Genomic DNA, 52955 nt, shown 5'->3' with positions numbered 1-52955 from the left:
CCTCGGTGATCTGGGCGGTCATGGGGACCGTGTACTGCGGGGTGCGGCAGTCGGTCCCCTGCCATGGGGTGCTCGACGGGACGGTGATGGTCCCCTCGATGCTGTTGAGGGTCTTGACCCCGATGAGGACGTACCCATAGTTGCTCCGGGCTTCGAAGTCCTTGCCGCGCATGGAGACCTCGTAGGTGTTCCCCGTCGCGGAATTGCGCCAGGTCCCGTTCATGGCGTTGAGCTTGTCGGCCTGCTCCTTCGCGACCTCGAGCTCGTAGATCTTGTTCTGGATGGCGACGGCGTTCGGGGAGTCGGGCTCCGCGAGGAGGCAGAGCTTGAGGCTCCGCATGGCGCCGCCGAAGTCCGCGGCGCCTTCCTGGGCCAGGCCGAGGTTGTAGTAGGCGTCGGCCCACCAGGGCGCGAGGGCGGTCGCCTGGGCGAGCTCGACGGCGGCGGGCGCGAACCCGGCGTTCTGCTGGGTCTTGATGAGGACCTGCGCGCGCACCGCGTGGCGGCGGGCCTCCTCGGGGACGGCCGGCCGCAGCTTGGCCTTCACGACGAAGGCGATGAGCTTCTCGCGCAGGCGCTGGTCCTCGGCCGCGTCGCCCTCGGACTCGCGGAGGAGGGCGGTGTAGGCGTCGAGGGCCTGCTCGTTCTTCCCGGTCCGTGCGGCCTCGTCGGCGTTCCCTTCGGCCTTCCGGCGGGCGGCGAGCTTCGCCTGCCGCGCGGCCTCGGCCGCGGCCCGCTCTTCCTCGGCCCGGCGGAAGGCTTCCACCCGGGCCGCCTCGGCCCGGCGCTCGTTCTCCGCCCGGAGCGCAAGCTCCTTCGCGGAGGGTCCGCAGGCGACCAGGGAGGTCAGGAGGACGCCGCAGAGAAGCGTCGGGAGCGGCAGAAGTCGGAGGTATCCGGCCAGAGAGCGGGTATTCATATGAGCTGTCTCCCTTCGAGGGCGTCGTCGAGGGATTTTAGTAAAAACCGACCGGTGCCTGTCACTCACCTAATGGAACTAAATCTCGAGCCAAGAGTAATTCATATTAGGGGAATCCGGCGGGCATTGCCGATGCTGTGATCGAAATGACACTGTAGAGTGAATTTGCCTATTGAATACGTGGAATAATCATGGTAAAATCATGGTAGATACATGGACTCCGGAGGTGCCTCCCATGACCCCTTCCCCTGCGTTGTTTCAGAGCGTCCCCGAAAAAGATTACTTCTCTTTCCTGCCGAAGGGGAAGCCGCCTGAGTTCCAAGAGATCGTCAATTTCTTCAACTTCAAGGGCCATGATGTCGCCAAGGCCGCGGACGTTTCTGAAAAGTCCGTGCGTTATGACGAAAAGATGCCGGTCGAACTGCAGGAACGTCTTCGTGAATGGGCCATCCTCGTCAATCTTGTCGCCGAATTCTTCAAGGGTGATTTAGAGCGGACGGTGCAGTGGTTTAAGATGCCGAATCCGCTGCTCGGATATATTTCTCCCCGCGACATGATAAGGGTCGGTCGGTTCAAGAAGCTGCTGAAGTTCATCATCAGCGCAATCGATGAGAATCGGCGTTAAACCCCTCTATGGCGCGGCGCCCATTCTTCCCTCCCAGACGGCAGCCTACCCAGAGTAGGAAGAAGAAGGCGTTCATCCTTGAACGAACCTCGGCAGAGGAAATCCGTAGAATCAAGTTGTTTGGTCGGGCCTATCTTCGGCTTACATGGGACTATTATTCCGAACTTGCTTTTCAGCGGGCGCAGATCAGCGACTGCCTGTCCGCAGCTTTGCTCGAAGCCTCCGGTGAGGATTATGAATTCCACCGATGGCAGCGGGTGGTCAAGCTCAAATACGGGCTTCGTCCTCTTTCGGTTGCTGGCAGCCTAAAGGATCCTGGGGGTAGGTTCAATATCGGGGATATCGACCAGAGCCGATATCAGGCTTTCCCGGCACTTTATCTGGCAGGCGATCGGGCGACTGCTTTGCAGGAGACCTTCGGGAAGGAAGCTGTCGGAGGCGACGACCAACTCTCCTTCGCCCTTACCCGCCCGGACTCGATCGTAGCCGTGTCGATCAGCGGCAAGATCGATTCCGTATTGGACTTGAATAAGCCGGAACGGCTGGAACGATTCGTCGATCTCATCCGGACCTTTGAGATATCTGAACATCTCCGCAAGAGAGCCCAGGCGTTACGGGTAACACTGCCGTGTCTCATCACCTCCGTCGAAGACCTGATAAGAGGAGTTCTCGCTCCGAACTGGCGACTTGATTCCATGGGCCTTGATGTTCCGTCCCCCTGTCAAATTCTGGGACAAATGGTCGCAAACGCCGGCATTGCCGGGATTCTGTTCCCTTCCAAGTATTCAGGTGTAGGTTGCCTCGCGGTTTACCCTCAAAATTTCAAAGAGACGGAGTCATGGGTGCAGTTGGATGACGAGGCCCCGGCTGAGATGGCGATCCGACGCATCGACGCGGATGTGTGGGAGGAACGAGCTTCAGATCTCAGCAAGTAGAGATGTGTTCTCGTAAAGCAGACGGCCCGCTCTCGCGGGCCGTCTGCTTTTGGGGAGCCCCCTCCCCCTGCCCCCTCCCGCAGGAAGGGGAGTTAGGGAAGGGTTAGGCGGTCAATTCGACGACTTTGTCCAACTTGTGCGCCAATTTCTCGAGGCGTGCCTTTAAGCGGGCCTGGCGGTCGGACATGGCGCGCAGTCTCCGCAGATCCATCTCGAGGCGGCCGTTCTCGGACTGGAGGTGGCGGTTCTCGAGGCGGAGCTTGGTGTTCTCTTCCTTGATGCTCTTGAGCTGCTCGGCGGCCTTGCGGACGAGGGCGAGGAGGTTGTCGAGCTCGGCTTCGCGGGTGGTCTTGGACTGCGACATCAGCTTCTCAGCCGGGCGGAGAAGGAACCCTGGAGAATGGCGATGATCTTCTCCATGGAGGCGTTGACCTCTTCGTCGGTGAGCGTCCGGTCCAGTTTCGAGAAGGTGAAGCGGAGCGTAAGACTCTTCTCGCTCGCGTCGATGCCTTTCCCGGTGAAGACATCCAAGAGTTCAATCTGGACATCTTGGAGGGCTGGGGCTGCGCGCAACGCACGAGAAATCTCTCCCCAAGGCGAAGCCTTGGGGAAAAGTGCGGAGAGGTCGCGCACGACGGTCGGGTACGGCGAGATGGCGTCCATGCGGCCGTGCGCGCGGCGGCGCAGGGCGAGCGCGTCGAGGTCGAGCGTGAAGCCGGCGGCCGGGCGGCCGCCGAGCTCGAGCGCGGCGAGCAGGCGGGGGTCGAGCAGGCCGGCCTGCGCGGCGACGCGCCCGTCGTGGACGAGCCCGACGCAGGCCTTCGGGTGGAACACGGAGCCGCCCTCGCAGGGGACGAGCGCGTCGGCGCAGCCGAGACCGGCGAGCAGGTCCTCGAGCGCGCCCTTGGCGTCGTGGAAATCGGTCGGGCGCGGCTTCTCGCGCCAGTGCGGGCGCAGCGGCATGTCGCCGAGCAGGAGCCCCGAGACGAGCGTGCGCTCGGCGACGCCCTTGCCGTCCTCGCGGAGGGCGTAGACCCGGCCGACTTCGAAGAGGCGCATGTTCTGCACGCCGCGGCTCGCGTTGTAGAGCGCGCTCTGCAGGAGGCCCGGCCAGAGCGAGGTGCGCAGCCAGGCGGCGTCGTCGGAAAGCGGGTTGGCGAGCGCCGCGGGCAGGCCGCGGTCGTGCTCCTCTCGGCCAGTGCCGCGGGGTGCGGTCGGGTCCCCGCGGCGCGGGCCGGGCGTCTCGGTCCAGGCGAGGACCTTCTCGGAGACCAGATCGAGCGTGCAGACCTCGTGGAAGGCCTGGCCTTCGAGGCGGCGGCGCGCGAGGCCGGCGGCGGCCACGACCGGATGGGTCTGCGGGCAGGGCAGGCGGGCCGGTCCGGGCTCGTCGGGGATGGCTTCGTAGCCGATGTGCCGGGCGACTTCCTCGGCCACATCCGCCAGGGTCGCGAGGTCGGGGCGCCAGGAGGGGGGGTGGAGCAGCCAGCCGCCGTCTTTTTCCTCGAGCCGGGCGGCGAGCGCGCCGAGGACGGGCTTGAGCTCCGCGTCGGAGAGCTTGGTCCCGAGCACGCGGTCGAGGGCGGCGGTGGTGACGCGGACCGCCGGGAGCTCGGCGCGGCCAGGGTAGGCGTCCACGGCGGGCGCGGCGGTGCCGCGGCAGAGGCGCAGGATGAGTTCGGAGGCGCGGGCCGAGGCGCGGGCGGCGGTCTCGGGGTCGGTGCCGCGCTCGAAGCGGTAGGAGGACTCCGAGCGCAGGCCCAGGCGGCGCGAGGTGGCGCGCACGGAGCCGGGCTTGAAGTGGGCGGACTCGAGGAAGCAGGCCGTCGTCTTCGCGGTGACGCCGGTGCTCTCGCCGCCCATGACGCCGGCGATGGCGACGGGTCCGGTGTCGTCGGCGATGACGAGGTCCTCGGGGGTCAGCGCGTAGGTCTTCGCGTCGAGCGCCTTGAGCCCCTCGCCGGCCTTCGCGCGGCGCACGACGACGGGGCCCTTGAGGAGCGCCGCGTCGAAGGTGTGCAGGGGGTGGCCGTACTCGAAGAGGACGTAGTTCGTGACGTCGACGAGCGCGTTGATGGGGCGCTGGCCGACCGCCTCCAAGCGCCGGGCGAGCCAGCCCGGGGAGGGGCCGACGCGCAGGCCGGCGAACTCGCGGCCGATGTAGCGGCGGCAGAGCGCGGCCTCGCGGATCTCGACGGGGCGGGTCTTGAGCGCCGCGTCCTCCTTGAGCGCCGGGAGTTCCGGCACGCGGGGGGCCTTGCGCAGATGGATGGAGAGCTCGCGGGCCAGGCCGACGATGGAGAGGCAGTCGGGGCGGTTCGCGGTGACCTCGACCTCGAGCACCGTGTCCTTCTCGGCGAGGAGGGGGGCCGCGTCGGAGCCGACGGGGGCGTCGGCGCCGAGCACGAGGATGCCGGCGGCGTCGCCGCTCAGGCCGAGCTCGGAGACCGAGCAGAGCATGCCCATGGACTCGGAGCCGCGGATCTTCGTCTTCGCGATGACGAGCCCGCCGGGGAGCTTGGCCCCGGGCAGGGCGAAGGGGACGCGCTGGCCGGCGGCCACGTTGGGGGCGCCGCAAACGACGGGGAAGGTCTCCTTCCCGTCGCTGACCTTGCAGAGCGAGAGCCGGTCCGCGTTGGGGTGCTTCTGCACCTCGAGGACATGGCCGATGACGACCCCGCTGAAGGCGGGGCCGAGCGTCTCGACGGAGTCCACGTCGAAGCCGAGCGAGGGGAAGAGGCGCAGGAGCTCGTCGGGGGAGACCGGGACGGGGAGGAACTCGGAGAGCCAGGAGTGGGAGACTTTCACCGGTCCCAGCCTTCGAGGAAGCGGAGGTCGTTCTGGTAGAAGAGCCGGATGTCGGAGATGCGGCGGCGCATCATCGCGATGCGCTCGACGCCCATGCCCCAGGCGTAGCCGGACCAGACCTCGGGGTCGTAGCCGGCCCCGCGCAGGACGGCGGGGTGCACCATGCCGGCGCCGAGCACCTCGAGCCAGCCGAGGCGCTTGCAGACCGGGCAGCCGGCGCCCTTGCAGAGCGAGCACTGGATGTCCACCTGGGCCGAGGGCTCGGTGAACGGGAAGAAGGAGGGGCGAAGGCGCATCTTCGTGCCGGGGCCGAAGAGGCCCTCGAGGAAGACGCGCAGGGTGCCCTTGAGGTCCGCCATCGTGACGCCGCGGTCGACGTAGAGCCCCTCGACCTGGTGGAAGACCGAGGAGTGCGAGGCGTCGGCGTTCTCGTGGCGGAACACGCGGCCGGGGGCGATGATGCGCACCGGCTCCGGCGGGCGGCGCGACTCGAGCGTGCGGATCTGCACCGGGCTCGTGTGCGTGCGCAGCAGGAGTCCGACCGGCCCATCGTTTCGGAGGTAGAAAGTGTCGTGCGAGTCCTTGGCCGGATGGTCCTCGGGGATGTTGAGGGCCGAGAAGTTGTAGTGGTCGGTCTCGACGTGCGGGCCCTCGGCCCAGGAGAAGCCGAGGCGGCCGAGGAGCTCGGTCATCTCGTCCATCGTCCGCGTGAGCGGATGCAGGCTCCCGCGGGCGGCCGGGACGCCGGGCAGCGTCGTGTCGACGGCGGTGGCGGCGATGGACTTCTCGATGGCCGCGCCCTGGAGCCAGGCGAGGCGCTCGGAGAGCGCCTTATCGAGGAGGTCCTTCAGGCCGTTGGCGCGGGGGCCGAGGATCCGGCGCTCCTCGATGTCGAGGTCCTTGAGGGACTTGAGCAGGGCGGTCAGCCGCCCCTTGCGGCCGAGCAGGGCGACGCGCAGGGCCTCGAGGTCTTCGAGGGTCGCGGCCTGGGCGGCCGAAGAGGAAGCGGAGGAGGAGAGGTCGTTGAACTCCCTCTCCCACTCCTCGCGCGGGTTCGCCGTCACGGCGAAGTCAGCCCTTGGTGGCGATGGCGACGAGCTTCTTGAAGGAGGCCGCGTCCCGCAGGGCCATCTCGGCGAGCATCTTCCGGTTGAGGGGGATGCTGGCCTTCTTGAGGCCCTGGATGAAGCGTCCGTAGGTGGTCCCTTCGTCGCGGCAGGCCGCGTTGATGCGGGTGATCCACAGGGAGCGGTACTCGCCCTTGCGGTCCTTGCGGCCCGTGTACGCGTGGTCGAGGGACTTCTCGACCTGCTGCTTGACCATCCTCCAGCGGTTCTTCTTGTTGGAGTAATAGCCCTTCGCGATCTTCAGGAACTTCTTCTTGTGCTTGCGGGTGGTGACGCCGGATTTGATTCTCATGTTGTCCTAGGCGTAGGGGAGAAGCTTGCGGATCTTCTCGCCGTCGACTTCGTTCAGATAGCCGTCCTTGCGCAGGAATCGGCCGTGCGAGGACGGGTTGGGCGTGAGGATGTGGCGCGAGCCGGCGCGCTTGAACTTCCACTTCCCGCTCGCCGTCTTGAGAAAGCGCTTCTTGGCGCCGCTGTGGCTCTTGATCTTCGGCATGGTGATGACCTTCCCTCGGGGATGCTCAGTGCTTCGGCGTCAGCGTCATGAACAGCCGGTTGCGGTCCGTCAGGGGCTGCTGCTCGACGCTCGCGATCGCGGCCAACCGCTCCTGGATGTTCTTGAGGAGCTTGAGTCCCAAATCCTGGTGCTGCATCTGGCGTCCGCGGAAGAACACCGTCACGCGGACCTTGTCGTGCGCCTTGAGGAACTCCTCGATGTGGCGCACCTTGACGTCGAGATCGTGCTGGCCGATGACGGGGCTGAAGCGGACCTCCTTCAGCATGCCGGCCTTCTGGTTCTTTCGGGCCTCGCGCTCGCGCTTCTCCTGCTCGTACTTGAACTTGGCGAAGTCGAGGAGCTTGCAGACGGGCGGGTTCGCGGTCTGGGCGACCTCGACGAGGTCGAGCCCCCGCGCGCGCGCCATGGCGATGGCTTCCGTCAGGGATTTGACCCCGAGCTGGGTGCCGTCGTTGTCGATGAGGCGGACGTTGCTGGTCCGAATCTGCTGGTTGACTCTAGTCACGAGTATAAGAATATATCAACTTTCGACGGAAGCGTCAACGAAAAGGTGCGGGGGTTACTCCGGAGTTTCCGGGGGCTTTTCGACGGGGCGGGAGGCGCCGGCGGCTCGGCGCTCGAGGCCGAGGAGGCGGAAGACTTTGTCCAGGAAGGCTTTCTTATAGAAGGGCTTGAGCAGGATGTCCGCCGCGCCGAGCTTCCCGGCCTGGGCGGCGGCGTCGCGGTGGCCGGTGATGACGAGGGTGGGGACGCGCTTCTCGGGGGTCAGGCGCTGCATGCGCTCGAGGATCTCGAGGCCGCTGACGCCGGGCAGGAGCATGTCGAGGAGCATGAGGTCGTAGCGGCTGCGCTCGATCATCTCGAGGGCTTCCTGTCCGTCGTGGGTCGTGGAGATGACGAGGTTCTCGGAGATGCCGGCGAGGAACATGCGCAGGATCTCGACCATCCCGGGGTTGTTCTCGACGATGAGGATGCGCTTCTTGTCGTGCTTGCGCTGGCTCTCGACGAGGATCTGCGGGGTGTCGGGCTCGGTGATGGGCAGGGCGATGCTCCCCGTCGTCCCGCGGCCGGTCCCCTCGGACTCGATCCAGATGCGGCCGCCGTGGAGCTCGACGATCTGGCGCGAGAGGGCCAGGCCGATGCCGAGGCCGGGGATGCCGCGCGTGAGCTCCTTCTCGGCGTGGTAGAAGCCCTCGAAGAGATGCGGCAGGGCCTCGGGCGTGATGCCGCGGCCCTGGTCGCGGATCTGGATCCAGGCCTCGTTGGTCGGGCGCACCTTGAGCGACACCGTCACCTTCGTGCCGTCGGGGCTGAACTTGCAGGAGTTGGAGACGAGGTTCTGGAGCACCTCGGCGAGGGGCTCGGGGTCGGCCAGGACCCAGACCGGCCCGCCGCAGAGGTCCTTCTCGATGACGATGCCGCGGGGGGGCTCTTCCCAGCGCGCGCGCAGGTGCTCGGAGACGAGCGCGTGGAGGTCCACGGGGCGCAGCAGGACGTGCTGGGTCCCCAACGCGGACTCCTTGAACGAGAGGAGCCGGTTGACCATCTGCAGGAACTGCTCGCCGCGGGAGCGGATGGCGGTGACGGCCGCCTTCTGCGCCGCGGTCAGGGTCCCGAACTCGCCTTCCTCGAGGGTCTTGGCGTAGCCGAGGATGACGGCCAGCGGCGTGCGCAGCTCGTGGCTGACGCCGGCGATGAACTCGTCCTTCATCTTGTTGACGGCGCGCAGCTCGAAGTTCTCGGTCTGCAGCGACTGGACGTCGATGGCGCGGCGCAGGAGGTGCTCGAGGTCCGTGCCGCGGAGCTCGGCCTGCGTGATGTAGTCCATCGCCCCGCGCTTCATCGCCTCGACGGCGACCTTCTCGCTGCCGGCCGCGGAGACCATGATGACGACGATCTTGGGGTGGAGCTGGCGGATCTGCTCGAGGACCTTGAGGCCGTCCTCGTCGGGCAGGCGGTAGTCGAGGAAGACGAGGTCGAAGAAGCTCTCGCGCAGGAGGTTGAAGGCCGTCTGCGAGTCGCCGGCCTCCTCCGCCTCGATGGCCCAGCCCTTCACCGCGGCGAACTGCTCGCGCAGAAGGGCCCGGTTGTCGACCTCGTCATCGACCACCAGGATGCGGATGCGGGGCAGCGAAAGGCCCGGCGTCATCGCGACAATCCTACCATAACCCGGGCCTTTTCCGCGCTCCGCGCCGACGCCGCCTCTTTTCGACCTGCCGCCCTGCGGGCGGCGGGTCTGAGCGGCGTCGGCACGGCGCGAGAGGAGCACGGACCGCGCGCCGGTTGAATCCTGCCCGGGCATTAAAGTATCCTATCGCCCTCTTGCACTCCGTCCCAACGGATATAATTAAGGATATGAACGACACCCGCACGATCCATCCCGACGTCGAGCGCGTCCTCATCGCGGAGGACCAGCTCCAGCGCCGCATCATCGAGCTCGCCGGCGAACTCCGCCGCGACTACGCGGGGAAGGACCCCATCCTCCTGGGCATCCTCAAGGGCAGCGTGCTCTTCCTCTCGGACCTCCTGCGCCGGCTCGACTTCGACTGCTGCGTGGACTTCGTGAGCCTGGCCTCCTATTCCGGCACCTCCTCGACCGGCGTCGTGCGCATGCTCCTCGACCTGCGCGAGTCCGCCCAGGGTCGGGACATCATCGTCGTCGAGGACATCGTCGACAGCGGCCTGACCATCAGCTACCTGCTGCAGAACCTGCGCAGCCGCAACCCGCGCTCCGTCGAGGTCTGCACGCTCCTCGACAAGCCCGACAGCCGCAAGGTGCGCATCGAGCCCAAGTACGCGGGCTTCCGCATCCCCAACGAGTTCGTCATCGGTTTCGGCCTCGACTACAACGAGCGCTACCGGAACCTCCCCTACATCGGCGTGATGAAGCCTTCCGCCGTCAAGAATTAGCCCAGGAGCGCCATGGACCCGACCCGCCGCAACGTCAAGCAGCTTCTCGTCTGGATGGCGGCCTTCCTCCTGCTGCTCGTCCTCTTCCAGAACCTCAAGGTCGTCAACGAGGAGGCCGAGGTCCCCTACTCGGCCTTCAAGGCGCGCCTGAAGGCGGCGCAGGTCACCAGCGTCATCGTGCGCCCCGACCTCATCCGCGGCGAGTTCAAGGAGCCCGCCGGCCACTCCCAGCGCTTCCGCACCTTCCCGCTCAACGACCCGACCCTCGTCGCCGAGCTCGAGGCGGCGAAGGTCCACGAGTACAAGGGCGAGGCCGACAAGGGCTGGCTGACGGCCGTGCTCGTCAACCTCGGCTGGGTGGTCCTCTTCTTCGCGCTCTGGTACATCTTCATCGTGCGCCAGGTCAACGTGGGGGGCAAGCAGGCGCTCTCCTTCGGCCGCTCGCGCGCCAAGCGCCAGGACAGCGACAAGAAGACGAAGGTCACCTTCGCGGACGTCGCCGGCTGCGAGGAGTCCAAGGAGGAGCTCCAGGAGATCGTCGAGTTCCTCAAGGAGCCGGCCAAGTTCCAGCGCCTCGGCGGCAAGATCCCGCGCGGCGTGCTGCTCTACGGCATCCCCGGGACCGGGAAGACCCTGCTCGCCAAGGCCGTCGCCGGCGAGGCCGGCGTCCCCTTCTTCTCCGCCTCGGGCTCGGAGTTCGTCGAGATGTTCGTCGGCGTCGGCGCCGCGCGCGTGCGCGACCTCTTCGACCAGGCGAAGAAGGAGGCCCCCGCGGTCGTCTTCATCGACGAGCTCGACGCGGTCGGCCGCCACCGCTTCGCGGGCATCGGCGGCGGGCACGACGAGCGCGAGCAGACGCTCAACCAGATCCTCATCGAGCTCGACGGCTTCGACACGAAGGAGGGGGTCATCCTCATCGCCGCGACCAACCGCCCCGACGTGCTCGACCCGGCCCTGCTGCGCCCCGGGCGCTTCGACCGCCACGTCAACGTCCCGGCCCCCGACAAGCGCGGCCGCGAGGCGATCCTGCAGGTCCACGCCAAGGGCGTCAAGCTCGCCTCCGAGGCCGACCTCGCCCTCATCGCCAAGCGCACCCCCGGCTTCGTCGGCGCCGACCTCGCGAACCTCATCAACGAGGCGGCCCTGCTCGCGGCGCGGCGCAGCCTGCCCAGCGTCGGGCTCGACGAGCTGCGCGAGGCCGTCGACCGCCTCATGGCCGGGCCCCAGCGCAAGAGCCGCATCATCTCCGAGAAGGAGAAGAACATCGTCGCCTACCACGAGTCCGGGCACACCCTCGTCGCCAAGCTCCTCCCCGGGACGGACCCGGTGCACAAGGTCTCGATCGTCCCGCGCGGGCCGGCGCTCGGCTACACGCTCCAGCTTCCCGAGGACGACCGCTACCTCACCTCCCGCACCGAGATCGTGCACCGACTCTGCGTGCTGCTCGGCGGGCGCTGCGCCGAGGAGCTCGTCTTCAACGAGATGACGACCGGCGCGAGCGACGACCTCTCGAAGGCCACCGCCTTCGCCCAGCGCATGGTGATGGAGTACGGGATGAGCGACCGCGTCGGCCCCGTGACCTACCGCAAGGACGCCGAGGTCTTCCTCGGGCGCGACATCGCCCGCGGGCCCGGCTACTCCGAGAGCACCGCGGAGCTCATCGACTCCGAGATCAAGCGCGTGCTCCAGGAGTGCCAGAGCAAGGTGCGCGAGATGCTCACCCGCAACCGCGCGACCCTCGACGCCCTCGCGGCGAAGCTCATCGAGAAGGAGGTGCTCGAGGCCGAAGAGGTGGACGCGGTGATCAAGTCCGCCGTCCCGGCCGCCGCATGAGCACCGCCGCGGCCGAGCGCCTCCTCCCGTCCCCCGAGCGGCTCGGCCGTCCTCTCATCATCGGCGTCGTCAACGCCACTCCGGATTCCTTCCACGCCCCCAGCCGCGTCCCCGCGCTCGAGGACGCCGTCGCCCTCGGCCTGCGCCTCGTGGGAGAGGGCGCCGACCTCCTCGACGTCGGAGGGGAGTCCACCCGCCCCGGCTCCGCGGCCGTCTCCGTCGACGAGGAGCTCCGGCGCGTCCTGCCGATCCTCGAGGCGCTGGCGAAGAAGACGAGCGTCCCGCTCTCCGTGGACACGAGCAAGGCCGCCGTGGCCCTGCGCGCGCTGGAGTGCGGCGCGAGCGTCCTCAACGACGTCACCGCCCTGCGCGGCGACCCGCGCATGACGGAGGCCGCGCTGCGCTACCCGGTCGTCCTGCTCATGCACATGCAGGGGACGCCGCGGACGATGCAGGAGGCCCCGGCCTACCGCGACGTCGTCGCCGAGGTCCGCGATTTCCTCTCCGAGCGGCTCCTCTCCTTCGTGCGCGCCGGCGGGGACCCCGCCCGCGTCTGGCTCGACCCCGGCATCGGCTTCGGCAAGGCCCTCGAGCACAACCTCGAGCTCTTCCGCCGCCTCGAGGAGTTCGCGCCCCTGGGCCGCCCCCTCGTCGTGGGCGCCTCGCGCAAGGCCTTCATCGGACGCCTCACCGGGACGCCGGAGGCGCCGCTGCCCTCCGAGCTCCGCCTGGAGGGCTCGCTCGCCGCCGCCTGCCGCGCCGCCGCGGCCGGCGCGCACGCGGTGCGCGTCCACGACGTCGCGGCCACGCGCCGCGCCCTCGAGGTCTACTGCCGGCTCCTGCCGGGACGCGGAGGCCGGGCGTGAGCATCTTCGGGACCGACGGCGTGCGCGGCATCCCCGGGCGCGAGCCGCTCACCGACGACTGCGTGCGCCGCCTCGGCTTCACCGCCGCCTCCGCCTTCCTCGAGCGCTCCGTCCGGCCGGCCGGCGCCGGGACCCCGTTCGCCCTGCTCGGACGCGACACCCGGCGCTCGGGCCCGCGCCTCTCGCGCCTGCTCTCCGAGGGCTTCGCGCGCGCGGGCTGCCGCAGCGTGGACATCGGCGTGGCGCCGACCCCGGCGGTCTCGTATCTCGCGCGCGAGCGCGGCGCCGCGTTCGGCGCCGTCGTCTCGGCCAGCCACAACCCGCCCGAGTTCAACGGCATCAAGTTCTTCACGCCCGAGGGCTTCAAGGCCCCGATCGCGCTCGAGGAGCGCATCGAGGCCCGCCTCGCGCGCACCCCCGAGCTGCCGGGGCGCCTGCGCGTGCGCCCGGACGGGCGCGACGCCGAGGGCCTTCGCGACTACCTCGATTTCCTGCGCAGCACCTTCCCGGCCGGACTCTCGCTCGAGGGCCGCACGATCGTCGTGGACGCGGCCAACGGCGCGGCGAGCCCGGTCGCCGCCGAGCTCTTCCGCTCCCTCGGCGCCGAGGTCCGCGCGTTCGGGTGCCGCCCCGACGGGGACAACATCAACGTCGGCTGCGGGGCCCTCGAGACCGGCCGGATGCAGCGCGAGGTCGTCCGGCGCCGCGCCGACTGCGGGGTCTCCCTCGACGGCGACGCCGACCGCGCCGTGCTCGCCGACGAGCGGGGGCGGCTCCTCGACGGGGACGCGCTCATCGCCATGTCCGCGCAGCACCTGCAGGAGCAGGGGCTCCTGCTCGGCGGCAGCGTCGTCGTGACCGTCATGTCGAACTTCGGCCTGCTGCGCTGGCTCGACGCGCGCGGCATCGGCGCCGTCCAGGTCCCCGTCGGCGACCGCAACGTGACCGACGCCATCGAGAAGGGGGGCTACGCGCTCGGGGGGGAGAACTCCGGGCACGTCGTCTTCCGCCGCCTGGCCCCCACCGGGGACGGCCTCCTCACGGCCCTGCAGACCCTCGCGGTCTGGGCGGAGTCCGGCCGCCCCATGAGCGCCTTCCGCTCCCTCTATCGTCCGTACCCGCAGCTGCTGCGCAACGTCCGCATCGCCCGCCGCGTGCCGCTCGAGGAGCTCCCCGCGTTCGGGCGCTCGCTCGCGCGCGCGCAGAAGGCGCTCGCCGGCCGCGGCCGCGTCTTCGTGCGCTATTCCGGCACGGAGCCGCTGCTCCGCATCCTCGTCGAAGGCCCCGACGCCGCCGCGCTCAAGCGCCTGGCGCACGGGCTCGAACGGGATTTCCAGAACGAAGCCGCAAGGAGGATCTCAAAATGCCCGTGAAACTCGGCGTCAACATCGACCATGTCGCCACGCTCCGTCAGGCCCGCGGGGAGATGGATCCCGACCCCGTGAGCGCCGCGCGCATCTGCCGTCAGGCGGGCGCGGACATGATCGTCGCCCACCTGCGCCAGGACCGCCGCCACATCCAGGAGAAGGACCTGGAGGGTCTGCGCAAGCTCTTCAAGCGCGGCCTGCACCTCGAGCTCGCCGACGTGCCCGAGATGATCGGCGTGGCCCTCGAGGTCAAGCCGGACTCGGTCTGCATCGTCCCCGAGAACCCCAGCGAGGTCACGACCCAGGGCGGCCTGAACTTCGCGGCGCTCGACTCCTCCTCGCTGACGAAGACCTGCGCGAAGCTGCGCAAGGCCGGCATCGGCGTGAGCCTCTTCGTGGACCCCGACGCGTTGAGCGTGCGCAAGGCCAAGGCCCTCGGCGCCGACGCCGTCGAGATCTGCACGGCCCGCTACGCCGACGCCGCCGGCCACCACCGCCAGCAGGCCGAGCTCGAGAAGATCTCGCTGGCCGCCTACCTCGCCGAGGAGCTCGAGCTCGAGCTCCACGCCGGGCACGGCCTCGACTACACGAACGTCGTCCCGATCGCCGCGATCCCGCAGGTGCGCTGCCTGAACATCGGCTTCTCCATCATCGCGCGCTCGCTCTTCACGGGCCTCAAGCCCGCGGTCGGGGAGATGAAGAAGCTCATCCAGTCGGCCCGCTAGCGCGGGCCCCCTCACCCCCACGCCCCCTCTCCCGGCGTGGCGGGAGAGGGGGAGTTTTGAGAGTGAGGAGGACGTCAGGGATATTCAGAGGAGAGTCGTCGGGGTAAAACGATATGTGTGGAATTATCGGTTATGTCGGGAAGCGCGAGAGCACGCCCGTCATCATGGAGGGGCTCAAGCGCCTCGAGTACCGCGGCTACGACTCCGCGGGGCTCTGCGTCATCGACGCGAAGGGGAAGATGCAGCTCCTGCGCGAGGTCGGCAAGATCGGCGCGCTCGAGGAGCGCGTGCGCGAGACCAAGCCGCAGGGGACCGTCGGCGTCGGCCACTCCCGCTGGGCCACGCACGGCAAGCCCTCCGAGCAGAACGCTCACCCGCACACCGACTGCACCGGCAAGCTCGTCGTCATCCATAACGGCATCATCGAGAACTATCTCGAGCTCAAGGCCTCTCTGCAGGCCGCCGGTCACGCCTTCAAATCCGAGACGGACACCGAGGTCGTCGCGCACCTCATCGAGGAGAAGCTCAAGCGCCTGCCTTCGGCGCGCGCGGGCTTCGCCCCCGACCTCAAGGAGCCGATGCTCTTCGAGGCCGTGCGCCAGGCCTTCACGGAGGTGCGCGGCGCCTACGCGATCGCGGTGCTCTGGTCCGAGACGCCCGGCACCATCGTCGCGGTGAAGACCGCCTCGCCGCTCGTCGTGGGCCTCGGGGACGGCGAGGCCTTCCTCGCCTCCGACGTGCCGGCCTTCCTCGAGTACACCCGCAAGGCCGTGTTCCTCGAGGACGGCGAGATGGCGGTGCTGCGCCGCGACGGGGTCGGCTTCTTCAAGCTCTCCGGCGGCAAGATCGAGAAGAAGCCGCAGACGATCTCCTGGGACCGCGCGATGGCCGAGAAGGCCGGCTACAAGCACTTCATGCTCAAGGAGATCCACGAGCAGCCGCAGACGGTGGCCGACACCCTGCGCGGCCGGCTCTATCCCATGCAGGCGGGCTCGCTCGCGCAGGAGACGGGGCTCACCGTCGACGCGCTCGCCGGCGCCCGCCGCGTCGAGCTCCTCGCCTGCGGCACCGCGCACCATGCGGGGCTCATCGGCAAGTACCTCGTCGAACACCTGGCCGGCGTCCCCGCCGAGGCCGAGATGGCCTCGGAGTTCCGCTACCGCGACCCCATCCTCGACCCGCAGTCCATCGTCGTCGCGGTCAGCCAGTCGGGCGAGACCGCCGACACGCTCTCCGCGGTGCGCCTGGCCAAACAGTCGGGCGCGCGGGTGCTCGCGGTCTGCAACTGCGTCGGCTCGGCCCTCACGCGCGAGGCCGACTTCAACCTCTACACCCACTGCGGCCCCGAGTTCGGGGTCGCCTCGACGAAGGCCTTCTCCGGTCAGCTCGCGGCGCTCGCCGTCTTCGCGCTCCAGCTGGGCCTCGCGAACGGGAAGATCGACGAGTCGCGCGCGCGGCTCTTCGTCGACGAGCTCGTGCGCCTGCCCGCCCTGCTGCGCCAGACGCTCAAGCTCGACGCCCAGGTCCAGGAGCTCGCGAAGCGCCACTTCAAGGTCCGCGACTTCCTCTACATCGGCCGGCACGTGAACTACCCGGTGGCCCTCGAAGGGGCCCTCAAGCTCAAGGAGATCTCCTACATCCACGCCGAAGGCTACGCCGCCGGCGAGATGAAGCACGGCCCGATCGCGCTGATCGACGAGACGATGCCCGTGGTGGCCATCGCCACGGAATCCTCCGTCGTCGAGAAGATGCTCTCCAACGTCGAGGAGGCGAAGGCCCGCGGCGCCATCGTCATCGCGCTCGTCACCGAGGGCGAGAAGCGCCTCGACAAGAAGGCCGACCACATCCTGCGCCTGCCGAAGACCGACGAGTTCCTCTACCCCATCCTCAACGTCGTGCCGCTCCAGCTCCTCGCCTACCACATCGCGAACCTCCTCGGCTGCGACGTGGACCAGCCGCGCAACCTCGCCAAGAGCGTCACGGTCGAGTGATGGGCGCTTCCGCCCTTCGAACGGGTCGGAAGCGCCGGGGCTGATGTGGAGCTGTTCCAGGCATCGAGTTCCTGAGCATAAAACATGCATAATGTCCGCCCATGCGCACTTGTGACCGGGCCTATTGAGCATCCGATGCCGGGAATAGCTCCTATTTCCTGCGGCGCTTCCGGATGCCCGCGTGCTCGATCCGGAAGCGCCGAGTAATGGAGATCGGCCTCGACGTCGTCGAGATCCGGCGCATGGCGCGCCTCGCGCGCCGGGGGGCCTTCCTCAGGCGCGTGTTCACCCCCGCCGAGGTCCGCTACTGCCGCTCGAAGGCCCGCGCGCCCCAGCACTTCGCCGCACGCTTCGCGGCCAAGGAGGCCGTCTGGAAGGCGCTCGGCCGCGCCGGCCTCGCGCTGAACTCGATCGAGGTCGTCCGCGGGCCCGGCGGCCGCCCCGAGCCGCGCGTCGGCGGGCGCCGCGTGCCGGGCCTGAGCCTGTCGCTGACCCACGCCGACCTCTACGCGGCCGCCGTCGCGGTCTTCGCTCCGCCGCGGGCGTCGTCGCGGCGGAGCGAAGCGCGAAAAAAGGCGGCGAAATCTCGGAGCCGGAGAGGCCGTCCATGAGAGCCGGCTCCGAGATCTCGCCGAAAGACCTGCGGCGGGCCTTCCCCGCGCGCAAGGCCGACGCGCATAAGGGGGATTTCGGGCACGTGCTGGTCGTCGCCGGCTCGCGGGGGCTCGGCGGCGCCGCCGCCCTCTGCGCCCGCGCCGCGCTGCGCGGCGGCGCCGGCCTCGTCACCGCCGCGCTGCCCGAGAGCGTCCAGCCCGTCGTCGCCGCCGCCGTCCCCGAGTGCATGACCCTCCCGCTCGCCGAGAACGCGGGCGGCGGCCTGCGCACGGAGTCGGTCGCGCGGATCCTCGCCCTCCACCGCTCCCGCGCCTTCACCGCGCTGGCCCTCGGCCCGGGGCTCGGGACGCACCCCGACACCGCCCGCGCGGTCGTCGCCGTGCTCGGCTCGCTCCCCGTGCCGGCCGTCGTCGACGCCGACGCGCTCAATCTCCTGGCGCTGCAGCCGCGCGAGGCCGTGCATTCGCTCCTCGAGCGCCGCGGCGCGCCCTGCCTCCTCACGCCCCACCCGGGCGAGGCGGCGCGCCTGCTGCGCACGCGCGCCGCCGAGGTGCAGTCCGACCGGCGCCGCGCGGCGGCGTCGCTCGCCGAGGGCTTCGGCTGCGTCTGTCTCCTCAAGGGACACCGCAGCGTCGCGACCGACGGCGAGACCTTCTGGACCAACCCTTCCGGCAACCCGGGGCTGGCGAAAGGCGGCAGCGGCGACGCCCTCACGGGGCTCGCGGCCGCCCTGCTCGCCCAGCATCCCGAGCCCTCCTCGACGGAGGGCGTCCTCGAATGCGCGGCGCTCGCCGCCTGGCTCCACGGCCTCGCCGCCGACTACGCGGTGCGCGAGAAGACCGCCCGCTGTCTCCTGGCCTCCGACGTCATCGAGGCCTTCCCTCATGCCTTCCGCAAAGCCGGTCTTTAAGACGCTGCTCGCGTCCGAGCGCGACACCCTTCGCCTCGCCGGCGCGGCGGCGGAGCGCGCCCGCGGCGGGGAGGTCGTCGCCCTGCGCGGAGAACTCGGCAGCGGCAAGACCGTCTTCGTGCGCGGCTTCCTGCGCGCGCTGGGCTGGCGCGGGCCGGTGCGCAGCCCGACCTTCGCGCTCATCCACGAGTACCGGCGCCTCGAGCCCCGCGTCCACCACCTCGACCTCTACCGCCTCAAGCCCCGCGACCTTCCCGGGCTCGGCCTGGGAGACATCCTCGGCCGGACGGGCTCCGTCTGCCTCATCGAGTGGCCGGAGGCGGCGGAGGACTGGCTGCCGTCCGACCGGCTCGAGGTCGTCCTCTCCCACGCCGACGGCGGCGGCCGCGCGCTGAGCGCCCGCGCCCGCGGCCCGCGCGCGCGCCGCCTGCTCGCGGCGTGGAGGACGCGATGATCGTCCTCGCCGTGGACACGACCGGGGAGCGTCTCTCCTTCGCGCTCGGCCGGGGCGACGGCCGTCCCCCGCTGACGCGCTCCTCTTTCTCGAAGCGCCCGCACGACGAGCGGCTCTTCGAGGAGGCCGGGCGCCTCCTGCGCGCCGCCGGGCTCGAGCGCGGCGACCTCGACGCCCTCGTCGCGGCGAGCGGGCCGGGGCGCTTCACGGGCATCCGCGTCGGCCTCACCTTCGCGACGATGCTCGCCTCCGCGCTCGGCGTCCCCGCGGTCGCCGTGACCCTCTTCGAGGCCCTCGCCCATCGCGAGGCCCTCGCCGGGGGAGCGGGGAGGGTCTGCGTCGTCCTGCCCGCCTTCCGCGGGGAGCTCTTCCTCCAGGAGTTCGTCCTCGCCCGCGGGAAGGCGAAGCCCGCCGCTCCCCCGCGCTGGATCGACGCGGCGTCGGCCGGGAAGGCCGAGGCCGAGGCCGGCCGGCGCGCGCGGCTCCTGCGCGGCGAGGTCCGCGCGGCGGACCTGCTCGGCCCCGCGCTCGTGCGCCTGGGCGGCCGTCGGCGGAGCCCGGCCCTGCCGCTCTACCTCAAGCCCGCCAACTTCCAGCGGCCCGCCTAGTCGCCCATGCCGATCGCCATCCGCCGCGCTCAAGCCGCGGACCTCGACGCGGTGCTCGCCGTCGAGTCCTCCTGGGCCACCACCCCGCACTGGACGCGGAGGCAGTTCGAGTCCGAGCTCGCTTCCCCGCGCTCGCTCTTTTTCGTCGCGCTCGACGACCTCCTCCTCGCCGGCTACGCGGTGGCCTGGACCGTCGACGTCGAGCTGCAGGTCCTCGACGTCGCCGTGCGGCCGGAGCTGGCCCGGCGCGGCACGGGCCGCCGGCTGCTCGACGCCCTCTACCGCGAGGGTCGGGCGGCGGGCTGCCTGCGCGCGACGCTCGAGGTCAGCGCGAGCAACGGCCCCGCGAGCGCCCTCTACGCGTCCGAGGGCTTCGTCGTTGTGGGCCGTCGGCCCAATTACTATAATGACCGCTCCGACGCCATCCTGATGGACAAACCTCTGTGAAGTTCCCGCCGTCCGCGTTCCTGCTCGCGCTCCTGCTCGTCCCCGCCTCCGCCGCGGCCTCGACGAAGCCCTCCTACGAGCACTACCTCAAGGCGCTCCTGCTCTCGAACCAGGGAAGCTACGAGGCGGCGCTCAAGGAGTACGAGCAGGCCCTCGAGCTCGACCCGCATTCCGCGTTCATGTACCAGCAGGCCGCCGAGCTCGCGCTCGAGATCGGGCGCATCGACAAGGCCCGCGAGCTCGCCGACCGCTTCTCCCAGCTCGCCCCCGAGAACCCCGAGGCCAGCCTGCTCCGGGGGAACGTGGCCTGGGCCCAGGGCGACGCGAAGACCGCCCGGGAGGCCTTCGAGAAGGCCGCCGACGCCAAGGGCTCCCCCGAGATCCAGCGCAAGGCCCTCTTCGCCCTCGGCAGCCTCCTGAGCGCCGAGTCCCCCGAGAAGGCGAAGAAGTACCTCGAGCGCTACCTGGCCTCGAGCCCGGAGAACGCCTCCGAGGCGGAGTATCAGATCGCGCTCATCGAGCAGCGCGCCGAGCGGATCGACGAGTCGGCCCGCCATCTGCGCGAGGCGCTGCGCCTCGACCCCGAGAACATGCAGGCGCGCTACACCCTCGCGCAGCTCCACGAGGTCCGCAAGGACACCGCGGCCGCGCTCGGCGTCTATGAGGAGCTCCTCCAGCGCGACCCGCGCAACATCGCCCTGCTCGACCGCATCGGGGAGATCCACTTCCTCCAGGAGGACCCGGCCCGCGCGAAGGAGTACTTCGCCCGCGCGAAGGCCGCGGCCCCCGACCACCCCGCGACCTGCCTCTGGCTCGCGCTGCTCGCCGAGGCGGAGCGCGACTTCGCCGGGGCCGCGCGCAGCATCCGCGACAGCGCGGCGCTCAAGGACGACGCGGGCCTGAACCTGCGCCTGAGCTACTACCTGACCCAGGCCGGGCGGCTCGGCGAGGCCGTCGAGGCCCTCGAGACGGCCCGCAAGCGCTGGCCCGAGAACGAGGACATCTCCTACTTCCTCGCGCTCGGCTACGACGACCTCAAGAAGGTCCCGCAGGCGATCGCGCTGCTCCAGAGCGTGCTGGCGACGAGCCCCGACCACCGCGACGCCCGCTTCCAGCTCGGCGCGGTCCTGGAGCGCAACGCCCGCATGACCGAGGCCGAGGCGCAGTTCCGCCTCCTTCTCTCGAAGAACCCGGCCGACGCGCCCGCCCTGAACTATCTCGGCTACTCGCTCGCGGACCGCGGGCTCAAGCTCGAGGACGCCGAGGCCCTCATCCGCCGCGCCGTCGAGCTCGAGCCCAAGAACGGGGCCTACCGCGACTCGCTCGGCTGGGTCCTCTTCAAGCGCGGGCGCCCGCGCGAGGCCCTCGACGAACTGCAGAAGGCGCTCGCCCTCGTCGCCGACGACGACGCCGTCTGGGACCACGTCGGCGAGACCTACGCCGTGCTCCGCGACACCCCCGCCGCGTGGGCCGCCTGGCGCGCCGCCGCGGCCGTCGCCCCGGCGAAGCCGGAGTTCGCCCGCAAGGCGGAGAAGGTCGAGCCCCTCATCGACGGCGAGAAGCTCGGGGGTCTGTACATGGCGCTCTTCGCGCGGACCCAGGGGGAGATCCGGACCTTCGGCGCCCCCTGCGCGTTCGAGGCGGACATCGCGGGGCGGAAGGTCCGGCTCCAGGCGCTCGTGCGCTTCAAGGCGCCCTACGAGCTGAGCTTCGAGGTCCTCGGCCCGCTCTTCGTCCCGGTCTTCCGCGCCGCTTTCACGGGAAAGGACGCCTTCGAATCCGACCGGCTGAACATCGACGGGGTCGGCGAGGAGGCGGCCCGCGCCGCGCTGATGGCCGCGCTCGGACGCATGCGCGACGTCCTCAACGGCGGGATCTACGCGGGGCCCTCCCTGCACCGCCGCTGGTGGGGCTCGCGCTTCATCGAGACCCCGGGCGCGCGGCTCTATCCCGACGCCTCGCGCGCGCGGCTGGAGACGGTGAAGTACGACGACGGCCTCACGATGCGGCTGCTCGACCCCCGGTCCTACGGGACGCGCCTGCTTCCGACGCGCTTCGAGTTCAAGGGACGCGGCTTCAAGGTCGAGTTCCGCTTCGGCGAGCCGCTCCTGAGGTTCAAGGAATGAGCGGGCCCAACGTGCAGACCCAGTGTCCCGCGAAGGTCAACCTCTTCCTCGAGGTGACCGGCCGCCGGCCCGACGGCTACCACACCCTCGCCACCCTCTTCGCGAAGATCGCGCTCTTCGACGTCCTCGACTTCGAGCCGGCGCGGGAGTTCTCGCTCGAGATCGTCGACGAGGCCGGGCAGGGGCTCGCCGCCGGAGAGGACAACCTCGTGCTCCGCGCCGCCCGCGCCTTCCGCTCCGCCTTCCGCACCGGGGCGGGGGCCCGCATCCGGCTGACCAAGCGCATCCCGATGGGCGCGGGCCTCGGCGGGGGCTCCTCCGACGCGGCCGGCACGCTGCTCGGCCTCGCCCGCCTCTACCGGATGGAGCGCAAGACCGGCCTGATGCCGAAGCTCCGGACGCTCGCCCTCGGGCTCGGGGCCGACGTCCCCGTCTTCCTGCACCCCTCGCCCTTCACGGAAGGACGGGGAGTCGGCGAGCGCTTGAGGCCGATCAAGGTCGGCCGCACGCTCCCCTACATGCTCCTCGTCTACCCCGGAGTGAACGTCCCGACGAAGGACGTTTTCGGCCGTTTGACGCGTCCTTCGCGCCCCGACGTATTGACGGCGCTTTCCCAACTTAATAAACTCAATAAAAAGCTGGAAAAAGGCGCCCCGATATCGGAATGGGGCCCCTTGGTCTTCAACCGCCTCGAGGCGGGCGTGCTTTCGGGCCACCCGGAGGTGGCTCAGGCGAAGACGATCCTGCTGCGGCTGGGGCTGCAGGGCGTTCTGATGTCGGGTTCGGGATCCTCGGTCTACGGTTTCGTCGGTTCGCAATCGGAAGGGGAGCAGGTCCTCAGACGGCTCAGGGCCTATCCGTGGAAGTCGTACCTCACCTGCTTTCTGGGTTGAGGGCGGCGGCCGGCGAGGAAAATGGAGATCACCGAGATCCGGGTCCACATCCGCGAAGAGGACAAGTTGAAGGCCTTCGTGACGGTGACCTTCGACGGCTGCTTCGTCGTGCGGAACATGAAGATCGTCGAAGGCAGCAAGGGGCTGCTGTTGTGCATGCCCTCGCGCAAGCTGCCCAACGGCGCGTACAAGGACATCGCGCATCCGATTTCGATGGAGTTCAGGAAATTGCTCGAGGACAAGGTGATGGCGGCGTACCAGGAAGAGCTCAAGAACCCGCAGCGCGTCCCCGACGGGGAGCACGAATGAGCGGGTCCCGATCTGTTCCCGGGTGGTGTAATGGTAACACGCCAGCCTTTGGAGCTGGTCTTCTAGGTTCGAATCCTAGCCCGGGAACCCTCTTCGTCCCCGGTGCGGGATCCGCCGGGGAGTGGAAATGACCAACACGAAAGCGCAATCGCTCGGCGTCCTCATCCTCGCGGCCGGACAAGGCACGCGGATGGTCTCCGACCTCCCGAAGGTCCTGCACCCCATCGGCGGACGGCCGATGATCGCCTACCTCCTGCGCCTGGCCAACGCGCTCAAGCCCGCGGGCATCGCGATGGTGGTCGGGCACGGCGAGGAGCAGGTGCGCAAGGCGGTCGCCGACGGCGCGAAGGCCTGGGGGCTCTCCCGGCCGGTGACCTTCATCCGCCAGAAGCAGCAGAACGGCTCGGGCGCGGCCGTCGTCGAATCCCTCCCCTTCATCAAGAAGTACCAGACCGCCCTCGTCATGTGCGGGGACTCCCCGCTGCTGACCTTCGACACGGTCTACGCTCTCGTCAACAACCACGCCCGCGACAAGGCGCAGGTCACCCTGCTCACCGCGCGCATGCCCAGCCCCAAGGGCTACGGCCGCATCGTGCGCACGCCGATGGGCGAGGTCCTGCGCATCGTCGAGGAGTCGCACCTCGCGGGCAAGGAGACCCTCATCAACGAGGTGAACTCCGGGACCTACTGCTTCGAGACCGGACTCCTCGTGGACGCGCTCAAGGAGCTCAAGCCCCAGGGTCCCAAGGGCGAGCGCTACCTGACCGACGCCCTCGAGTCGATGCGCCGCAAGGGCGGCCGCGTGCTCGCCCACGTGACGGCGAACCCCGACGAGGTCCTCGGCATCAACACCCGGCTCCAGCTCGCGCAGGCCGAGCGCGTCGTCAACCGCCGCACCGTGGACCGGCTCATGCTCTCCGGGGTGACGGTCACCGACCCCGCCCACGTCTACGTCGACGCCGACGTCGAGGTCGGCCAGGACACGCTCATCCTCCCCGGGACCGTCCTGCGCGGGAAGACCCGCATCGGGCGCCAGTGCCGCATCGGCCCCTTCAGCCTCCTCGAGGACGCGGCGATCGGCAACGAGTCGAGCGTCGCCTTCTCCCAGGTCGTCTCGGCGCGGGTCCTCGAGAAGTGCTCGATCGGCCCCTTCTCCAACATCCGTCCCGACAGCGTCATCGGCCCCCGCGCGAAGGTCGGCAACTTCAGCGAGATCAAGAACGCGAAGATCGGCTTCGGCTCGAAGGTCCCGCACCTGAGCTACGTCGGCGACGCGGAGCTCGCCGAGGACGTCAACATCGGGGCCGGCACGATCACCTGCAACTACGACGGCGTCGAGAAGCACAAGACGATCATCGGGGCGAAGGCCTTCATCGGCTCGAACGTGAACCTCGTCGCCCCGGTCCGCATCGGGCGCGGCGCCAAGGTCGGCGCCGGCTCGACGATCACCGAGGACGTGCCCGAAGGAGCGCTCGCGCTCGCCCGGGCCCAGCAGGTCAACAAGATGCGCAAGCCGGGGGCTTGATTGTGACCCTTATGACCGACGCAAAGCCGGGAATCGCCGTGAACCCCGAGGCGCGCACCATCGTGCGGCCCGAGGGCGTACTGACGTCGGCCCAGAAGTCCGGCCTGCGCCTCTTCAGCGGCAACGCGAACCGTCCCCTCGCCGACCGCATCGCCGAGTATCTCGGCGTGCCCCTCGGACGGGCCGACGTCGGACGCTTCGCCGACGGCGAGATCAACGTCCACATCCAGGAGAACGTCCGCGGCCGCGACTGCTACGTCATCCAGTCCACCGGGCGCCCCGTCAACGAGAATCTGATGGAGCTGCTGGTGATGATCGACGCCCTGCGGCGCGCCAGCGCGGGCCGCATCACCGCCGTCATCCCCTACTTCGGCTACGCCCGCGCCGACCGCAAGACCCAGCCGCGCGTGCCGATCTCGGCGAAGCTCGTCGCCAACCTCATCACCGAGGCGGGCGCCCAGCGCATGGTCACGGTGGACCTCCACGCCGGGCAGATCCAGGGCTTCTTCGACATCCCCGTCGACCACCTCATCGCCGCGCCGGTCTTCCTCGACTATCTCCGCGGCAAGGGGCTCAAGGACGTCGTCTGCGTCTCTCCCGACGTGGGCGGCGTCGAGCGCGCCCGCGCGTTCGCCAAGCGCCTTTCGGCCGGCCTCGTCATCATCGACAAGCGGCGTCCCAAGCCCAACATCGCCTCCGTCTACAACGTCATCGGCGACGTCGAGGGCAAGGTCGCCGTGCTCTTCGACGACATGGTCGACACCGGCGGGACGCTCACGAAGGTCGCCTCGAAGCTGCGCGAGCGGGGGGCGACGAAGATCCTCGCCACCTGCGTGCACGGGGTCCTCTCCGGGAACGCCCGCGAGCTCATCGAGCAGTCGGAGATCGAGGAGCTGCTCGTCACCGATACGCTTCCGTTCCAGGCCGAGCCCGGGGGGAAGATCCTCCAGCTCTCCATCGCCCCGCTCGTCGGCGAGGCCATCCGCCGCAACCACTGCGGCGAGTCCATCAGCGAGCTTTTCGTCTGAACTGAGAAACCACGAGGTCAAAATGGCAGAGATCGAACTGAAGGTCCAGCTGAGGTCCGACAAGGGCAGCAAGAAAGCCCTCACGGACCTGCGCAAGAATTCCCTCATCCCCGGCATCGTCTACGGCGGCAAGGGCGGGAACACCCAGGTCGTCGTCGGCGAGAAGGAGCTCCTCACCGCCCTCAAGAAGGGCGGCAAGAACGTCCTGCTCCGCCTCAAGCACGACAAAGGCGAGGACACCGTCATCGTCAAGGAGCTCCAGCGGCACGTCGTGACGAGCCGTCCGATCCACGCGGACTTCCAGCGCGTCTCGCTCACCGAGAAGATCGACGTCAAGATCCGCATCGTGACCGTCGGCGAGGCCCCGGGCGTGAAGCTCCAGGGCGGCATCCAGGAGCAGGTCCTGCGCGAGCTCAAGGTGCGCTGCTTCCCCAACGCCATCCCCGAGCAGGTCCAGGTCGACGTCTCCAAGCTCAACATCAACGAGACCCTCTACGTCTCGGACCTGCAGATCCCCGAGGGCGTCGAGGTCGTCGAGGACCCGAAGCACATCGTGGTCCACATCGTCATCCCGGCCGCCGAGGAAGAGAAGCCGGCCGAGGACGCCGTCCCCGGAGCCGCCGAGCCCGAGGTCATCGCCAAGGGCAAGAAGGACGAGGACGAGGAAGGCGCCGCACCCGCGAAGGACGCCAAGGGCGCCCCCGCTGGGAAGGCCGATGCCAAGCCCGCGGGCAAGGCCGAGGCCGGCAAGAAGGACGACAAGAAGTAACGTTCCCGGGGCCTCCGGTTCGACGGCGAACCGGAGGCCTCGGGCTTTTTCTCTGCGCCTGTGCCGGAGAGCGTCCTCATGATACGCCTCGTCGTCGGCCTCGGGAACCCCGGGCCGGAGTACGCCGCGACCCGCCACAACGTCGGCTACCGCACCGTCGACCTCCTCGCCGGCGAGGCCGGGGCTTCCTGGAAGCCCTCTCCCGCCGGCGAAGGCCTGTGCGCCGAGGCCCGTCTCGGGGACCGCCCGGTCCGTCTGGCCAAGGCGCTCACCTACATGAACGCCTCCGGGGAGATGGTCGGAGCCGCCGCGCGCTTCTGGAAGATCCCTCCCGCCGAGGTCCTCATCGTCTCCGACGACATCGACCTGCCGCTGGGCCGCATCCGCATCCGCCTGAAGGGCTCCTCCGGCGGTCAGCGGGGGCTCGAATCCGTGCTCTCCCATCTGGGGACCCGCGAGGTCCCGCGCGTACGCCTCGGCGTGGGCCCCAAGCCCGCGCAGATCGACGCGGCCTCCTTCGTGCTGGGACGCTTCCGTCCCGACGAGCGGGAGGCGGGCGACGGGATGATCGCGCGCGCCGCCGAGGCCGTGGCGGCCGCCTGTTCCGACGGGATCGAGAAGGCCATGAACCGCTACAACCCCGCCGAGGGAGAGGCCGCGTGATCGCCCCCTGGACGAAGGTCTTCATCGGGATCTTCTTCTTCCTCCTCGGGCTGGGCTACCTCTGCCGGCCGACGGTCATCGAGCGCCTCTGCGCGTTCATGCGCGAGGTCGTGTTCAACGACGCGCACATGGCCCTCGAGCGGCGCAAGTGGGGCGTCTTCTTCCTCCTCCTCTCGCTCCTCTTCCTTTACATGGGCTATACGGCGCTCTACCCCGTGCGATGACTCCCCTCGACCTGCGGGACGAAGCGCAGCGCGCGGTGGAATGGGTCCGCGGCCGCGCCGGCGCTCCCGCCGCCGAGGTCTACCTCTACCGCGGGGAGAGCCGCAGCTTCGAGCTGCGCGACGGCCGCCCGCACACGCGCCAGCATTCCGCCGAGCTCGGCATGGGCCTGCGCCTCTTCGCGGGCGGGCGCATGGGCTTCGCCTCGGCCGGCGGCCTCGGAGCGGACGTGCTCCCGCGCCTCTACGAGCTCGCCGCGAGCCAGCTCCGCCTCCTTCCCGTCGACGAGCACCGGGCTCTTCCCGTCCCCTCGAAGGAGGCCCCGGGCGCTCCGAAGGCCCTCGAGGACCCCTCGATCATGGAGGGACCGCTCTCGGCGCAGGAGCCGCGCCTGCGCGAGCTTCAGGAGAAGGTCCTGGGCGCGGACAAGCGCATCCGCAAGATCCTCGAGGCCGCCTACGGCGAGGGGCGCTCCGAGGTCGCCATCGCGAGCAGCGCCGGCCTCCTCAGCACCGAACGCTCGACCCATTGCGGGGTCGCCCTCGAGGCGCTCGCGGAGCAGGACGGCGAGACCCAGGTGGGCTCCGGCTCGCGCTCCGCCCGCCGCGTCGACGCCCTGGACTTCGGCCGGGCGGCCGAGGAGGCCGTGCAGCGCACGACCGCGCTGCTCGGCTCCAAGCGCGTCCCCACGCGCCGGCGCGCGGTGCTCTTCGATCCGTGGGCCGCGGGGGAGATCCTCGACCTCCTCGCCGGCGCGCTCTCCGCCGACGCCGTGCAGAGGGGCAAGTCTCTCTTCAAGGGACGGCTGGGACAGGCCGTCGCCAGCCCGCTGGTGAGCCTCGTCGACGACCCGCTCATGGACGGGGGGCTCTCGAGCTCCCGCTTCGACGACGAGGGGCTCCCCACCCGCCGCAAGGAGATGCTCCGCGCCGGCGAGCTCCGGGAGTTCTTCTACGATTCCTACACGGCGAGCAAGGACGCCCGGGCCTCCAACGGCTGCGCCTCGCGCTCGGGCTACAAGGGCCTGCCGAGCCCCGGCCCCTCGAACTTCCACCTCGCGCCGGGCGCCTCCAAGCGCGCCGACCTGCTCTCCGGGACCCGCGACGGGCTCCTCGTGCTGGAGCTCCTCGGCATGCACACGGCCGACCCCATCTCCGGGGAGTTCTCGGTCGGGGTCGGCGGGCTCGCCGTCGAGGACGGGAAGCTCACGCACGGGGTCAAGGGCGCGATGCTCTCGGGCAACCTCCTCGACCTCCTCGGGCGCGTCGACGCGGTCGCCGACGACCTCGTCTTCTACGGCAGTCTCGCCGCCCCGACCTTCCGCGTCGCCGACCTCATGGTGGCGGGCTGAGATGGCCCTCCTCGAGCCCCGCGTCGTCGAGCTCAAGGACGGCCGCAAGGCCGTCGTGCGGCACCTCGAGCCCGCGGACGCCCCGCGCCTGCCGGATTTCATGGAGCGCATCGCGGTGGAGACGACCCACACGATGATGTACGTCGGCCGCCGTTTCGAACTGAAGGAGCTCGAGGCGCGGCTGCAGCGGACCCATAGATGCCCCGCGTCCCTCGACGCCGGGGTCTTCCACGACGAGGTCCTGGTGGGGGCCCTCCTCCTCACCCCGGAGAACCAGAACCACCCCTGGATCCGCCACTGCGCCAGCTTCGGCATGATGCTCCTCAAGGACTACTGGGGGCAGGGGCTCGGCCGCCGGCTCCTGGCGCTCATGGAGGAGCACGCCGCGCGCCGGGGCCTGCGCCGCATCGAGGCGGCGGTCCGCGTCGAGAACTCCCGCGGCATGGCCCTCTACCTCAGCGCCGGCTACCGCGTCGAAGGGCTGCGGCGCTCCGCGGCCTACATCGACGGTCGCTTCGAAGACGAGTACGTCATCGCGAAGCTCCTGTAGCATTAGAAATCCCCTGACGGGGATTTCTGCTCTGCTCAGGCAAGCTGTTCCCGGCGTCCGGAATCGCCGGAGAAACTCCCCGATAGAAGAGAACTTATCTTAGCTGAGTCGGGAATCCTTGTCAGGATTCCCGACTTCGGAGGAAGCGCCAGGCCAGCGGCAGGGCGGTCGCCGAGAAGGCGATCTTGGCGATGTCCCCGGGGATGAAGGGGTAGAGCCCCAGCGCGAGGACCTTCCCCGGAGGGACGAAGCGGGCCAGTCCGTAGAGGCCCATGCCGTAGACCACCGCGGTGCCCGCGAGCATCATGAGCGCCGCGCGGAAGTAGCCGCGGCCCCAGCCGCGCTCGGCGAGCAGGCCCACGACGAAGGCGGCCACGGGGAAGGAGAGGAGGTAGCCGCCGGTGGGGCCGAGCAGGAAGGGAAGGCCGGCGCCGCCCGAGGCGAAGAAGGGCATCCCCGCGGCGCCCTCGATCAGGTAGAGCGCGACGGCGGCCGCGCCGCGGCGGGCGCCGAAGAGCGCGCCGGCGAGCAGGACCATGGCCGTCTGGCCGGTGACCGGGACCGGGGTGAAGGGCAGGCGCACCGCGCACTGGGCGGAGAGGCCGATGAGCAGGCTGAAGGCCAGGACTTCCGCGCCGCGGACGGCGGGCGCGGCCGAGGGCGCGACGGCGATCGAGAGGGTCGGATACGTCCGTTCGTTCTGCATGGGCGGGAGTTTAGCAAAAATGCCCGCCCGAGCGACTTCTCAGGCGCGCTCGGCCGCGGGCCGCGGCTGAGGGTCCTTCTCCTCGAGGGCGATGTGCGTCGGCAGGGTGAAGGAGAAGGTCGACCCTTTCCCCGGTTCGCTCTCGACGCCGATCTCGCCTCCCTGCAGCTCCACCATCGAGCGCGAGATGGCCAGCCCGAGCCCCGTCCCTTCCATCCGCCTTTCGCCCGCCGCCGCCTGGCTGAAGAAGCGGAACACCCGGGGCAGGTCTCCGGCGGCGATGCCGCAGCCGGTGTCGCTGACGCTGAAGAGCGCATAGCCCGCCCGGTCCCCCTTGCCCGCTTCGACGCGCACCCGCACCCGGCCGCCCGCCGGCGTGAACTTGAGCGCGTTGGAGAGGAGGTTGATGAGGACCTGCACCGTGCGCCGCGGGTCCGCGTCCACGGCCGCGCAGGGGGGCGAGACCTCGAGCGCGAGGTCGATGCCTTTCTTGCGCGCGAGCGGGGAGAGGCTTTCGACCGCCTCGGCCGCCAGGGCGCGGGGGTCGCAGGGGACGGGGAAGACGCGCATGCGGCCGGCCTGCAGTTTGGAGAGGTCGAGGATGTCGTCGATGAGGTTCTTGAGCCGCTCCGTGTTGCGCAGGGCGATGTCGAGCATCTGTCGCTCGTCGGCCGGAAGACGCTCCTCGCAGTCCTTGATCGTTTCCAGGGCGCAGCGGATGGAGGTCAGGGGCGCGCGGAGCTCGTGCGTGAGGTAGGCCGCCGTCTTCTGTTCGAGGTTCTCTGCCATGACGCTCACCTCTTCCGTCATCCTCAGGATAGCCCCGGCAGTCCCCGCGATGATGAAGAAATCCTGAATCCGTGCGAATTAACGATGAATTCTGCCGATCCGAGCGATATATCAGCTTTCACGCCTGGTGTCCGGACACCTGGTGTCCGGACACCAGGTGTTGCGATACCTGGTGTGGAGGCGGGAAGAGCTGATATAATCGAGATATGACTCTGGACCCGAAGCTGCTGGAGATCCTCGCCTGTCCTGCCTGCAAGGGGCCGCTCGCCCATCCCTCCGAAGACGCGCTCGACTGCGCGGCCTGCCGCAAGCGCTACCCGGTGCGCGACGGCATCCCGGTGATGCTCGTCGAAGAAGCCCGCCCGATCTGAAGAACGCAGCCGTTCTTTCTCTCCGATAGGGAAGAGGAAGGACTTCCTCGTTCTGCGTTCTTCAGGGGGGGTACGCCCCGGGGATCCCGGTCAGTGCGGGTGGATGACGAGGGGCGGCGGCGTCTCGAAGCTCGCGCCGATCTCCGAGTCCTCTTCCGGCTCCGTCAGCAGGAAGTCCTTGCCGCTGCGGCTCAGGCGCATGCCGCCGGAGCGCAGGCCCTTCACGCTCCAGCCGAGCTCGAGCTCCTTGCTGCGGCCGACCTTGCCCGGCAGGCCGAGCGTGAAGCGTCCGCCCGCGTCGGCCGCGGCGCTCGCGATGCTGACGAACCAGGTCGGGGCCGCGACGCCCTCGACCCCGGGGTCGAGCAGGTTCCGGGCCTCGAGGGTCACGGGCAGCTCGACGTCTTCGGGGCCGCGGGGGCGCGTGAGCGTGGCCTCGGCCCGGAAGTCGAAGGAGCACTGCCGCCGGAAGGGGGCCGCGACGAGGTCCGCGGGGACCGACAGGACCACGATGGGGAGCATCACGACCATCGCGACGAGGCCCATGATGATCGAGCGCGGGTCGGGGTCGCGCGTGAAGACGCCCTGGGCCATGTAGCGGTAGCTGCGGCCGACCGAGCGCGTGTACTCCATCCCGAAGGGGCGGCCGCTGCAGGAGAGGCCGGTGACGCTCGCCGTGTCGATGTGCACGCGCACGTCGGAGACCGGGAGGATGTAGGATTCGCTGCGCAGGTCGGCGGGCTCGATGAGGCTCGTCTCCCCCCGCGGGGGTTCCCCCGCGGTCGCGCAGAGGGCGGGGAGGGGCTGAAGGACGACGAGGGCGGCGAGCGCGGCCGCGACGAGCTTTCTCATCATGGGACCTCAGTTCTCGCGGTCGATCCGGATGTCGACGCCGCCGTCGTCGTTGCGGGCGGAGCCCGGATGCGAGCCCGTCAGGTCGCCGTGCAGGGTCAGCCCGGCCTGGCCGTGGGTGCTCAGCTGGGCCTTCACCGAGAGCGAACCCTTCCAGACCGGCCCCGGCAGGACCAGGTCTTCCTCGTTCATCTCGTACTTCAGCGGGAGCTTCGGGTTCACGGTCCGCTTCATCGCCACCGGGATCCCGGCGGCGTTGGAGGCGACGATGAAGAGCACGGAGTTCGGCCGCTCGGTCCGGGTGTGCAGCGGGCCCGCGACGGAAACGACGCCCGAGAGGTGGAAGCGGCGCGGCTCCTCCCCCGAGCCCGTCGGCGGCTGGCAGGCCCAGAGCGCGAGGGCTCCGGCCGCGAGCAGCGCGAGCGTCGCGGGAGCGGCCTTCCTCAAGCTTCGGCCGGCGGCGCGGCGGGAGCCGGCCGCATCTGGCGGATCGCCTGCCAGAGGTACACGCCCACCAGGATGAGCGAGAGCAGGCCGAAGTAGGGGATCGGCCGCGGCAGGAAGAGCATGACCGCCTGGAGCACGATGACCGGGGTCTGCGCGTAGACCGCCGCGCGGTAGAGCGGCCCGTGCTCGAGCTCGGCCTTGAGCCCGGCGCTGATGAGCAGGCCCAGCAGCGAGTAGACGAGCGCCGAGAGATGCTTCCAGACGAAGAAGACCAGCCAGGTCGTGAAGAAGGCGATCGGGTAGAGGACCTTCTTGAGCACGGCGGCCGCGTTGCGGTAGAAGGCGGCGTCGAGCTTCACGGGTTCCGCGTTCTGCGCGCGGCCGAGGTCGTAGGCCTCCATCTTGTCGTTGTTGAGGACGTAGACGGTGTTCTGCGTGACGAAGGCCGAGGCGGTGCTCGCCGCGAGCTCGGCGGGCGCGACCGGGGTGGTGCGGGTGGTGTCGATGACGAAGGCGAGCCGTTCGCTGGCCGGGTGCTGGATGCGCACGGGGCCGGGGAGCGCGCTCGAGAGCTTCCCTTTCTCGAGGGTCATGGTCGGGATGTTGACCGCGGCCCACTCGGCGCCTTCGTCGATGCGGGGGCCCACTCGGGCGTAGAGCGCGATCAGCGAGAGGAGGGCGAAGACCAGCCCGATGTAGGCCAGGTAGCCGACGGTCTCGGCGATGGACTTCTTCGGGACCTCGCGGTAGAACGGGAAATCGACCAGACTGCGGACGGGATCGAGGATCATCGTGCCTCCGGGGCTTCGGTGGTGAAGGATAGCATTTGGCTCAGCGGCGGGAGAACTCCTCCAGGACGCGCGCCGCGACGAGCAGCGCGGACGCGACGGTGAGGACGGCGATGCCGACCGTGATCAGGCGCCGGGAGAGCTTCTCGCGGAACGCCCGGCCCTCCGGGCTCTCGATGCGCCTCATCGTCCCCTCCAGAGGGGCTCCGGCCTGCGGAGCCGGCGGTTGGTCCAGCGGGCGGCGACGAAGAGCCAGTCGGAGAGCCGGTTGAGGTAGGGCAGGCCTCCGTGCGGAGCGCGGGCGCCGAGTCCCGCCGCCCTGCGCTCCGCGCTCCGGCAGGCGGCGCGGGCGAGGTGGAGGGCCGCTCCGGCGGGGGCGCCGCTCGGGAGGAGGAAGTTCCGCAGGCGCGGGAGCTCCTTCTCCATGCGGTCGATCTCCCGCTCGAGCGCCGAGACGCGGGAGGGGGAGAAGGGCTTCGAGCGGGGGGCGGCGAAGCGCGCGCCGAGCTCGAGGAGCTCTCCCTGGACTCGCTGCAGGGCCGAGCGCAGGGGGGCGAAGGCGGGCTTCGCCGGCAGGGCGGCCAGGGCGCAGCCGAGCCGGCAGGAGAGCTCGTCGAGCTCCCCGAGCGCCGCGATCCGGGGGTCGTCCTTGCGGACCCGGGGACCGGGGCGGGAGAGGTCGGTGCGGCCGTCGTCTCCGAGCCGGGTGTAGATGCTCATGGTGTCTGGAGCATTATGGAAAATCGAGGGGGGGCGGACAATCTTGACCAACTTTGTCAGGTATGGTAGACTATGAGCGTACTCAAGGAACCGGAGGAATCCATGCCCGCTTTGCTCGAGATCCAGGACCTGCACGCCGAAGTCGAAGGGAAGCCCATCCTCAAAGGAGTGGACCTCACGGTCAACGCGGGCGAGATCCACGCCCTCATGGGGCCCAACGGCTCCGGCAAGAGCACCCTCTCCAACGTGCTCATGGGACACCCCAAGTACAAGGTCACGAAGGGCCGGCTCCTCTACCGCGGAGAGGACATCACGGCGCTGAGCGCCAGCGAGCGCGCCCGCCGCGGCGTCTTCCTCGCCTTCCAGTATCCCGTCGCCATCCCCGGCGTCACCGTCGCGAACTTCCTGCGCACCGCGATGAAGTCCGTCCACGGCGACGAGTCCGCCTCCGTGAAGGGCTTCCGCAAGGCCCTGCGCGAGCAGATGGGGAAGCTGAGCATGGACGAGAAGTTCGCCTCCCGCTACGTCAACGAGGGCTTCTCGGGCGGAGAGAAGAAGCGCCTCGAGATCCTCCAGATGGCGATGCTCGACCCCAAGCTCGGCATCCTCGACGAGACGGACTCCGGCCTCGACATCGACGCCCTGCGCATCGTCTCGGAGGGCATCAACCGCGTCTTCGGCCCCGACAAGGCCTTCGTCCTCATCACCCACTACCAGCGCATCCTCGACTACGTGAAGCCGGGCTTCGTGCACGTGCTCTCGGAGGGCCGCATCGTCCAGTCGGGCGGGCCGGAGCTGCCGATGGAGCTCGAGAAGAAGGGCTACACCTTCCAGCGCGAGCCCTCGCCGACGGAGGCGTAGGATGTCGGCCAAGGACATCTCGGACCTCAAGGACGACTATCAGTCCAAGTACGGGTTCAAGGACCCGGAGGCCCTCGTCTTCAAGGCCCGCAAGGGCCTGAACCGGGAGGTCGTCGAGGACATCTCGGCGCGCAAGAAGGAGCCGGCGTGGATGCTCGAGTTCCGCCTGCGCGCCCTCGAGACCTTCCTCAAGAAGCCCATGCCGCGCTGGGGAAACTGCGGCCTCCTCGACTCGATCCAGTTCGAGGAGATCTTCTACTACCTCAAGCCCTCCGAGGGCTCGGCGAAGAACTGGGAGGACGTCCCCGAGTACATCAAGAACACCTTCGAGAAGCTCGGCATCCCCGAGGCCGAGCGGAAGTTCCTCGCCGGCGTCACCGCGCAGTACGAGTCGGAGGCCGTCTACCACCAGGTCCACTCCGAGCTCACCAAGCAGGGCGTCATCTTCATGGACATGGACACGGGCCTGCGCGAGCACCCGGAGCTCGTGCGCAAGTACTTCGCGACCGTCGTCCCGCCCCAGGACAACAAGTTTTCCGCGCTCAACTCGGCGGTCTGGTCGGGCGGCTCCTTCATCTACATCCCCAAGGGGGCGAAGGTGACCATGCCCCTGCAGGCCTACTTCCGCATCAACGCCGAGCGCTCCGGTCAGTTCGAGCGCACCCTCATCATCGCCGACGAGGGCTCGAGCGTCCACTACATCGAGGGGTGTACCGCCCCCACCTACGCGGCCGACGCGCTGCACGCGGCCGTCGTCGAGGTCATCGCGCTCAAGGGCGCCCACATCCGCTACACGACCATCCAGAACTGGTCGAACAACGTCTACAACCTCGTCACCAAGCGCGCGCAGGCGCACGAGGACGCCTTCGTCGAGTGGGTCGACGGGAACATCGGCTCGAAGCTCACGATGAAGTTCCCGGCGGTCCACCTCGTCGGCCCCCGCGCCCGCGCCGACATCCTCTCCGTCGCGTTCGCCGGCAAGGGCCAGCACCAGGACACCGGCGGCAAGCTCGTCTTCGCCGCGCCCGACACCTCGGGGACCATCCTCTCGAAGTCCATCAGCAAGGACGGCGGGCGGGCCTCCTACCGCGGCCTCGTGAAGGTGATGCCCAAGGCCGTCGGCGCGAAGGTCAACGTGCGCTGCGACGCCCTGCTCCTCGACGAGCGCTCCCGCTCGGACACCTACCCCACGATGGAGATCGGCAACGAGCGCTGCACGGTCGGCCACGAGGCCTCGGTCTCCAAGATCGGCGAGGAGCAGCTCTTCTACCTGATGAGCCGCGGCCTCAAGGAGAACGACGCCGTGGCGATGGTCGTCAACGGCTTCTTCGAGGCCTTCTCCAAGGAGCTGCCGCTCGAGTACGCCGTCGAGCTCAACCGCCTCATCCAGCTCGAGATGGAGGGCTCCGTCGGCTGAGATCCCCATGGAAACGAACCTCGACGCCTCCCGCAAGGACGCCCGGGCCCTCTTCGCCGCGGCCGCCGCGCCGCCGAAGAGCTCCGAGACCTGGCGCCGCACCGACTACGCGCTCTGGACGCTCGACGCGGCGAAGCCCGCCGCGCCTTTCTCTCCGTTCTCCGCGGAGGCGGCGGCGCGCGCGGCGAAGGCCGGCGCGGAGCTGCTCTCTCTCGAGGAGGCCGCGGCCCGCCATCCGGACCTCGTCCTGCCCCTGCTCGCGCCCTGCGCCGACGCCGACTACCGCCGCCTCGAGCTCGCCAACCTCGCCGCCTGGCGCGGCGGCGCGTTCCTGCGCGTGCCCAAGGGCGTGCGTCTTTCGGAGCCGGTGCTCCTGGGCTTCCGCCACGAGGGGGAGGGCCCGCACTACCCGCGCGTCCTCGTCGTGCTCGAGGACGGCGCCTCGGCGGACGTCGTCGAGGAGCATACGGGGGATGCGCGCGTCTGCGCCGCCTTCTCGCGCGCCGTCGTCGGGAGCGGCGCGCGCCTGCGCTGCTTCTACACCCAGGACCTGGGCCGCGCCGCCGTGCACTTCTGGCACGGGCGCGTCGAGCTCGCCGCCGACGCCCGCCTCGAGCACTACGACCTGCTCCTCGGAGGGCTCCAGCACAAGAGCGCGCTCGACGTCGAGCTCCTCGGCCGCGGGGCCCACAGCGACATCCGCGCGGTGATGCTCGGGCGCGGGACGCAGCGCTTCGACGCCGAGACGCGCCAGCTCCATCGCGCGTCGCGCACGACGAGCGACCTCCTCTACCGCACGGCCCTGCGCGAGAGGGCCCGCTCCAACTACGTCGGCCTCATCCGCATCGAGCGCGAGGCCCTCGGCTGCGAGGCCTACCAGTCCAACCGCAACCTCATGCTCTCCGAGGCCGCCCGCGCCGACACGACGCCGATCCTCGAGATCCTCACCGACGACGTGCGCTGCAAGCACGGCGCGACCGCCGGCCCGCTCGACGCCGACCAGCTCTACTACCTGCAGACCCGGGGACTCAGCGCCGAGGAGGCCGCGCGGACGCTCGTCCTCGGCTTCTTCGAGCCCATCCTCGGCAGCCTGCCCGACGCCGCGCTCGCCGAGCGCCTGCGCGCGCGGGTGGAGGAAGGCCTGTGAGCGACCCTCTCGACGTCCAAGGCATCCGCAAGGACTTCCCCATCCTTCAGCGCGTCGTGCGCGGCAAGCCGCTCGTCTACCTCGACAACGCCGCGACGACCCAGCGCCCGCGCCAGGTCGTGGAGATGTTCACCCACTTCTACGGCCTCCACAACGCCAACGTCCACCGCGGCGTGCACACCCTCTCCGGGGAGGCCACCATCCTCTCCGACAACGCGCGGGCCAAGATCGCGCGCTTCATCGGCGCGCGCGACCCGCGCACCCTCGTCTTCACCCGCAACACGACGGAGTCCATCAACCTCGTGGCGCGCTCCTGGGGCGACAAGGCGCTGAAGCCCGGCGATGAGCTCCTGCTCACCGAGATCGAGCACCACTCGAACCTCGTGCCCTGGCAGATGCTCGCCGCCCGCACCGGCGCGAAGCTCGTCTTCGTCCCGCCGGAGGCCGACGGGACGCTCACCGCGGCGACGGCCGAGCGCTTCTTCACGCCGAAGACCCGGCTCTTCGCCTTCACGGCGCTCTCCAACGCGCTGGGCACGGTCTCCCCGCTCGCGGAGCTCGTCGCCCTCGCCCGCGCGAAGGGCGTCGTGTCCCTGGTCGACGGCGCCCAGTGGGTGCCGCACCGGCCCACCGACGTCTCCGCGCTCGGCTGCGACTTCCTCGCCTTCTCCGCGCACAAGATGTTCGGCCCGACCGGCATCGGCGCGCTCTACGGCCGCCGCGAGCTCCTCGAGGAGATGGACCCCTTCCTCGGCGGCGGCGACATGATCTCCGAGGTCTGGCTCGACCGCGCGACCTGGAACGAGCTGCCCTACAAGTTCGAGGCCGGCACGCCGAACATCGCGGGCGCCATCGCCTTCGGCGTCGCCGTCGAGTATCTGCACGCCCTCGGCTTCGAGGCCCTCGAGGCGCACGAGCGCGCGCTGACCGAGCGCACGCTCGAGATCCTGCGCGAGGCGGGGGACGTGACGGTCTACGGCCCGCCGGACGCCGCGAAGCGCGGCGGGGCCGTCTCCTTCAACGTCGCCGACGTCCATCCGCACGACGTGGGCCAGATCTTCGACTCCGAGGGCGTCGCCGTGCGCGTCGGGCACCACTGCTGCCAGCCGCTCATGCGGCGGCTCAAGGTCCCGGGCACGGTCCGCGCCAGCTTCTACGCCTACAACACCCTCGAGGAGCTCGACGCCTTCGCGCGGGCCCTGCGCAAGGTGAAGGGATTCTTCAAAGTAGGGACGAGGTAAGCTCCCATGGCCGAAGGCGATTCCGAGCTCCAGGACCTCTACCGCGAGGTGCTCATCGACTATTTCCGCACGGGGACCCACAAGGGCTGCGTGCACAACCCGCAGCTGCGCTCGCACGGGGTCAACCCGCTCTGCGGCGACGACATCGAGCTGACCGCCTCCGTGAAGGACGGCCGGCTCGCGCAGGTGCGCTTCAGCGGCCACGGCTGCGTCATCAGCCAGGCTTCCTCCGCCATGATGGCCGAGGCCCTCGAGGGCAAGACGCTCGAGGAGGCGCGCGGGCTCATCGGCTCCTTCAAGGCCTTCATGCTCGAGAACGCCTCCCCCGAGTCCCTGCCCGAGCCGCTCGAGGAGGTCCGGGCGCTCGACGGCGTGCGCCGCTTCCCGGTCCGCATCAAGTGCTCGCTCCTGGCCTGGAACACGCTCCTGCAGGCCTTGGAAAAGAAGGAGGGCGCATGAGCGACGCTCCCGAGACTCCGAAGCCGGCTCCGGCGACCCCGGCCGCCGAAGTGACCTTCAAGGCCGTCGGCGCGGCCATCGTCCCCGTGCAGGACCCCGAGATCCGCATCGGCATCGCGGACCTGGGGCTCATCTACGGGGCCGAGCTCGCGAAGGACCCGCAGGGGGGAGGGACGCGGGTGCGCGTGCGCATGAGCCTGACCTCGCCCGCCTGCCCCTACGGGCCGATGCTGCTGGCCTCCGTGCACGCCGCGATCGCGAAGATCCCGGGCGTCACGGACGTGGACGTCGACCTGGCCTTCGACCCGATGTGGGACCCGCGGACGATGGCGAGCGACGAGGCGAAGGACCAGCTGGGCATCTTCTAGAGGCCAAAATGAGGATCACCTCGTCCGTCGAATACGCGACCCGCGTCATGGTGCGGCTCTCCATGCTCAAGGAGAACGAGACGATGAACGCCGACCGCCTCTCGGTCATCGAGAACGTCCCGCGCGACTACATCGACCAGCTCATGCTGCGCCTGCGCCGCGCCGGCCTCGTCCAGAGCCGCCGGGGCGCCCAGGGCGGCTACGCGCTGGCGAAGCCCTCCGGGAAGATCTCGCTGGGGATGATCGTGCGCGCGGTCGAGGAGAGCGTCTTCGACTACGTCTGCGACCGCTACGCGCGCGGCCAGCGCATCTGCAAGCGGACCGGCGACTGCGGCATCCGCCCCGTCTGGCGCAAGCTCGCCGCCATCGTCGAGGCCTTCCTCGACCGCGTCACCATCGAGCAGATCAGCCGCGACGAGCCCTGCATGGACGCCCGCGTCGAGATGCTCTTCGCCTCGTCTCCCGCCTTCTCGAAGGCCGCGCGGAAAACCACGAAGTCGTGAGACGCGTCGACCTCCACACCCACTCGAACGCCTCCGACGGGGGCTGCTCGCCCGCCGAGGTCGTCCGTTTCGCCCACGGCCGCAAGGCCGAGCTCTTCGCCCTCACCGACCACGACTCCGTCGGCGGGGTCCTCGAGGCCGCGGCCGAGGCCGCCCGGCTCGGCCTGCGCTTCCTTCCGGCCGTCGAGGTCAACACCCGCGACGCCGACAACCTCCACATCCTCGGCTACGGCATCGACCCCGCCTCCCCGGCGCTTGCCGCCCGCCTGGAGGCCTTCCGGGGGTCGCGGCTGCTGCGCATCGGGCGCATCGTGGAGAAGCTCCGCGCGCTCGGGCTGGCCCTCGAGGTCTCCGACGTGCTCGCCGAGGCGAAGGAACCCGGCCGCGCGGTGGGCCGTCCGCACGTCGCCGACGCCCTGCGCCGCAAGAAGATCGTGAGCGGCCGCAAGGAGGCCTTCCACCGCTTCCTCGCGCCGGAGAAGCCCGCCTATGTCGAGCCCATGGGGCCCACCGTCCGGGAGGCCATCGAGACGATCCGCGCCGCCGGCGGCTGGGCGTCCCTCGCCCACCCCTACATGGCGGAGCTCGAGGACGTCGAGCGCTACATCGGCTGGGGACTCGAGGGAATCGAGGTATACTATCCCTCGCACACGCGGGCGGTGACGGAGCGCCTGCTCGACTGGGCCTGGCGCTTCGGGCTCACGCCGACCGGCGGCTCGGACTTCCACGGGCCGAAGAGCGAGCGCTGCGAGATCGCCACGGTGAGCATGCCGCAGGACGTCTACGACAAGCTGATGGAGAGGATCGGAAAGTGAGAGTCATCGCGCATCGGGGCGCCAGCGCCTATTTCCCAGAGAACACGCTGCGGGCCTTCCGCGCCGCCCTCGACCTGGGCGCCGCGGCCGTCGAGTTCGACGTCCAGCAGACGAAGGACGGCGAGCTGGTCGTCCTCCATGACCCCGAGCTCGCGCGCCTGAGCGGGGCGCCCGGCGCCGTGGGCCGCCTGAGCGCCGCCGAGCTCCTGCGCCGCGACGTGGGACGCTGGCTCTCCCCGCGTTTCGCCGGGACCCGGGTCCCGCTCCTCAAGGAGGTCCTCGACCTTCTCCTGCGCGCCCGCGTCGAGGTCCACCTCGAGGTCAAGCACGGCCCGACCCCCTACGAGGGCATCGAGCGCCGCGTCCAGGCCGAGCTCGCCCGACGGCCCACCGCCCGGCATCTCACCGTCGTCTCGAGCTTCCACCATCCCTCGCTCAAGGCCCTGCGCGCCCTCGACCCCGAGCTCCGGCTCGGCTGGCTGGCCGGCCGCCAGACCCCGGAGGAGGCCGCCGCCGGCGCCGCGGACATCGGCTGCGAGAGCCTCCACATCAGCCGCCAGCAGGCCGACGCGCGCTGGGTGCGCTGCGCGCGCGCCCAGGGGCTCAAGCTCCTCGTCTACACGGTCGACGATCCCGCCGAAGCCGGGCGCCTGAAGGCGCTCGGGGTCGAGGGCGTCTTCTCGAACCAGCCCGACCTCCTTCGCCCGCCCGACAAGGTGGGGGGGAGCGCGTGAGCGTCGCCGGCCGCGCGCTCGACGCCGAGGTCGACCGTCTCGCGGAGAAGCTCGGGGAGCTCGGCTACTCCGAGACGGAGCTCGAGCGCCTCGCCGAGAAGACCCTGCGCGTGGCCGCGCTCAAGAAGGAGAAGGACGCCGTCGTCCCCGCCCACGTCTACCAGCGGCCCGAGGTCCTCGCGGGCGTCGCCGACATGACGGGCGACTCCTACCGCCTCGCCAAGCTCTGCCGCGGCGTGCCCCAGAAGCGCATCGTCTTCTGCGGAGTGCGCTTCATGGCCGAGACCGCGAAGATCCTCAGCCCGGAGAAAGAGGTGCTCCTCCCGGCTCCCGACGCGGGCTGCTCGCTCGCCGACGCGATCACGGCGGCCGACGTCCGGAAGCTCAAGGCCGCGCACCCCGGCGCCCCGGTCGTCTGCTACATCAACACGACCGCCGAGGTGAAGGCCGAGTGCGACTGCGTCGTCACGAGCGCCAACGCGCCGAAGATCCTCGCGCGGCTCTACAAGGAGCACAAAAAGATCGTCTTCGTGCCCGACGAATGGATGGGCCTGAACCTCGCCCGCCAGCTCGGCAAGAAGCCGGGCCAGGAGCTCGTCGTCTGGAAGGGCAAGTGCATCGTGCACGAGAACTTCGACGACGCCTCCGTGAAGCTCTACCGGAAGACCTACCCCGGCGTGCGGATCCTGGCCCACACCGAGTGCGGCCCGGCGCTCGTGAAGCGCGTGGACTTCGCCGGCGGCACCGGCGACATGATGAAGTACCTCCGGGAGAACGACGCGCCCTTCTACATGCTCATGACGGAGTGCGGGCTCGGCGACCTCGCCCGCACCGAGTTCCCCGAGAAGCGCTTCATCCCCATGTGCCGGCTCTGCCCCTACATGAAGATGACCGACCTCGACCGCATCATCGCCGTCCTCGAGAAGCCCTCCGCGCGCCAGCGCATAGAGGTGAACCCCGCGATCGCCGCGAAGGCCAAGAAGGCGCTGGAGAGGATGTTCAAATTAGCTGAGTAGCCGCACCGTTACGGAATCCCTCTTTCCCTAAACCTCTCCGGATGGGCCCATCATCGGACTTTTTGGGTCCCGGCGCTCCAGGCCTGCGGGGCGCTTCCCGGCTATCCTGAGGACATGGGACACGGAGCTCCGAAGCGGGACGCAGCGAGAGGGGGACTCCTCCTCCTTGCCGCCGCTCTTTCCCAGGGGCTCCCCGTCCGAGCGCAGGTCTCCGCGGCCGCATCGGCCGCCGCGTCGCCCGGCATCTCCGTCGTCGCTCCCGTGCCGGCCGGTCTCGATCTCGGGGTCGGCTCCGTCCAGGTCCTCTCCGCCGCCGCCCCTTCGCTCGGGACCGGGCTCCCGACGCTCAAGGACTCGCCGAAGGTCCAGCTCGCCGCACCGGCGGCCCTGCCGCAGTCGGTCATCCCCGGCGCGGACAGCGCCGCGCCCGCGGCGAAGGCTTCTTTTCATGCCGCTCACTCCGCGTCCACGCAGCGGCGTTCGGAGAGCGCCGGGCGGGCATTCGAGGTCGAGGACTCTCAAACCCTCGGACTCCCGGAAGACGAACTCCAGGGCATCGCCGAGGAGGTCGGAGCGCAGGGACTGGGCACGGGGCTCGGCTCCTCATGGGGCGTCGCGTCCGGGCGCGGGGACGCGCTCGACCGATTCTTCGACCGGACGAAGGCGAGAACCGAGGCCCTCGGGAGCGTCCGCGCCCCGGGAGATGCCGCCGCGCTCCTCAAGCGCCTGGAGACGCTCGAGGCGGGGCCTTCCGTCTCCTCCCGGGTCGAGGCGCTGAGTCCCGAAGAGGCGTCCCGGCTCCTGGACAAGCTCTACGCCGAGGAGCCCCTCTTCCGCGAGGAGCTCCGCTTCACCGACTTGCGCGACTACCCGGCGTACCGCACCTCGAAGAGGGGGGTCGTCGGCACGGTCTACGAGGTGGAGAAGGCGGTCCTCTGCGTGTACGCGGACCGCACGGGCAGGGACCCCTTCGGCGGGACGAGCACGCTCGAGATCTCCCGCGAGCTGGCGCGGAACAACCCTTCCTTCCGGGCCTGGCTGCTGGGCCGCAGGGTCCCGGCGGGCTGGGAGAGCGACCTGGAGCGGACGGCCGCGAAGCTCCTCGCGCGCTGGGCGCGGGAGGTCGCGCGCCGCGAGACTCCGGTCCCCGCGGGCGGCCTGGCCGTGGCGGGAGAGGACGACCGCGCCGGCAGCGAAGAGCGCACCCGGGAGTCCGATGCGCGGCTCGGCGCGATGAGCAGCGTCGAGATCTCCGCCCTCGTGGACCGCCTCTACGCGGGGGACGCGACTTTCCGCCGGCGCCTGCAGTACACCGTTCTCAAGGACTATCCGCGCTACCGCGCGTCGATGGGCGCGCGGATGCTCGCCGACGTCGAGCGGGCGGTGCTGGAGCTGCACCAGCGCGAGACCGGCAAGGACCTCTTCCTTCCTCAGGAGGGGGCCGCGCAGGAGCGCCCGCTGCTCGACCCGGCCTACGAGCGGACCTATACCCTGGCCCGCATCGGGAAGAGCCGGTACTCGAGCTCGCGCGACGGGAAGAGCTGGCTCTGGCTCGACGGGGACGCCGGGGCGCCCAAGCGTCTTCCGCGTTGGGGTACGGACGATGCCGCCTTCCTGGAGAGGATGCGCGCCATCCGCCGCAACGGGAAGCCGGAGACTCCTTCGGAGGAGCAGCCCGTCCCGCCCTCGGGGCAGCGGCCCGCCGTCCTGCGCGAGCAGAGCCCGGGCCACAACACCCGTCATGGGATGCACGTCTACCGCGGCGGCGCGCTGCACGGCTACCGCAACGAGGACGCCGAGCGCTTCATCGCGGTCGGGGCCTACGGCTATCACGTGACGCTCGCCAGCCGCCTGCAGGGCATCCTGACGAAGGGCTGGCTCCTCGGCCAGACGCCCACGAGCTCGGAGAGCGCCCAGATCCCGGGCCTGCATCTGGCGACCCATCTGGGCGTCACCTACGGCATCCCGGGCCGGACCGTCGTCCTGCGCATCGCGATGCGGCCCGGCGAGTTCGAGGCCCCGCACGCGACCGCCTACTACGGGCATGTCATCAAGAAGCACGGGGTCTCGGACAGGGCGGTCTCCGCGCAGGTCCAGTTCAGCCCCGACGGGGGCGTGAGTTGGTACCCGCTCGAGTGGGAGTTCGTGGACCTCTACGAGCTCGGGATGCTCCCCATAGAGAGAATGGTGCCCATCCGATGACCCGGTGCAACGGATCCTTCCTTAACTCCCTTCCCCGCGGGGAAGGGGAGGGGCGGAAGCCCCAGGCGCGAAACGGCGCGCGCTATTCCCTTAAGAGGGACGGCTCCGGACGCGGGGTCGTCTTCGCGTGGCGGGCCATGGCTTCCCCGAGCCAGGCGATGTGCCGGCCCAGGTCGTCCATGTTGCGGGCGGCTTCCTCGTCCTTGTCGGCGTCGCCCTTGTCGAGGCCGAAGCCGAGGTTCCAGTAGGTGGAGCCGGGGATGACGGCGCCGGACATCAGGAACATGTGGTTGATGGTGTCGAAGGCGTGCGTGCCGCCGCCGCGGCGCACGGCCACCACGGCCGCTCCGATCTTGCCGCGCCAGAACCCGCCGTTGGCCAGGCCCACGAGGCCGGCGCGGTCGAGCAGGGCCTTGGCCTCCGCCGTCACGTCGGTGAAGTAGGTGGGGGAGCCGATGAGGATGGCGTCGGCCTCCGTCATCTTCGCGATGATGCCGTTGACGGAGTCCTTGGTCTGGCTGCAGCGGCCGTCCTTCTTCTCGAAGCACTTGTAGCAGGCCGCGCAGCCGCGCACGGCCTGGCCGCCGAGCTGGACGAACTCGGTCTTCCAGCCCGCGGCCGCGAGCGGCGCGAGGGCCTTCTTGAGGAGGAGCTCGGTGTTGCCTCCTTTGCGGGGACTGCCGTTGATCGCGAGGGCTTTCATGTATGCGCTCCTACTCGGGACGCTCGATCTCGATTGCCACCATCCGTATGCCCGCAGAAGAGCAAGCGGCTTCCATGAGCGCGTGGTAGGCGAGCGGGGCCGAGGCCTTGCGCAGGGGGCGCGTGAAGTAGACGACGCCGGCGACGTTCTCGCGCTTGAGGCGGCCGATGACCTGGGGCAGGAGCTTCCCGATCTCCTCCCATTCGAGGAGGTGGTCGTAGTAGGGGATCTTGTCGTCGGGCGCGAGGAGCCCGAACTTGCCGGAGAGGAGGCGGAACTCGATGCCCAGCGACTGGGCCGCGAGCTCGACCTGCCGGATGCGGGAGCTGTCGTAGCGTTCGCGGGCGGCCATGCGGCGGGAGCCGCGCAGCTTGTTCTTGGAGCAGTAGGTGACGAAGATGGGGCCGACGGGTTTCTTGGGCATGGGCGGATTATACAACAGACCCGCGGGAGCGGCCGGCTACTTGCGGAGTTCGGCGAGGCCCTCGCGGACCTCGGGGAAGGGGACGGCGGAGAGGTCGTCGAAGGGCAGCGAGTCGAGGAGGACCGCTTTCGACGGCGGCTTCATGAGATCATAAGGGAGGGCGTTCGAGACCGCGTCGAGCGGGGAGCCGGTCTTGAAGAGGGACGGGTCGCGGAGCATCGGGTAGGCCGGCCGGCCCGTGATGAAGGCGTTGACGTCGTTGCAGTCCCCGAGCGGGCCGTAGCCGCCGAGAGGGAGGCCCAGCGCGCGCGCCTTCGCCTTGAGCTCGCGGCGGGTCCAGGCGGCGCGCTCGAGGAGGACGAGGGCCTCCTCTCCGGAGCGGGCGTCGACGGTGCGCCCGCCGACCCAGCGCATGTCGGTCGTGTCCTGCGCGCGGAAGGCCGCCTCTCCGTCGATGCCGAAGAAGAAGGAGAGGTCGGCGTTCACCGGCCCCCGCAGGGCGACGTCCAGCTCGCTGTGCGCGACCGGTACGGCCAGGCGGCGGCCGCTCGGCAGCGTCAGGCCGGTGTCGATGTAGACCGGGGTGCGAACCTCATGGCGCACGCCGTCGTCCTCGTAGCGCAGGTCCCCGAAGTTCGCGAAGTAGCGCCGGTCGGAGACCTCGAGGGAGACTCCCTGGCCGCGCAGGGCCTCGAGGAGCCCGCGCACGGAGTCGATGCGCCGTCCGGCGAAGACGAGCGTGAAGGCGGGGTCGGCGGGGTCGTTGTCGGCGAGGCGGTTGAACGCGCCGGAGAGCGCGAGGTTGTCTCCGTACGCGGAGAGGGAGCCGGAGATCGATTCGTCGCCGTAGAGCAGGCCGTGCCCCAGGGGCTTGAGGAAGGCGCCGGGAGCGGGGGCCTTCGGCTCGCCGCTGAAGGCGAGCTCCGCTTCCGCGGGGAGCGCGGGCGCCGGCGCGGGCTTCACGTTCGCCGCGTAGAGCTTCGCCGCGGCCAGGAGCTCTTTGGGCGTCAGGAGGGGGAGCCGGTCGAGCGCGGCCTTGTCGGCCTTGCGGATCGCTTCGGCCAGCGCGGCGCGGCGCTCGGGCGTGGCCCAGGCGCGGCCGAGGTCTCCGCCCTGTCCGGCGAGGATCGCGATGAGGTCCTCGACGGCTCCCGGCTCCCGCGAGAGCGTCTTCGCCAGCTCGCCCAGGCTCATGTCCGGGACGGGCGGCCGTTCGGGGACGCGCACGGCGGAGGGCAGGAGGGGGGCGGCGCCGTCGAAGAGCGCGGCGCCGCGCCGCCAGAGGTCCTCATGGCTCTGCGCGCACGAGAACACCGCGACGGCGAGAAGGGCCGCCGCGGCGCCGATGCGCGCGGGGATGCGCGTGGACATGCCTTGGAGTATGGCATGGATGGGCGCCCGGCAGAAGCGTCCTTGGACCTATGGCGGGAATGGACTGAGAGGCCTACGTCCTACGCTTCTTCGAAGGCTTTCGCGCGGCGCTCGGCGGAGCGCACGACGTTCTCGAGGAGGCAGGTGACGGTGAGGGGGCCGACCCCTCCGGGCACCGGGGTGATGAAGGCGGCGTTCTCGGAGGCGGCCGCGAAGTCCACGTCGCCGCTGACGTCCTTGCCGGAGCCGTGGGTCCCGGCGTCGATGACGATCGCGCCGGGCTTGATCCAGCCGCCCTGGACGAAGGCGCGCTTGCCCACGGCCGCGACCACGATGTCGGCGCGGCGCACGTGCGCGGCGACGTCGCGGGTGCGGGAGTGGCAGAGCGTCACGGTCGCGTCGGCGCAGGAGAGCAGGTGGGCGGCGGGACGGCCGACGATGGCGGAGCGGCCCAGGACGACCGCGTCGAGACCCGCGGGCTTCTCGACCGCGGAGAGGACGAGCTGGAGCACGGACTCGGCCGTGCAGGGGGCCAGGGCGCCCGAGGCGCGCAGTTCGGCGAGCGTCTTCGCGGTGTAGAAGCGGCCGAGGTTCGCCGGGGTGATGCCCTCGACGTCCTTGTCGGGGGCGATGGACTCGACGACGCGCTGGAGGTCGAGCCCCTTGGGCAGGGGCTGCTCGAGGAGGATGCCGTCCACCTCGGGGTCCGCGCCGAGGTGGCGCAGGATGGCGAGCAGCTGTCCCTCGTGGACGTTCTCGGGGATGGCCTCCACCCCGGCCTCGATGCCGGAGTCCTTGCAGGCCTGCAGCTTGCTGCGCAGGTAGACCTGCGAGGCCTCGTCGCCGCCGACCACGACCACGGCGAGACGGGGGGCGGTGCCGCGTTCCTCGGTCACCGCCGCCGCGCGCGCGCGCAGACCGACGCGCAGGCGCTCGGAGACGTCCTTTCCCATCAAGAGTTTCGCGCTCATCGGGACATCTCCTTTTCGAGCCGGCGCAGGATGCGGCGGCAGGTCTCGAGCGCCCCCGCGCCACGGGGCAGGCGTGCGGCGAGCCCCAGGGGACCGGGCCGGCGCGAGCCGCCGCGGCGGCAGAGGCGCAGGGCCTCGCGCTCGAGGTCGGCGGTCCGGGCTCCCAGGGCCGGCGCGGCCGCGCGCAGGAGGTCGCGCAGGAGCTCTCGGGAGGCGGCGCTCTTCGCGAGCTCGGCGCGGCTCTGAAGGGTCAGCGCGCAGAGCGCGTCCACGAGCGGCGCAGTCCGTTCGGTCGGGGCGGGCATCCGGCGGAGTCTATCAAAAAGGGAGATTCATCCGCTCAGAGTTCCTCATTGTCTCCCCCCCACGGGGGGAGCTGCAGGGGGGAGAATGCTTCGGGATCTGAAGTGACGGAAGTCCTCCCCCCACCTGTCCTCCCCCCGAAGGGGGGGAGCAATGAGGAAAAAAGACGCTCATAAAAAAGACCCGGCTCTTTCGAGCCGGGCCCTCTTTTTGCGGAGACGCTCTTACGCGTTCACCATCTTCGCGCGGGAGACGTTGCCCTTCTTGTCGAGGTAGTACAGGTAGCCGGACGCCTTCTTCAGGCCGACCTTCTGCACCTTCTCGGGCTTTCCGCCCTTCTTTCCGCCGCGGGCCATCTTCGCGCGGGAGATGTCGCCCTGCTTGTCGATGTAATAAAGGTAGCCGGACTTCCGTTCCACGCCGCACTTGTGAACCATTTCAGCCATGGTAGAGAACTCCTCCTGTAGTCTCGCCGCTGCGTCGCAGCGAGCTGAGAGCATGCTATCACATCGCCTTTTTGGATGCAAGTGTTTTCTCGTCGGGCCCCCGTCGGCCGTCGGAGCGGCGTTTCCTCCGTCGTCCGTACGCGCGTTCTGAGGAACCGTTATTCCTCAACTCCCCTTCCCTGCGGGAAGGGGAAGGGGTAGGGGGAACTGTCTTAAGTGTTCTCCTGTCGTTATGAAAAAAGAGAAGGCCCGCTTTCGCGGGCCTTCTTCGAGCTCTCCCTTCCCCTGCCCCTTCCCGAAGGAAGGGGAGTTAAGGAAGGGGTTGGCCTACAGCATTATTTTGCGGACTGCTTGAATAGGGATATCTGCGGCTCCTCGGGACGGGTGATGAGGCGCTCGCGCAGCCACTGGTCGATGAGGCCTTTGGAGAAGCGGTACTGCCGCCCGATGCGCGAGGCCGGGATCTTCTTGAGGCGGATGAGGTTGTAGATCTTGGAACGGCCGAGCCCGAGATACTGTGCGAGCATCTTGATGTCCATGACCTCGGGGGGAGGTCCTGCGAACGGCTTGCGCGGGAGCTTGCGGCGCTTCTTAGGGGCCATTGGCTCTCTTTCAGTAGCGGGGTTTACCGGATACCGGTGCTATCGTACATCGGTTATCATCTTTTTGTCAAGCGTCTGAAATCCGGCGCCTGCGTTCATCCATCCCCCGACGGGGGAACCGTCTGCGCCGGATTTTCAGGGAGTTGCGCAGTGGAGGCGTTCGGTTTGAAGGAGTTCCCGCTTTGACGAGACGGCCCGGGAATCCCCGTTCAGGGATTCCCGGAATCCCACCAGGCGTCCGCGGAGGGGACGGCGCGCGCGCGCAGTTCCGTCGTGCCGTCGACGCCGCGCAGCTCGAGGCGGCCGTCGGCCAGCGCGGCGGCCTCGACCGCGCCGGAGGCGAGCCGCGCGCTCGCGGCGCCGGCCTGGAGCTCCGCACGGCCCTGCAGCTGCGTCCCGACCTCCCAGTAGACGCGTCCCGACGAGAGGCGGAGCGTCGTCGCGGGGGCGCCGGGGCGGGGAAGGCGGGCGAAGGAGAGCTCGCAGGAGGGGGCCGCGACGAGACGGCTGCCGTCCTCGAAGCGGAGCTCCACGCGGCCGTCCGGGCCCGTGAACAGCCCGTCCCCTTCCCGGAGGAGGGCCGTTTCCCTAGGGGGCAGCCGTTGGCCGCCGCGCAGGAGCCAGGCCGAGCCCCGCGAGGCCGTGACCAGCGTCAGCGTGTCGGCCGGCGTGGCCCGGACCGCGGAGACGCGCAGGGCGTCGCGCCAGGCGCGCAGGGATGCGAGGCGGGCGGCGGCGGCGGGGTCCTTGGCGTCGGACGACTGCGCGGCGGCCAGGCGCACCTCGGCCTCGCGCGCGGCCGCGGCGAAGCGCGGGTCCGGTCCGCCGGCTCCGGACGCGAGCGCGTGCGCGAGCAGGAGCGGGAGGACCAGGATGGACCGTTTCATGCTATAATCTCCTCAAGGTACAGGCTGGCGCGGGAAATCCGAGCATAGCACGCGGCGCCGGAAGGGTCAAGGACGCCGCCGAGGGGAGTATTCTGTTGTCGAGCCCCTCGACCATTTGCTAGAATAGGCGGGTTATATGCAAACCTATGAGACCGTCGTCGTCGTGCAGCCCCGACTTTCCGACGAAGCCGTGGCCGAGTTCATCGACAAGACCAAGAAGTCCATCCAGAAGGGCGGCGGAGAGATCCTCAGCGAGGACCGCTGGGGCCGCCGCAAGCTCGCGTACGTCATCAAGCACGAGCGCGAGGGCTTCTACTTCTACCTGAAGTTCTCGGCGTCCGGCGCGCTCGTCCAGAAGATGAGCCAGCAGTTCCGGATCACCGACGACATCCTCCGCTCGATGACCGTCCTCGCGCCGGAGCGCAAGCCCGCTCCCGTGCGGACCGGCCCGAAGGCGCCTCCCGTTCCCCCGGCGGCGGCGAAGTAATGGCCTCCGCGGGAGTCCGGTTCCCCGAAGTCAACGTCATCGTCGTCTCCGGGCGCATCGTCCGCGACGGCGAGTCGGCCTTCACCCCCAGCGGCGTCGCCAAGAACACGATGCGCATCGCCGTCAACCGCCGCGTGAAGGACTCCAAGACCGGCGAGTGGAAGGACGACACCTTCTTCATCGACGTCATCGCCTGGCGCGATCTGGCCGAGCGCGCGAAGGACCGCGCCAAGAAGGGGGTCCCGATCGTCGTCGAGGGGCGCCTCTCCGGGCGCGAGTACGAGAAGGACGGCCAGAAGCGCAGCGCTTTCGAGATCGTCGCGAACCGTATCCAGTTCCTGTCGCTCACCGGAGCCGAGGGCCCCGCGCCCAAGGCCGCCGGAGGCGCCCCGGCGGCCGACGCCGGAGACCTAGAGGAGGTCCCGTTCTAGATGCTAGAGAATCCCATTCCGACGCCGGCGCATACCCCGGCCGCTCCGGCGGTCGAGAGTTCGCCCGCCGCGGCCCATCCGGCCGCGCGCTCCCAGGGCGCCCCGAGCAAAGGCGGTGGCCGAGGCGGCCGCTTCGCTCCTCGGCGCAAGGTCTGCCGGTTCTGCGCCGACCAGATCCCTTTCGTGGATTACAAGCAGGTCCCCGTCCTGAAGAACTTCACGACGGAGCGCGGCAAGATCCTTTCCAGCCGCATCACCGGGACTTGCGCCAAGCATCAGCGGCAGCTCACGCAGGCCATCAAGCGCGCTCGTTTTCTCGCGCTGTTGCCCTTCGTGGCCGTCTGAGCGTTCCGCCGCACATCGGGAGTCGATCGCCATGAAGGTCATCCTTCGAAAAGACGTCGAGCATCTCGGGCAGGCCGGGCAGGTCAAGGACGTCCGCCTCGGTTACGCCCGCAACTACCTCTTCGCGCGCGGACTCGCCCAGGAGGCCACGCCGGCCATCATCGCCTGGTACGAGAAGGGCAAGGAGCGTCTGAAGACCCGGCAGAGCAAGACCGAGACCGAGGCGCAGTCCGTCTCGCAGAAGCTCGCGGGCGTCACGCTCTCCTTCTCTCGTCCGGTCGGCGAGGGCGGGAAGCTCTTCGGCTCCGTCGGCAAGTCCGACATCGTCAAGAGCCTGAAGGCCTCCGGCTTCACCGTCGCCAAGGAAGCCGTCCGGCTGGAGTCCACGCTGAAGGAAGCCGGCGAGTTCGAAGTCGAGATCCGGCTGACGCCGAAGTCCTCGGCGAAGGTCAAGGTCTCCGTCGTTCCGCGATCTTAACAGCCCGCGCCCGTTAGGGCCGGGATAGGCGCCCCCACGGGGGCGCCTTTGCTTCCATGCCGACCGACACCCTTCAGCTCCCTCCGCAGGCGCTCGACGCCGAGATGGCCGTCCTCGGCTCCATGCTCATCGAGAAGGACGCCGTCGAGAAGGGCATGGAGATCCTCCGGCCCGGCGACTTCTACAAGGACTCCCACAAGAAGATCTTCGAGGTCGTCGCGGCCCTGCACGAGCGCGGGCAGGTCGTGGACCTCATCACCGTCTCCGAGGAGCTGCGCGCCCAGAAGATGCTCCAGGAAGCCGGCGGGGTCAACTTCCTCAACGAGCTGACCCACAAGGTCTCCTCGGCCGCGCACGTCGAGCACTACGCCCACCTCGTGCGCGACAAGTCGCTGCTGCGCTCGCTCATCCGCTCGAGCACCGAGCTCATCGCCCGCGCCTACTCGGAGGAGAAGGAGACTTCCGAGCTCCTCGACGAGGCCGAGCGCCAGATCTACCAGATCGCCCAGCAGCAGGCGAGCGTCGGCTTCACCGACCCCAAGGCCCTCGTGCACGAGGTCATCGAGCAGATCGAGCGCCTCGCGCAGCGCAAGGAGGAGGTCACCGGCGTCCCCACCGGGCTGACGAAGCTCGACCAGATGACCTCGGGCCTCCAGAAGGGCGACCTCATCCTCATCGCGGCCCGCCCGAGCCAGGGAAAGACCGCGCTCGCGCTGAACATCGCCGCCAACGTCGTGCTGAACGCGAAGAAGGCCCGGCCCGTGGCCTTCTTCTCGCTCGAGATGTCCAAGCACGCGATCATGACGCGCCTCATCGCGTCCGAGGCCCGCGTGGACGTCTTCAAGGTCCGCGGCGGCTTCTTCCCGCGCGACCGCTGGACGGACCTCACCAACGCGGCCGCCCGGCTTTCCGAAGCCCCGCTCTACATCGACGACTCCAACGCCTCCACCGTGCTCCAGGTGCGCACCCGGGCGCGGC

Annotated in this window: 63 protein-coding genes and 1 tRNA gene (2 of these 64 cut by a window edge); 41 read left to right on the top strand and 23 right to left on the bottom strand. The window is 69.8% G+C overall.

Annotation, left to right across the window (positions count from 1 at the left end):
* On the bottom strand, window positions 1-919 hold the 5' portion of the coding sequence (locus WC969_08020) for a hypothetical protein (GenBank protein MFA6029783.1). 128 nt of this gene lie to the left of the window's left edge; only the first 919 of its 1047 coding nucleotides appear in the window; the start codon lies at window positions 917-919; the stop codon falls past the left edge of the window.
* Between the two features lie 235 nt (window positions 920-1154).
* On the opposite strand from WC969_08020, the gene WC969_08015 reads away from it, so the two are divergent.
* Window positions 1155-1544 carry a hypothetical protein gene (locus WC969_08015; protein ID MFA6029782.1) on the top strand — a complete coding sequence of 130 codons (390 nt, stop codon included), beginning with the start codon at window positions 1155-1157 and terminating at the stop codon, window positions 1542-1544.
* 8 nt (window positions 1545-1552) lie between these two features.
* A complete protein-coding gene (locus tag WC969_08010; protein MFA6029781.1) occupies window positions 1553-2479 on the top strand; it encodes an RES family NAD+ phosphorylase in 927 nt (308 codons plus the stop codon).
* 103 nt (window positions 2480-2582) lie between these two features.
* Here the strand turns inward: WC969_08010 and WC969_08005 are convergent, their stop codons facing one another.
* The 7 genes from WC969_08005 to WC969_07975 are packed head-to-tail and all read right to left on the bottom strand — an operon-like array spanning window position 2583 to window position 9080.
* The gene (locus WC969_08005; protein MFA6029780.1) at window positions 2583-2843 is read right to left on the bottom strand and encodes a hypothetical protein; all 261 of its coding nucleotides are present in this window, start codon (window positions 2841-2843) and stop codon (window positions 2583-2585) included.
* Complete coding sequence (gene pheT / locus WC969_08000) at window positions 2843-5287, bottom strand: phenylalanine--tRNA ligase subunit beta (GenBank protein MFA6029779.1); 2445 nt, start codon at window positions 5285-5287, stop codon at window positions 2843-2845. Before pheT ends, WC969_08005 begins: the two co-directional genes overlap by 1 nt.
* Window positions 5284-6351, bottom strand: a complete 1068-nt coding sequence (pheS, locus tag WC969_07995) for a phenylalanine--tRNA ligase subunit alpha (GenBank protein ID MFA6029778.1) — start codon at window positions 6349-6351, stop codon at window positions 5284-5286. The genes pheT and pheS overlap by 4 nt, the downstream gene beginning before the upstream one ends.
* A gap of 7 nt (window positions 6352-6358) precedes the next feature.
* On the bottom strand, window positions 6359-6706 hold the full coding sequence (rplT, locus tag WC969_07990) for a 50S ribosomal protein L20 (protein ID MFA6029777.1): 348 nt from the start codon (window positions 6704-6706) through the stop codon (window positions 6359-6361).
* 6 nt (window positions 6707-6712) lie between these two features.
* Window positions 6713-6910 (bottom strand): 50S ribosomal protein L35, encoded by a 198-nt coding sequence (rpmI, locus tag WC969_07985; protein ID MFA6029776.1) that lies wholly within the window; start codon window positions 6908-6910, stop codon window positions 6713-6715.
* A gap of 25 nt (window positions 6911-6935) precedes the next feature.
* Entirely contained in the window at window positions 6936-7436 is a 501-nt protein-coding gene (gene infC, locus WC969_07980; GenBank protein ID MFA6029775.1) for a translation initiation factor IF-3, read from the bottom strand.
* Window positions 7437-7490: 54 nt separating this feature from the next.
* A complete protein-coding gene (locus WC969_07975; protein MFA6029774.1) occupies window positions 7491-9080 on the bottom strand; it encodes a response regulator in 1590 nt (529 codons plus the stop codon).
* Window positions 9081-9286: 206 nt separating this feature from the next.
* Here WC969_07975 and hpt point away from each other — a divergent pair, with 206 nt between their 5' ends.
* From hpt to WC969_07865, 22 genes are all read left to right on the top strand, one after another.
* Window positions 9287-9841, top strand: coding sequence for a hypoxanthine phosphoribosyltransferase (gene hpt, locus WC969_07970; GenBank protein ID MFA6029773.1), 555 nt, complete (start codon window positions 9287-9289; stop codon window positions 9839-9841).
* A gap of 12 nt (window positions 9842-9853) precedes the next feature.
* On the top strand, window positions 9854-11674 hold the full coding sequence (ftsH, locus tag WC969_07965; GenBank protein ID MFA6029772.1) for an ATP-dependent zinc metalloprotease FtsH: 1821 nt from the start codon (window positions 9854-9856) through the stop codon (window positions 11672-11674).
* Window positions 11671-12540 carry a dihydropteroate synthase gene (gene folP, locus WC969_07960; GenBank protein MFA6029771.1) on the top strand — a complete coding sequence of 290 codons (870 nt, stop codon included), beginning with the start codon at window positions 11671-11673 and terminating at the stop codon, window positions 12538-12540. Before ftsH ends, folP begins: the two co-directional genes overlap by 4 nt.
* Window positions 12537-13913: a phosphoglucosamine mutase gene (locus WC969_07955; protein ID MFA6029770.1), complete on the top strand. Its 1377-nt coding sequence runs from the start codon at window positions 12537-12539 to the stop codon at window positions 13911-13913. Before folP ends, WC969_07955 begins: the two co-directional genes overlap by 4 nt.
* Window positions 13904-14632 carry a pyridoxine 5'-phosphate synthase gene (locus WC969_07950; GenBank protein MFA6029769.1) on the top strand — a complete coding sequence of 243 codons (729 nt, stop codon included), beginning with the start codon at window positions 13904-13906 and terminating at the stop codon, window positions 14630-14632. The genes WC969_07955 and WC969_07950 overlap by 10 nt, the downstream gene beginning before the upstream one ends.
* Window positions 14633-14745: 113 nt before the next feature.
* The gene (glmS, locus tag WC969_07945) at window positions 14746-16623 is read left to right on the top strand and encodes a glutamine--fructose-6-phosphate transaminase (isomerizing) (protein ID MFA6029768.1); all 1878 of its coding nucleotides are present in this window, start codon (window positions 14746-14748) and stop codon (window positions 16621-16623) included.
* A gap of 206 nt (window positions 16624-16829) precedes the next feature.
* Window positions 16830-17234 (top strand): holo-ACP synthase, encoded by a 405-nt coding sequence (gene acpS, locus WC969_07940; protein ID MFA6029767.1) that lies wholly within the window; start codon window positions 16830-16832, stop codon window positions 17232-17234.
* Window positions 17231-18148 carry an NAD(P)H-hydrate dehydratase gene (locus WC969_07935; GenBank protein ID MFA6029766.1) on the top strand — a complete coding sequence of 306 codons (918 nt, stop codon included), beginning with the start codon at window positions 17231-17233 and terminating at the stop codon, window positions 18146-18148. Before acpS ends, WC969_07935 begins: the two co-directional genes overlap by 4 nt.
* Window positions 18123-18602, top strand: coding sequence for a tRNA (adenosine(37)-N6)-threonylcarbamoyltransferase complex ATPase subunit type 1 TsaE (gene tsaE, locus WC969_07930; GenBank protein ID MFA6029765.1), 480 nt, complete (start codon window positions 18123-18125; stop codon window positions 18600-18602). The genes WC969_07935 and tsaE overlap by 26 nt, the downstream gene beginning before the upstream one ends.
* Window positions 18599-19210 (top strand): tRNA (adenosine(37)-N6)-threonylcarbamoyltransferase complex dimerization subunit type 1 TsaB, encoded by a 612-nt coding sequence (tsaB, locus tag WC969_07925; GenBank protein ID MFA6029764.1) that lies wholly within the window; start codon window positions 18599-18601, stop codon window positions 19208-19210. Before tsaE ends, tsaB begins: the two co-directional genes overlap by 4 nt.
* A 6-nt stretch (window positions 19211-19216) precedes the next feature.
* Window positions 19217-19657 carry a ribosomal protein S18-alanine N-acetyltransferase gene (gene rimI, locus WC969_07920; protein MFA6029763.1) on the top strand — a complete coding sequence of 147 codons (441 nt, stop codon included), beginning with the start codon at window positions 19217-19219 and terminating at the stop codon, window positions 19655-19657.
* A complete protein-coding gene (locus WC969_07915; protein ID MFA6029762.1) occupies window positions 19654-21783 on the top strand; it encodes a tetratricopeptide repeat protein in 2130 nt (709 codons plus the stop codon). Before rimI ends, WC969_07915 begins: the two co-directional genes overlap by 4 nt.
* Entirely contained in the window at window positions 21780-22676 is an 897-nt protein-coding gene (gene ispE / locus WC969_07910) for a 4-(cytidine 5'-diphospho)-2-C-methyl-D-erythritol kinase (GenBank protein MFA6029761.1), read from the top strand. The genes WC969_07915 and ispE overlap by 4 nt, the downstream gene beginning before the upstream one ends.
* A 21-nt stretch (window positions 22677-22697) precedes the next feature.
* Window positions 22698-22985, top strand: a complete 288-nt coding sequence (locus WC969_07905; GenBank protein ID MFA6029760.1) for a SpoVG family protein — start codon at window positions 22698-22700, stop codon at window positions 22983-22985.
* A 16-nt stretch (window positions 22986-23001) separates the two neighbouring features.
* Window positions 23002-23072, top strand: a tRNA-Gln gene (locus tag WC969_07900).
* A gap of 40 nt (window positions 23073-23112) precedes the next feature.
* The gene (gene glmU, locus WC969_07895) at window positions 23113-24510 is read left to right on the top strand and encodes a bifunctional UDP-N-acetylglucosamine diphosphorylase/glucosamine-1-phosphate N-acetyltransferase GlmU (GenBank protein ID MFA6029759.1); all 1398 of its coding nucleotides are present in this window, start codon (window positions 23113-23115) and stop codon (window positions 24508-24510) included.
* A gap of 11 nt (window positions 24511-24521) precedes the next feature.
* Entirely contained in the window at window positions 24522-25538 is a 1017-nt protein-coding gene (locus WC969_07890) for a ribose-phosphate pyrophosphokinase (protein ID MFA6029758.1), read from the top strand.
* 22 nt (window positions 25539-25560) lie between these two features.
* Window positions 25561-26307 (top strand): 50S ribosomal protein L25, encoded by a 747-nt coding sequence (locus WC969_07885; protein MFA6029757.1) that lies wholly within the window; start codon window positions 25561-25563, stop codon window positions 26305-26307.
* A gap of 78 nt (window positions 26308-26385) precedes the next feature.
* Window positions 26386-26970, top strand: a complete 585-nt coding sequence (gene pth / locus WC969_07880; GenBank protein ID MFA6029756.1) for an aminoacyl-tRNA hydrolase — start codon at window positions 26386-26388, stop codon at window positions 26968-26970.
* Window positions 26967-27194 carry a hypothetical protein gene (locus WC969_07875; GenBank protein MFA6029755.1) on the top strand — a complete coding sequence of 76 codons (228 nt, stop codon included), beginning with the start codon at window positions 26967-26969 and terminating at the stop codon, window positions 27192-27194. Before pth ends, WC969_07875 begins: the two co-directional genes overlap by 4 nt.
* Window positions 27191-28543, top strand: a complete 1353-nt coding sequence (locus WC969_07870; protein ID MFA6029754.1) for a TldD/PmbA family protein — start codon at window positions 27191-27193, stop codon at window positions 28541-28543. The genes WC969_07875 and WC969_07870 overlap by 4 nt, the downstream gene beginning before the upstream one ends.
* Window position 28544: 1 nt before the next feature.
* Window positions 28545-29093: a GNAT family N-acetyltransferase gene (locus WC969_07865; protein MFA6029753.1), complete on the top strand. Its 549-nt coding sequence runs from the start codon at window positions 28545-28547 to the stop codon at window positions 29091-29093.
* 121 nt (window positions 29094-29214) lie between these two features.
* Here the strand turns inward: WC969_07865 and WC969_07860 are convergent, their stop codons facing one another.
* On the bottom strand, window positions 29215-29799 hold the full coding sequence (locus WC969_07860) for a biotin transporter BioY (protein MFA6029752.1): 585 nt from the start codon (window positions 29797-29799) through the stop codon (window positions 29215-29217).
* Window positions 29800-29838: 39 nt separating this feature from the next.
* Complete coding sequence (locus WC969_07855) at window positions 29839-30588, bottom strand: HAMP domain-containing sensor histidine kinase (GenBank protein MFA6029751.1); 750 nt, start codon at window positions 30586-30588, stop codon at window positions 29839-29841.
* A gap of 206 nt (window positions 30589-30794) precedes the next feature.
* Between WC969_07855 and WC969_07850 the strand changes: the two genes are divergently transcribed.
* Window positions 30795-30959: a Trm112 family protein gene (locus WC969_07850; protein MFA6029750.1), complete on the top strand. Its 165-nt coding sequence runs from the start codon at window positions 30795-30797 to the stop codon at window positions 30957-30959.
* 90 nt (window positions 30960-31049) lie between these two features.
* Here WC969_07850 and WC969_07845 read toward each other — a convergent pair whose 3' ends face one another.
* From WC969_07845 to WC969_07825, 5 genes are read right to left on the bottom strand one after another with little or no spacing between them, the layout of a single operon-like run.
* Window positions 31050-31814 (bottom strand): hypothetical protein, encoded by a 765-nt coding sequence (locus WC969_07845; protein MFA6029749.1) that lies wholly within the window; start codon window positions 31812-31814, stop codon window positions 31050-31052.
* Between the two features lie 6 nt (window positions 31815-31820).
* Window positions 31821-32258, bottom strand: coding sequence for a hypothetical protein (locus tag WC969_07840; protein MFA6029748.1), 438 nt, complete (start codon window positions 32256-32258; stop codon window positions 31821-31823).
* Window positions 32255-33049, bottom strand: coding sequence for a DUF1189 family protein (locus WC969_07835; GenBank protein MFA6029747.1), 795 nt, complete (start codon window positions 33047-33049; stop codon window positions 32255-32257). The genes WC969_07840 and WC969_07835 overlap by 4 nt, the downstream gene beginning before the upstream one ends.
* 40 nt (window positions 33050-33089) lie before the next feature.
* Entirely contained in the window at window positions 33090-33233 is a 144-nt protein-coding gene (locus WC969_07830; GenBank protein ID MFA6029746.1) for a hypothetical protein, read from the bottom strand.
* The gene (locus tag WC969_07825; GenBank protein ID MFA6029745.1) at window positions 33230-33766 is read right to left on the bottom strand and encodes a cob(I)yrinic acid a,c-diamide adenosyltransferase; all 537 of its coding nucleotides are present in this window, start codon (window positions 33764-33766) and stop codon (window positions 33230-33232) included. Before WC969_07825 ends, WC969_07830 begins: the two co-directional genes overlap by 4 nt.
* A 102-nt stretch (window positions 33767-33868) precedes the next feature.
* Here WC969_07825 and sufC point away from each other — a divergent pair, with 102 nt between their 5' ends.
* The 11 genes from sufC to WC969_07770 all read left to right on the top strand — a co-directional run bounded on the left by sufC (window position 33869) and on the right by WC969_07770 (window position 44529).
* A complete protein-coding gene (gene sufC, locus WC969_07820) occupies window positions 33869-34627 on the top strand; it encodes a Fe-S cluster assembly ATPase SufC (GenBank protein MFA6029744.1) in 759 nt (252 codons plus the stop codon).
* 1 nt (window position 34628) lies between these two features.
* Window positions 34629-36044 (top strand): Fe-S cluster assembly protein SufB, encoded by a 1416-nt coding sequence (sufB, locus tag WC969_07815; protein MFA6029743.1) that lies wholly within the window; start codon window positions 34629-34631, stop codon window positions 36042-36044.
* Window positions 36045-36051: 7 nt separating this feature from the next.
* On the top strand, window positions 36052-37191 hold the full coding sequence (sufD, locus tag WC969_07810) for a Fe-S cluster assembly protein SufD (GenBank protein MFA6029742.1): 1140 nt from the start codon (window positions 36052-36054) through the stop codon (window positions 37189-37191).
* Entirely contained in the window at window positions 37188-38432 is a 1245-nt protein-coding gene (locus tag WC969_07805) for a cysteine desulfurase (protein MFA6029741.1), read from the top strand. Before sufD ends, WC969_07805 begins: the two co-directional genes overlap by 4 nt.
* 6 nt (window positions 38433-38438) lie before the next feature.
* The gene (locus WC969_07800; protein ID MFA6029740.1) at window positions 38439-38891 is read left to right on the top strand and encodes an SUF system NifU family Fe-S cluster assembly protein; all 453 of its coding nucleotides are present in this window, start codon (window positions 38439-38441) and stop codon (window positions 38889-38891) included.
* On the top strand, window positions 38888-39259 hold the full coding sequence (locus tag WC969_07795) for a metal-sulfur cluster assembly factor (protein MFA6029739.1): 372 nt from the start codon (window positions 38888-38890) through the stop codon (window positions 39257-39259). The genes WC969_07800 and WC969_07795 overlap by 4 nt, the downstream gene beginning before the upstream one ends.
* A gap of 8 nt (window positions 39260-39267) precedes the next feature.
* On the top strand, window positions 39268-39762 hold the full coding sequence (locus WC969_07790; GenBank protein ID MFA6029738.1) for an Rrf2 family transcriptional regulator: 495 nt from the start codon (window positions 39268-39270) through the stop codon (window positions 39760-39762).
* Complete coding sequence (locus WC969_07785; GenBank protein MFA6029737.1) at window positions 39759-40577, top strand: PHP domain-containing protein; 819 nt, start codon at window positions 39759-39761, stop codon at window positions 40575-40577. Before WC969_07790 ends, WC969_07785 begins: the two co-directional genes overlap by 4 nt.
* Window positions 40574-41311, top strand: coding sequence for a glycerophosphodiester phosphodiesterase family protein (locus tag WC969_07780; protein ID MFA6029736.1), 738 nt, complete (start codon window positions 40574-40576; stop codon window positions 41309-41311). Before WC969_07785 ends, WC969_07780 begins: the two co-directional genes overlap by 4 nt.
* The gene (gene nadA / locus WC969_07775) at window positions 41308-42327 is read left to right on the top strand and encodes a quinolinate synthase NadA (GenBank protein MFA6029735.1); all 1020 of its coding nucleotides are present in this window, start codon (window positions 41308-41310) and stop codon (window positions 42325-42327) included. Before WC969_07780 ends, nadA begins: the two co-directional genes overlap by 4 nt.
* Before the next feature lie 114 nt (window positions 42328-42441).
* Window positions 42442-44529: a hypothetical protein gene (locus WC969_07770; GenBank protein ID MFA6029734.1), complete on the top strand. Its 2088-nt coding sequence runs from the start codon at window positions 42442-42444 to the stop codon at window positions 44527-44529.
* An 82-nt stretch (window positions 44530-44611) separates the two neighbouring features.
* Here WC969_07770 and WC969_07765 read toward each other — a convergent pair whose 3' ends face one another.
* The 8 genes from WC969_07765 to WC969_07730 all read right to left on the bottom strand — a co-directional run bounded on the left by WC969_07765 (window position 44612) and on the right by WC969_07730 (window position 50236).
* Window positions 44612-45232 carry a flavodoxin family protein gene (locus WC969_07765; protein MFA6029733.1) on the bottom strand — a complete coding sequence of 207 codons (621 nt, stop codon included), beginning with the start codon at window positions 45230-45232 and terminating at the stop codon, window positions 44612-44614.
* Window positions 45233-45242: 10 nt separating this feature from the next.
* Window positions 45243-45656: a hypothetical protein gene (locus tag WC969_07760; GenBank protein ID MFA6029732.1), complete on the bottom strand. Its 414-nt coding sequence runs from the start codon at window positions 45654-45656 to the stop codon at window positions 45243-45245.
* Between the two features lie 36 nt (window positions 45657-45692).
* Window positions 45693-47027, bottom strand: a complete 1335-nt coding sequence (locus WC969_07755) for a hypothetical protein (GenBank protein MFA6029731.1) — start codon at window positions 47025-47027, stop codon at window positions 45693-45695.
* An 80-nt stretch (window positions 47028-47107) separates the two neighbouring features.
* Window positions 47108-47998 carry a bifunctional 5,10-methylenetetrahydrofolate dehydrogenase/5,10-methenyltetrahydrofolate cyclohydrolase gene (locus tag WC969_07750; GenBank protein ID MFA6029730.1) on the bottom strand — a complete coding sequence of 297 codons (891 nt, stop codon included), beginning with the start codon at window positions 47996-47998 and terminating at the stop codon, window positions 47108-47110.
* Window positions 47995-48303, bottom strand: coding sequence for a hypothetical protein (locus WC969_07745; protein ID MFA6029729.1), 309 nt, complete (start codon window positions 48301-48303; stop codon window positions 47995-47997). Before WC969_07745 ends, WC969_07750 begins: the two co-directional genes overlap by 4 nt.
* Window positions 48304-48525: 222 nt before the next feature.
* Window positions 48526-48747, bottom strand: a complete 222-nt coding sequence (locus WC969_07740; protein MFA6029728.1) for a hypothetical protein — start codon at window positions 48745-48747, stop codon at window positions 48526-48528.
* Between the two features lie 335 nt (window positions 48748-49082).
* Window positions 49083-49349, bottom strand: a complete 267-nt coding sequence (locus tag WC969_07735; GenBank protein MFA6029727.1) for a helix-turn-helix domain-containing protein — start codon at window positions 49347-49349, stop codon at window positions 49083-49085.
* 209 nt (window positions 49350-49558) lie between these two features.
* The gene (locus tag WC969_07730; protein MFA6029726.1) at window positions 49559-50236 is read right to left on the bottom strand and encodes a FecR domain-containing protein; all 678 of its coding nucleotides are present in this window, start codon (window positions 50234-50236) and stop codon (window positions 49559-49561) included.
* Between the two features lie 136 nt (window positions 50237-50372).
* Here WC969_07730 and rpsF point away from each other — a divergent pair, with 136 nt between their 5' ends.
* The 5 genes in view from rpsF to dnaB are tightly spaced (at most 56 nt apart) and all read left to right on the top strand, a layout consistent with a single transcriptional unit that may run on beyond the window.
* On the top strand, window positions 50373-50723 hold the full coding sequence (gene rpsF, locus WC969_07725; protein MFA6029725.1) for a 30S ribosomal protein S6: 351 nt from the start codon (window positions 50373-50375) through the stop codon (window positions 50721-50723).
* On the top strand, window positions 50723-51154 hold the full coding sequence (locus tag WC969_07720) for a single-stranded DNA-binding protein (protein ID MFA6029724.1): 432 nt from the start codon (window positions 50723-50725) through the stop codon (window positions 51152-51154). The genes rpsF and WC969_07720 overlap by 1 nt, the downstream gene beginning before the upstream one ends.
* Window positions 51155-51499, top strand: coding sequence for a 30S ribosomal protein S18 (rpsR, locus tag WC969_07715; GenBank protein ID MFA6029723.1), 345 nt, complete (start codon window positions 51155-51157; stop codon window positions 51497-51499).
* A 31-nt stretch (window positions 51500-51530) separates the two neighbouring features.
* On the top strand, window positions 51531-51977 hold the full coding sequence (gene rplI / locus WC969_07710) for a 50S ribosomal protein L9 (GenBank protein MFA6029722.1): 447 nt from the start codon (window positions 51531-51533) through the stop codon (window positions 51975-51977).
* Between the two features lie 56 nt (window positions 51978-52033).
* On the top strand, window positions 52034-52955 hold the 5' portion of the coding sequence (gene dnaB, locus WC969_07705) for a replicative DNA helicase (protein ID MFA6029721.1). The gene runs 485 nt beyond the window's last position; 922 of the gene's 1407 nt are visible here — the first part of the coding sequence; its start codon is at window positions 52034-52036; its stop codon lies beyond the right edge, outside the window.

Source organism: Elusimicrobiota bacterium (assembly GCA_041660925.1).
Taxonomy (GTDB): domain Bacteria; phylum Elusimicrobiota; class Elusimicrobia; order UBA1565; family UBA1565; genus JBAZUV01.
This window is presented reverse-complemented; position numbering and strand designations above follow the sequence as displayed.

What these genes read in the sequence shown, in the direction of transcription:
- WC969_08015 (MFA6029782.1), top strand. Translation starts at nt 1,155, where the DNA reads ATGACCCCTTCCCCTGCGTTGTTTCAGAGCGTCCCCGAAAAAGATTAC.
- WC969_08010 (MFA6029781.1), top strand. Translation starts at nt 1,553, where the DNA reads ATGGCGCGGCGCCCATTCTTCCCTCCCAGACGGCAGCCTACCCAGAGT.
- WC969_08005 (MFA6029780.1), bottom strand. Translation starts at nt 2,843, where the DNA reads ATGTCGCAGTCCAAGACCACCCGCGAAGCCGAGCTCGACAACCTCCTC.
- rplT (MFA6029777.1), bottom strand. Translation starts at nt 6,706, where the DNA reads ATGAGAATCAAATCCGGCGTCACCACCCGCAAGCACAAGAAGAAGTTC.
- rpmI (MFA6029776.1), bottom strand. Translation starts at nt 6,910, where the DNA reads ATGCCGAAGATCAAGAGCCACAGCGGCGCCAAGAAGCGCTTTCTCAAG.
- WC969_07975 (MFA6029774.1), bottom strand. Translation starts at nt 9,080, where the DNA reads ATGACGCCGGGCCTTTCGCTGCCCCGCATCCGCATCCTGGTGGTCGAT.
- hpt (MFA6029773.1), top strand. Translation starts at nt 9,287, where the DNA reads ATGAACGACACCCGCACGATCCATCCCGACGTCGAGCGCGTCCTCATC.
- ftsH (MFA6029772.1), top strand. Translation starts at nt 9,854, where the DNA reads ATGGACCCGACCCGCCGCAACGTCAAGCAGCTTCTCGTCTGGATGGCG.
- folP (MFA6029771.1), top strand. Translation starts at nt 11,671, where the DNA reads ATGAGCACCGCCGCGGCCGAGCGCCTCCTCCCGTCCCCCGAGCGGCTC.
- WC969_07950 (MFA6029769.1), top strand. Translation starts at nt 13,904, where the DNA reads ATGCCCGTGAAACTCGGCGTCAACATCGACCATGTCGCCACGCTCCGT.
- glmS (MFA6029768.1), top strand. Translation starts at nt 14,746, where the DNA reads ATGTGTGGAATTATCGGTTATGTCGGGAAGCGCGAGAGCACGCCCGTC.
- acpS (MFA6029767.1), top strand. Translation starts at nt 16,830, where the DNA reads ATGGAGATCGGCCTCGACGTCGTCGAGATCCGGCGCATGGCGCGCCTC.
- WC969_07935 (MFA6029766.1), top strand. Translation starts at nt 17,231, where the DNA reads ATGAGAGCCGGCTCCGAGATCTCGCCGAAAGACCTGCGGCGGGCCTTC.
- tsaE (MFA6029765.1), top strand. Translation starts at nt 18,123, where the DNA reads ATGCCTTCCGCAAAGCCGGTCTTTAAGACGCTGCTCGCGTCCGAGCGC.
- tsaB (MFA6029764.1), top strand. Translation starts at nt 18,599, where the DNA reads ATGATCGTCCTCGCCGTGGACACGACCGGGGAGCGTCTCTCCTTCGCG.
- rimI (MFA6029763.1), top strand. Translation starts at nt 19,217, where the DNA reads ATGCCGATCGCCATCCGCCGCGCTCAAGCCGCGGACCTCGACGCGGTG.
- ispE (MFA6029761.1), top strand. Translation starts at nt 21,780, where the DNA reads ATGAGCGGGCCCAACGTGCAGACCCAGTGTCCCGCGAAGGTCAACCTC.
- WC969_07905 (MFA6029760.1), top strand. Translation starts at nt 22,698, where the DNA reads ATGGAGATCACCGAGATCCGGGTCCACATCCGCGAAGAGGACAAGTTG.
- glmU (MFA6029759.1), top strand. Translation starts at nt 23,113, where the DNA reads ATGACCAACACGAAAGCGCAATCGCTCGGCGTCCTCATCCTCGCGGCC.
- WC969_07890 (MFA6029758.1), top strand. Translation starts at nt 24,522, where the DNA reads ATGACCGACGCAAAGCCGGGAATCGCCGTGAACCCCGAGGCGCGCACC.
- WC969_07885 (MFA6029757.1), top strand. Translation starts at nt 25,561, where the DNA reads ATGGCAGAGATCGAACTGAAGGTCCAGCTGAGGTCCGACAAGGGCAGC.
- pth (MFA6029756.1), top strand. Translation starts at nt 26,386, where the DNA reads ATGATACGCCTCGTCGTCGGCCTCGGGAACCCCGGGCCGGAGTACGCC.
- WC969_07870 (MFA6029754.1), top strand. Translation starts at nt 27,191, where the DNA reads ATGACTCCCCTCGACCTGCGGGACGAAGCGCAGCGCGCGGTGGAATGG.
- WC969_07865 (MFA6029753.1), top strand. Translation starts at nt 28,545, where the DNA reads ATGGCCCTCCTCGAGCCCCGCGTCGTCGAGCTCAAGGACGGCCGCAAG.
- WC969_07860 (MFA6029752.1), bottom strand. Translation starts at nt 29,799, where the DNA reads ATGCAGAACGAACGGACGTATCCGACCCTCTCGATCGCCGTCGCGCCC.
- WC969_07855 (MFA6029751.1), bottom strand. Translation starts at nt 30,588, where the DNA reads ATGGCAGAGAACCTCGAACAGAAGACGGCGGCCTACCTCACGCACGAG.
- WC969_07850 (MFA6029750.1), top strand. Translation starts at nt 30,795, where the DNA reads ATGACTCTGGACCCGAAGCTGCTGGAGATCCTCGCCTGTCCTGCCTGC.
- WC969_07845 (MFA6029749.1), bottom strand. Translation starts at nt 31,814, where the DNA reads ATGATGAGAAAGCTCGTCGCGGCCGCGCTCGCCGCCCTCGTCGTCCTT.
- WC969_07835 (MFA6029747.1), bottom strand. Translation starts at nt 33,049, where the DNA reads ATGATCCTCGATCCCGTCCGCAGTCTGGTCGATTTCCCGTTCTACCGC.
- WC969_07830 (MFA6029746.1), bottom strand. Translation starts at nt 33,233, where the DNA reads ATGAGGCGCATCGAGAGCCCGGAGGGCCGGGCGTTCCGCGAGAAGCTC.
- WC969_07825 (MFA6029745.1), bottom strand. Translation starts at nt 33,766, where the DNA reads ATGAGCATCTACACCCGGCTCGGAGACGACGGCCGCACCGACCTCTCC.
- sufC (MFA6029744.1), top strand. Translation starts at nt 33,869, where the DNA reads ATGCCCGCTTTGCTCGAGATCCAGGACCTGCACGCCGAAGTCGAAGGG.
- sufB (MFA6029743.1), top strand. Translation starts at nt 34,629, where the DNA reads ATGTCGGCCAAGGACATCTCGGACCTCAAGGACGACTATCAGTCCAAG.
- sufD (MFA6029742.1), top strand. Translation starts at nt 36,052, where the DNA reads ATGGAAACGAACCTCGACGCCTCCCGCAAGGACGCCCGGGCCCTCTTC.
- WC969_07800 (MFA6029740.1), top strand. Translation starts at nt 38,439, where the DNA reads ATGGCCGAAGGCGATTCCGAGCTCCAGGACCTCTACCGCGAGGTGCTC.
- WC969_07795 (MFA6029739.1), top strand. Translation starts at nt 38,888, where the DNA reads ATGAGCGACGCTCCCGAGACTCCGAAGCCGGCTCCGGCGACCCCGGCC.
- WC969_07790 (MFA6029738.1), top strand. Translation starts at nt 39,268, where the DNA reads ATGAGGATCACCTCGTCCGTCGAATACGCGACCCGCGTCATGGTGCGG.
- WC969_07770 (MFA6029734.1), top strand. Translation starts at nt 42,442, where the DNA reads ATGGGACACGGAGCTCCGAAGCGGGACGCAGCGAGAGGGGGACTCCTC.
- WC969_07765 (MFA6029733.1), bottom strand. Translation starts at nt 45,232, where the DNA reads ATGAAAGCCCTCGCGATCAACGGCAGTCCCCGCAAAGGAGGCAACACC.
- WC969_07760 (MFA6029732.1), bottom strand. Translation starts at nt 45,656, where the DNA reads ATGCCCAAGAAACCCGTCGGCCCCATCTTCGTCACCTACTGCTCCAAG.
- WC969_07755 (MFA6029731.1), bottom strand. Translation starts at nt 47,027, where the DNA reads ATGTCCACGCGCATCCCCGCGCGCATCGGCGCCGCGGCGGCCCTTCTC.
- WC969_07750 (MFA6029730.1), bottom strand. Translation starts at nt 47,998, where the DNA reads ATGAGCGCGAAACTCTTGATGGGAAAGGACGTCTCCGAGCGCCTGCGC.
- WC969_07745 (MFA6029729.1), bottom strand. Translation starts at nt 48,303, where the DNA reads ATGCCCGCCCCGACCGAACGGACTGCGCCGCTCGTGGACGCGCTCTGC.
- WC969_07740 (MFA6029728.1), bottom strand. Translation starts at nt 48,747, where the DNA reads ATGGCTGAAATGGTTCACAAGTGCGGCGTGGAACGGAAGTCCGGCTAC.
- WC969_07735 (MFA6029727.1), bottom strand. Translation starts at nt 49,349, where the DNA reads ATGGCCCCTAAGAAGCGCCGCAAGCTCCCGCGCAAGCCGTTCGCAGGA.
- WC969_07730 (MFA6029726.1), bottom strand. Translation starts at nt 50,236, where the DNA reads ATGAAACGGTCCATCCTGGTCCTCCCGCTCCTGCTCGCGCACGCGCTC.
- rpsF (MFA6029725.1), top strand. Translation starts at nt 50,373, where the DNA reads ATGCAAACCTATGAGACCGTCGTCGTCGTGCAGCCCCGACTTTCCGAC.
- WC969_07720 (MFA6029724.1), top strand. Translation starts at nt 50,723, where the DNA reads ATGGCCTCCGCGGGAGTCCGGTTCCCCGAAGTCAACGTCATCGTCGTC.
- rpsR (MFA6029723.1), top strand. Translation starts at nt 51,155, where the DNA reads ATGCTAGAGAATCCCATTCCGACGCCGGCGCATACCCCGGCCGCTCCG.
- rplI (MFA6029722.1), top strand. Translation starts at nt 51,531, where the DNA reads ATGAAGGTCATCCTTCGAAAAGACGTCGAGCATCTCGGGCAGGCCGGG.